The organism is Mesorhizobium sp. M1409, from assembly GCF_040317535.1.
In the GTDB taxonomy this organism is placed as follows: domain Bacteria; phylum Pseudomonadota; class Alphaproteobacteria; order Rhizobiales; family Rhizobiaceae; genus Mesorhizobium.
Window position 1 is genome coordinate 1 of record NZ_JAMYKV010000021.1, and the last position, 54,472, is coordinate 54,472.

The 54,472-nt window shown below is 62.9% G+C and carries 61 protein-coding genes (1 of these 61 cut by a window edge); 29 read left to right on the plus strand and 32 right to left on the minus strand.

Annotation, left to right across the window (positions count from 1 at the left end; all coding sequences use genetic code 11):
- Positions 1-201: 201 nt before the first annotated feature.
- The gene (locus NKG99_RS17560; protein WP_352869877.1) at positions 202-735 is read right to left on the minus strand and encodes a GNAT family N-acetyltransferase; all 534 of its coding nucleotides are present in this window, start codon (positions 733-735) and stop codon (positions 202-204) included.
- A 199-nt stretch (positions 736-934) separates the two neighbouring features.
- Here NKG99_RS17560 and NKG99_RS17565 point away from each other — a divergent pair, with 199 nt between their 5' ends.
- Entirely contained in the window at positions 935-1,390 is a 456-nt protein-coding gene (locus NKG99_RS17565) for a DUF2214 family protein (RefSeq protein WP_352869879.1), read from the plus strand.
- Positions 1,391-1,393: 3 nt separating this feature from the next.
- On the opposite strand, the gene nth is transcribed toward NKG99_RS17565, so the two are convergent.
- A complete protein-coding gene (gene nth / locus NKG99_RS17570; protein ID WP_352869881.1) occupies positions 1,394-2,191 on the minus strand; it encodes an endonuclease III in 798 nt (265 codons plus the stop codon).
- Between the two features lie 22 nt (positions 2,192-2,213).
- Between nth and NKG99_RS17575 the strand changes: the two genes are divergently transcribed.
- Positions 2,214-2,708 (plus strand): DUF2244 domain-containing protein, encoded by a 495-nt coding sequence (locus NKG99_RS17575; protein WP_352869882.1) that lies wholly within the window; start codon positions 2,214-2,216, stop codon positions 2,706-2,708.
- Between the two features lie 63 nt (positions 2,709-2,771).
- On the opposite strand, the gene NKG99_RS17580 is transcribed toward NKG99_RS17575, so the two are convergent.
- On the minus strand, positions 2,772-3,539 hold the full coding sequence (locus tag NKG99_RS17580; protein WP_352869884.1) for a class I SAM-dependent methyltransferase: 768 nt from the start codon (positions 3,537-3,539) through the stop codon (positions 2,772-2,774).
- A 162-nt stretch (positions 3,540-3,701) separates the two neighbouring features.
- Between NKG99_RS17580 and NKG99_RS17585 the strand changes: the two genes are divergently transcribed.
- The 8 genes from NKG99_RS17585 to NKG99_RS17620 all read left to right on the plus strand — a co-directional run bounded on the left by NKG99_RS17585 (position 3,702) and on the right by NKG99_RS17620 (position 9,820).
- Complete coding sequence (locus NKG99_RS17585) at positions 3,702-4,577, plus strand: methylated-DNA--[protein]-cysteine S-methyltransferase (RefSeq protein WP_352869885.1); 876 nt, start codon at positions 3,702-3,704, stop codon at positions 4,575-4,577.
- A 183-nt stretch (positions 4,578-4,760) separates the two neighbouring features.
- Positions 4,761-5,231: a hypothetical protein gene (locus NKG99_RS17590; protein WP_352869887.1), complete on the plus strand. Its 471-nt coding sequence runs from the start codon at positions 4,761-4,763 to the stop codon at positions 5,229-5,231.
- 22 nt (positions 5,232-5,253) lie between these two features.
- Positions 5,254-5,646 (plus strand): hypothetical protein, encoded by a 393-nt coding sequence (locus NKG99_RS17595; protein WP_352869889.1) that lies wholly within the window; start codon positions 5,254-5,256, stop codon positions 5,644-5,646.
- Positions 5,613-6,125 carry a hypothetical protein gene (locus tag NKG99_RS17600; RefSeq protein ID WP_352869891.1) on the plus strand — a complete coding sequence of 171 codons (513 nt, stop codon included), beginning with the start codon at positions 5,613-5,615 and terminating at the stop codon, positions 6,123-6,125. Before NKG99_RS17595 ends, NKG99_RS17600 begins: the two co-directional genes overlap by 34 nt.
- On the plus strand, positions 6,100-6,582 hold the full coding sequence (locus NKG99_RS17605) for a hypothetical protein (protein WP_352869893.1): 483 nt from the start codon (positions 6,100-6,102) through the stop codon (positions 6,580-6,582). Before NKG99_RS17600 ends, NKG99_RS17605 begins: the two co-directional genes overlap by 26 nt.
- Before the next feature lie 154 nt (positions 6,583-6,736).
- Positions 6,737-7,642: a ribokinase gene (locus tag NKG99_RS17610; protein ID WP_352869895.1), complete on the plus strand. Its 906-nt coding sequence runs from the start codon at positions 6,737-6,739 to the stop codon at positions 7,640-7,642.
- A gap of 1 nt (position 7,643) precedes the next feature.
- On the plus strand, positions 7,644-9,092 hold the full coding sequence (locus tag NKG99_RS17615) for an amidase (RefSeq protein WP_352869896.1): 1,449 nt from the start codon (positions 7,644-7,646) through the stop codon (positions 9,090-9,092).
- Positions 9,093-9,205: 113 nt separating this feature from the next.
- Positions 9,206-9,820 carry a LysE family translocator gene (locus NKG99_RS17620; RefSeq protein ID WP_352869897.1) on the plus strand — a complete coding sequence of 205 codons (615 nt, stop codon included), beginning with the start codon at positions 9,206-9,208 and terminating at the stop codon, positions 9,818-9,820.
- A gap of 44 nt (positions 9,821-9,864) precedes the next feature.
- Here NKG99_RS17620 and NKG99_RS17625 read toward each other — a convergent pair whose 3' ends face one another.
- A complete protein-coding gene (locus NKG99_RS17625) occupies positions 9,865-10,806 on the minus strand; it encodes a nucleoside hydrolase (RefSeq protein ID WP_352869898.1) in 942 nt (313 codons plus the stop codon).
- A gap of 315 nt (positions 10,807-11,121) precedes the next feature.
- On the opposite strand from NKG99_RS17625, the gene NKG99_RS17630 reads away from it, so the two are divergent.
- Positions 11,122-11,547: an Hsp20 family protein gene (locus tag NKG99_RS17630; RefSeq protein WP_352869900.1), complete on the plus strand. Its 426-nt coding sequence runs from the start codon at positions 11,122-11,124 to the stop codon at positions 11,545-11,547.
- Between the two features lie 65 nt (positions 11,548-11,612).
- Positions 11,613-11,867, plus strand: coding sequence for a BQ00720 family protein (locus NKG99_RS17635; protein ID WP_352869902.1), 255 nt, complete (start codon positions 11,613-11,615; stop codon positions 11,865-11,867).
- 124 nt (positions 11,868-11,991) lie between these two features.
- Here NKG99_RS17635 and ptsN read toward each other — a convergent pair whose 3' ends face one another.
- The 7 genes from ptsN to NKG99_RS17670 all read right to left on the minus strand — a co-directional run bounded on the left by ptsN (position 11,992) and on the right by NKG99_RS17670 (position 17,752).
- Positions 11,992-12,456: a PTS IIA-like nitrogen regulatory protein PtsN gene (ptsN, locus tag NKG99_RS17640; protein ID WP_013529589.1), complete on the minus strand. Its 465-nt coding sequence runs from the start codon at positions 12,454-12,456 to the stop codon at positions 11,992-11,994.
- A gap of 81 nt (positions 12,457-12,537) precedes the next feature.
- Positions 12,538-13,122 (minus strand): ribosome hibernation-promoting factor, HPF/YfiA family, encoded by a 585-nt coding sequence (hpf, locus tag NKG99_RS17645; protein WP_352869904.1) that lies wholly within the window; start codon positions 13,120-13,122, stop codon positions 12,538-12,540.
- 265 nt (positions 13,123-13,387) lie between these two features.
- On the minus strand, positions 13,388-14,914 hold the full coding sequence (rpoN, locus tag NKG99_RS17650) for an RNA polymerase factor sigma-54 (RefSeq protein ID WP_352869906.1): 1,527 nt from the start codon (positions 14,912-14,914) through the stop codon (positions 13,388-13,390).
- A 200-nt stretch (positions 14,915-15,114) separates the two neighbouring features.
- Entirely contained in the window at positions 15,115-15,933 is an 819-nt protein-coding gene (gene lptB / locus NKG99_RS17655) for an LPS export ABC transporter ATP-binding protein (RefSeq protein ID WP_352869908.1), read from the minus strand.
- Positions 15,933-16,517: an LptA/OstA family protein gene (locus tag NKG99_RS17660; RefSeq protein ID WP_352869910.1), complete on the minus strand. Its 585-nt coding sequence runs from the start codon at positions 16,515-16,517 to the stop codon at positions 15,933-15,935. The genes lptB and NKG99_RS17660 overlap by 1 nt, the downstream gene beginning before the upstream one ends.
- The gene (gene lptC / locus NKG99_RS17665; protein WP_352869912.1) at positions 16,504-17,217 is read right to left on the minus strand and encodes an LPS export ABC transporter periplasmic protein LptC; all 714 of its coding nucleotides are present in this window, start codon (positions 17,215-17,217) and stop codon (positions 16,504-16,506) included. Before lptC ends, NKG99_RS17660 begins: the two co-directional genes overlap by 14 nt.
- Positions 17,218-17,557: 340 nt before the next feature.
- Entirely contained in the window at positions 17,558-17,752 is a 195-nt protein-coding gene (locus NKG99_RS17670; protein WP_352869914.1) for a hypothetical protein, read from the minus strand.
- A gap of 168 nt (positions 17,753-17,920) precedes the next feature.
- Between NKG99_RS17670 and sppA the strand changes: the two genes are divergently transcribed.
- The 4 genes from sppA to lhpI all read left to right on the plus strand — a co-directional run bounded on the left by sppA (position 17,921) and on the right by lhpI (position 20,673).
- Positions 17,921-18,877 carry a signal peptide peptidase SppA gene (sppA, locus tag NKG99_RS17675; RefSeq protein ID WP_352869916.1) on the plus strand — a complete coding sequence of 319 codons (957 nt, stop codon included), beginning with the start codon at positions 17,921-17,923 and terminating at the stop codon, positions 18,875-18,877.
- An 81-nt stretch (positions 18,878-18,958) separates the two neighbouring features.
- A complete protein-coding gene (locus NKG99_RS17680; RefSeq protein WP_006200394.1) occupies positions 18,959-19,243 on the plus strand; it encodes an integration host factor subunit beta in 285 nt (94 codons plus the stop codon).
- A gap of 58 nt (positions 19,244-19,301) precedes the next feature.
- Positions 19,302-19,670 carry a DUF1049 domain-containing protein gene (locus NKG99_RS17685; protein WP_352869918.1) on the plus strand — a complete coding sequence of 123 codons (369 nt, stop codon included), beginning with the start codon at positions 19,302-19,304 and terminating at the stop codon, positions 19,668-19,670.
- A gap of 37 nt (positions 19,671-19,707) precedes the next feature.
- The gene (lhpI, locus tag NKG99_RS17690) at positions 19,708-20,673 is read left to right on the plus strand and encodes a bifunctional Delta(1)-pyrroline-2-carboxylate/Delta(1)-piperideine-2-carboxylate reductase (protein ID WP_352869920.1); all 966 of its coding nucleotides are present in this window, start codon (positions 19,708-19,710) and stop codon (positions 20,671-20,673) included.
- Here the strand turns inward: lhpI and NKG99_RS17695 are convergent.
- The 3 genes from NKG99_RS17695 to NKG99_RS17705 form a co-directional block, all read right to left on the minus strand.
- A complete protein-coding gene (locus tag NKG99_RS17695) occupies positions 20,670-21,107 on the minus strand; it encodes an EVE domain-containing protein (RefSeq protein WP_352869922.1) in 438 nt (145 codons plus the stop codon). The two genes, lhpI and NKG99_RS17695, sit on opposite strands and share 4 nt — an antisense overlap.
- Positions 21,104-21,499, minus strand: coding sequence for a VOC family protein (locus NKG99_RS17700; protein WP_352869924.1), 396 nt, complete (start codon positions 21,497-21,499; stop codon positions 21,104-21,106). The genes NKG99_RS17695 and NKG99_RS17700 overlap by 4 nt, the downstream gene beginning before the upstream one ends.
- A 75-nt stretch (positions 21,500-21,574) precedes the next feature.
- Entirely contained in the window at positions 21,575-22,264 is a 690-nt protein-coding gene (locus NKG99_RS17705) for a helix-turn-helix transcriptional regulator (protein ID WP_352869926.1), read from the minus strand.
- A 136-nt stretch (positions 22,265-22,400) separates the two neighbouring features.
- Between NKG99_RS17705 and NKG99_RS17710 the strand changes: the two genes are divergently transcribed.
- From NKG99_RS17710 to olsB, 6 genes are all read left to right on the plus strand, one after another.
- Positions 22,401-23,492 carry an RsmD family RNA methyltransferase gene (locus tag NKG99_RS17710; protein WP_352869928.1) on the plus strand — a complete coding sequence of 364 codons (1,092 nt, stop codon included), beginning with the start codon at positions 22,401-22,403 and terminating at the stop codon, positions 23,490-23,492.
- Entirely contained in the window at positions 23,493-24,350 is an 858-nt protein-coding gene (locus NKG99_RS17715; RefSeq protein WP_352869930.1) for a TrmH family RNA methyltransferase, read from the plus strand.
- A gap of 13 nt (positions 24,351-24,363) precedes the next feature.
- Positions 24,364-24,861 carry a signal peptidase II gene (gene lspA / locus NKG99_RS17720; protein ID WP_352869932.1) on the plus strand — a complete coding sequence of 166 codons (498 nt, stop codon included), beginning with the start codon at positions 24,364-24,366 and terminating at the stop codon, positions 24,859-24,861.
- A gap of 65 nt (positions 24,862-24,926) precedes the next feature.
- On the plus strand, positions 24,927-25,916 hold the full coding sequence (acuI, locus tag NKG99_RS17725; RefSeq protein WP_352869934.1) for an acrylyl-CoA reductase (NADPH): 990 nt from the start codon (positions 24,927-24,929) through the stop codon (positions 25,914-25,916).
- A 142-nt stretch (positions 25,917-26,058) separates the two neighbouring features.
- Positions 26,059-28,338 carry a response regulator gene (locus NKG99_RS17730; RefSeq protein ID WP_352869936.1) on the plus strand — a complete coding sequence of 760 codons (2,280 nt, stop codon included), beginning with the start codon at positions 26,059-26,061 and terminating at the stop codon, positions 28,336-28,338.
- Between the two features lie 182 nt (positions 28,339-28,520).
- Positions 28,521-29,396 (plus strand): l-ornithine N(alpha)-acyltransferase, encoded by an 876-nt coding sequence (gene olsB / locus NKG99_RS17735; protein ID WP_352870044.1) that lies wholly within the window; start codon positions 28,521-28,523, stop codon positions 29,394-29,396.
- A 92-nt stretch (positions 29,397-29,488) separates the two neighbouring features.
- Here olsB and NKG99_RS17740 read toward each other — a convergent pair whose 3' ends face one another.
- A complete protein-coding gene (locus tag NKG99_RS17740) occupies positions 29,489-30,121 on the minus strand; it encodes a trimeric intracellular cation channel family protein (RefSeq protein WP_352869938.1) in 633 nt (210 codons plus the stop codon).
- Between the two features lie 121 nt (positions 30,122-30,242).
- Positions 30,243-30,878 (minus strand): nucleotide exchange factor GrpE, encoded by a 636-nt coding sequence (grpE, locus tag NKG99_RS17745; protein ID WP_352869940.1) that lies wholly within the window; start codon positions 30,876-30,878, stop codon positions 30,243-30,245.
- 237 nt (positions 30,879-31,115) lie between these two features.
- Between grpE and NKG99_RS17750 the strand changes: the two genes are divergently transcribed.
- Positions 31,116-31,316, plus strand: a complete 201-nt coding sequence (locus NKG99_RS17750) for a hypothetical protein (RefSeq protein WP_352869942.1) — start codon at positions 31,116-31,118, stop codon at positions 31,314-31,316.
- A gap of 185 nt (positions 31,317-31,501) precedes the next feature.
- Positions 31,502-32,524, plus strand: a complete 1,023-nt coding sequence (locus NKG99_RS17755; RefSeq protein WP_352869944.1) for a fatty acid desaturase — start codon at positions 31,502-31,504, stop codon at positions 32,522-32,524.
- A gap of 233 nt (positions 32,525-32,757) precedes the next feature.
- Here the strand turns inward: NKG99_RS17755 and NKG99_RS17760 are convergent, their stop codons facing one another.
- From NKG99_RS17760 to cysG, 6 genes are all read right to left on the minus strand, one after another.
- A complete protein-coding gene (locus NKG99_RS17760; protein ID WP_352869945.1) occupies positions 32,758-33,378 on the minus strand; it encodes a DJ-1/PfpI family protein in 621 nt (206 codons plus the stop codon).
- Positions 33,379-33,639: 261 nt separating this feature from the next.
- Positions 33,640-34,173, minus strand: coding sequence for a DUF934 domain-containing protein (locus tag NKG99_RS17765; protein WP_352869947.1), 534 nt, complete (start codon positions 34,171-34,173; stop codon positions 33,640-33,642).
- Between the two features lie 170 nt (positions 34,174-34,343).
- Complete coding sequence (locus NKG99_RS17770; RefSeq protein WP_352869948.1) at positions 34,344-35,108, minus strand: phosphoadenylyl-sulfate reductase; 765 nt, start codon at positions 35,106-35,108, stop codon at positions 34,344-34,346.
- Positions 35,083-36,753 (minus strand): nitrite/sulfite reductase, encoded by a 1,671-nt coding sequence (locus NKG99_RS17775; protein WP_352869950.1) that lies wholly within the window; start codon positions 36,751-36,753, stop codon positions 35,083-35,085. The genes NKG99_RS17770 and NKG99_RS17775 overlap by 26 nt, the downstream gene beginning before the upstream one ends.
- A 42-nt stretch (positions 36,754-36,795) precedes the next feature.
- Positions 36,796-37,101, minus strand: a complete 306-nt coding sequence (locus tag NKG99_RS17780; protein ID WP_352869952.1) for a DUF2849 domain-containing protein — start codon at positions 37,099-37,101, stop codon at positions 36,796-36,798.
- Complete coding sequence (cysG, locus tag NKG99_RS17785; RefSeq protein WP_352869954.1) at positions 37,098-38,549, minus strand: siroheme synthase CysG; 1,452 nt, start codon at positions 38,547-38,549, stop codon at positions 37,098-37,100. Before cysG ends, NKG99_RS17780 begins: the two co-directional genes overlap by 4 nt.
- Positions 38,550-38,965: 416 nt before the next feature.
- Here cysG and NKG99_RS17790 point away from each other — a divergent pair, with 416 nt between their 5' ends.
- Positions 38,966-39,415, plus strand: a complete 450-nt coding sequence (locus NKG99_RS17790) for a baeRF12 domain-containing protein (RefSeq protein WP_352869956.1) — start codon at positions 38,966-38,968, stop codon at positions 39,413-39,415.
- Between the two features lie 97 nt (positions 39,416-39,512).
- Here the strand turns inward: NKG99_RS17790 and NKG99_RS17795 are convergent, their stop codons facing one another.
- The gene (locus tag NKG99_RS17795; protein WP_352869958.1) at positions 39,513-40,361 is read right to left on the minus strand and encodes an AraC family transcriptional regulator; all 849 of its coding nucleotides are present in this window, start codon (positions 40,359-40,361) and stop codon (positions 39,513-39,515) included.
- Between the two features lie 207 nt (positions 40,362-40,568).
- Here NKG99_RS17795 and NKG99_RS17800 point away from each other — a divergent pair, with 207 nt between their 5' ends.
- The gene (locus NKG99_RS17800) at positions 40,569-41,489 is read left to right on the plus strand and encodes a zinc-binding dehydrogenase (RefSeq protein ID WP_352869960.1); all 921 of its coding nucleotides are present in this window, start codon (positions 40,569-40,571) and stop codon (positions 41,487-41,489) included.
- A 26-nt stretch (positions 41,490-41,515) separates the two neighbouring features.
- Here the strand turns inward: NKG99_RS17800 and NKG99_RS17805 are convergent, their stop codons facing one another.
- The gene (locus NKG99_RS17805) at positions 41,516-42,268 is read right to left on the minus strand and encodes an SDR family NAD(P)-dependent oxidoreductase (RefSeq protein ID WP_352869962.1); all 753 of its coding nucleotides are present in this window, start codon (positions 42,266-42,268) and stop codon (positions 41,516-41,518) included.
- Between the two features lie 164 nt (positions 42,269-42,432).
- On the opposite strand from NKG99_RS17805, the gene NKG99_RS17810 reads away from it, so the two are divergent.
- Positions 42,433-42,798 (plus strand): nuclear transport factor 2 family protein, encoded by a 366-nt coding sequence (locus NKG99_RS17810; RefSeq protein ID WP_352869964.1) that lies wholly within the window; start codon positions 42,433-42,435, stop codon positions 42,796-42,798.
- Positions 42,799-42,807: 9 nt separating this feature from the next.
- Here NKG99_RS17810 and NKG99_RS17815 read toward each other — a convergent pair whose 3' ends face one another.
- The 7 genes from NKG99_RS17815 to NKG99_RS17845 form a co-directional block, all read right to left on the minus strand.
- Positions 42,808-45,075, minus strand: coding sequence for a PBP1A family penicillin-binding protein (locus NKG99_RS17815; RefSeq protein ID WP_352869966.1), 2,268 nt, complete (start codon positions 45,073-45,075; stop codon positions 42,808-42,810).
- 60 nt (positions 45,076-45,135) lie between these two features.
- Complete coding sequence (locus NKG99_RS17820) at positions 45,136-46,068, minus strand: hypothetical protein (protein WP_352869968.1); 933 nt, start codon at positions 46,066-46,068, stop codon at positions 45,136-45,138.
- Positions 46,069-46,179: 111 nt separating this feature from the next.
- On the minus strand, positions 46,180-46,326 hold the full coding sequence (locus NKG99_RS17825) for a hypothetical protein (RefSeq protein ID WP_013529552.1): 147 nt from the start codon (positions 46,324-46,326) through the stop codon (positions 46,180-46,182).
- A gap of 25 nt (positions 46,327-46,351) precedes the next feature.
- Entirely contained in the window at positions 46,352-46,606 is a 255-nt protein-coding gene (locus tag NKG99_RS17830; protein WP_352869970.1) for a GlsB/YeaQ/YmgE family stress response membrane protein, read from the minus strand.
- 233 nt (positions 46,607-46,839) lie between these two features.
- Positions 46,840-47,040 carry a hypothetical protein gene (locus tag NKG99_RS17835; protein ID WP_352869972.1) on the minus strand — a complete coding sequence of 67 codons (201 nt, stop codon included), beginning with the start codon at positions 47,038-47,040 and terminating at the stop codon, positions 46,840-46,842.
- A 98-nt stretch (positions 47,041-47,138) separates the two neighbouring features.
- Positions 47,139-47,759 carry a ribonuclease D gene (locus NKG99_RS17840; protein ID WP_352869974.1) on the minus strand — a complete coding sequence of 207 codons (621 nt, stop codon included), beginning with the start codon at positions 47,757-47,759 and terminating at the stop codon, positions 47,139-47,141.
- A 118-nt stretch (positions 47,760-47,877) separates the two neighbouring features.
- Positions 47,878-49,263 carry a M20/M25/M40 family metallo-hydrolase gene (locus NKG99_RS17845; RefSeq protein ID WP_352869976.1) on the minus strand — a complete coding sequence of 462 codons (1,386 nt, stop codon included), beginning with the start codon at positions 49,261-49,263 and terminating at the stop codon, positions 47,878-47,880.
- A 415-nt stretch (positions 49,264-49,678) separates the two neighbouring features.
- Here NKG99_RS17845 and polA point away from each other — a divergent pair, with 415 nt between their 5' ends.
- A complete protein-coding gene (polA, locus tag NKG99_RS17850; protein ID WP_352870045.1) occupies positions 49,679-52,636 on the plus strand; it encodes a DNA polymerase I in 2,958 nt (985 codons plus the stop codon).
- A gap of 182 nt (positions 52,637-52,818) precedes the next feature.
- Here polA and NKG99_RS17855 read toward each other — a convergent pair whose 3' ends face one another.
- Positions 52,819-53,223 carry a transcriptional repressor gene (locus NKG99_RS17855; protein WP_352869978.1) on the minus strand — a complete coding sequence of 135 codons (405 nt, stop codon included), beginning with the start codon at positions 53,221-53,223 and terminating at the stop codon, positions 52,819-52,821.
- Between the two features lie 251 nt (positions 53,224-53,474).
- Between NKG99_RS17855 and NKG99_RS17860 the strand changes: the two genes are divergently transcribed.
- A protein-coding gene (locus NKG99_RS17860; protein WP_352869980.1) for a caspase family protein crosses the window boundary here: on the plus strand, positions 53,475-54,472 show its beginning. It continues 1,207 nt past the right edge of the window; the window shows 998 of its 2,205 coding nt (coding positions 1-998); it begins with the start codon at positions 53,475-53,477; its stop codon lies off the right edge, out of view.

Genomic DNA, 54,472 nt, shown 5'->3' on the forward strand with positions numbered 1-54,472 from the left:
TCGAAATTGTCACTTCAAACGAATGCCGAAATTACTTCCTCGAGGCCGGCTATGACCGAACCTAAAATCATCCCGCTCTAGAGCATGATGCCGAAAAGTGCGAAGCGGCTTTTCGGACGACATCATGGTCTATCCCTTTGATTTAGAGGCGGATTTAGATCTCAGATCGATTCGACCGGAGATCTGGATCTGGCGCTAGGGTCACCGCGCCAGCAGGATGGTCGGGGTATCATGGTAGGTGATCTGCACCACTTCCCGGTAACCGCACTTCGCCGCGACCCTCAGCGAAGCGGCGTTTTCCGGATCAATGATGCAGACGGTCTTCGCCCGCCCGAACGCCTCGTCGCTCCATGCGAGCACGCGGCCTACCACCTCGGTGGCGAAGCCTGCTCCGTGAACAGTTGGAACCAGCGCCCAGCCGGCCTCGGGAATGCCTTCGATCGACGGCTCCATATCGCGCTTCAGATCGTGAAAGCCGGCTTCGCCGATGAAACGGCCCGTAGCCTTCTCCTCGATCGCCCAGAAACCATAGCCGAGCAGCGACCACAGGCCGGCGTGACGCAGGAAGCGCATCCAGCTCTCTTCGCGCGTGCGCGGCTTGCCGCCGATGAAACGGGTGACGACCGGATCGGTCCACATCGCGGCATAGGTGTCGAAATCGCCCAGCCGGTGTGCCCGCAGGGTGGTTCGCTTCGTCTCGATGACAGGAGCGCCGGTCGTTTGTGGATTGTTCATGAGATCTGCCTCGCACGGATCGTCAGCGCTTAGCAAATCGCCGACGCGGTGCAAGGGCCAGGGCGATAGGGCCTATCATCCAGGCGCCGCTATGGGAATTTTGCGCGACGGTGTTATTTTCACGACAGGCTGATTCAGCACCTGCAACCGCACCCCCTTTTCAGGTGCGGGCCGGACCGTCAAACCCAGGGGAACGAACATGGACACCACCGACCTTGTGCTTGCCATTGTCCATCATGTGCTGGTGTTTTCACTGGCGGGGATCATCGGCGCCGAATTCGTTCTGATCCGCGGCGATCTGGCCGCTGCCACGCTCAAGCGGCTCGCCGGCATCGACCGCCACTATGGCATCATCGCCGCGCTGATCATCATCGTTGGCATCGGCCGCGTCTTCTATGGCCTCAAGGGTTGGGAATTCTACGTCTACAACTGGGTGTTCTGGGCCAAGATGGCGGCGTTTGGCATGGTCGGGCTGCTGTCGATCATCCCGACGGTGCGCTTCATTTCCTGGAAAAGGCAGGCGAGCGCCAATCCCTCGTTCCTGGTGCCGGCGACCGAGCTTGCGTCGGTGAAGACCTACAGCCGCGCCGAGGCCTTCATCTTCCTGATGATCCCAGTCTTCGCGGCGGCGATGGCGCGCGGCTACGGCTACTGATTTTTAGGCGGTGGCCGCTTCAAGCGGTGCGAGCTCGACCAGTGGTGCCGGCACATCGGTCGTCTTCACCTCTGCCTTGCAGATGTCGGCGATGACGCAGGCCGGGCAATCCGGTTTGCGCGCCTTGCAGACATAGCGGCCATGCAGGATCAGCCAGTGATGCGCGTGGCGCATATATTCATCAGGGATGATCTTGAGCAGCCCCTGCTCGACCTGTTCCGGCGTCTTGCCGGGCGCCAGCCCGAGCCGGTTGCCGATGCGCAAAATATGGGTGTCGACCGCCATCGTGTGCTGGCCGAAGGCCATGTTGAGCACGACATTGGCGGTCTTGCGCCCGACGCCCGGCAGCTTGACCAATTCATCGCGGTCGTCGGGCACCTCGCCGTCATGGTCGCGGATCAGCGCTTGCGACAGCGCAATGACATTCTTGGCCTTGTTGCGCCAAAGCCCGATGGTGCGGATGTACTCGCCGACCTTGGCTTCGCCCAGCGCCAGCATCTTGCGCGGCGTATCGGCGGCCTTGAACAGCACCCGTGTCGCTTTGTTGACACCGGCATCGGTTGCTTGCGCCGACAGCACCACCGCGACCAGCAGCGTGAAGGCGTTGACATGTTCGAGTTCACCCTTCGGTTCCGGCCTCTGGACGGAAAACCGCCGGAAGATCTCGTGCACTTCGGCCGGGCTGTAGCGCGAAGTGCGCCGCACCGGCCGCGGGCGCGGCTTGGCGTTCGATCCATCACGCCGGCCGGGCAGCAGCTCTTTTTTGGAGATGGAAGAATCTTTGGACTTGGGGCTCGTCATTTCCCTCCTATAATATCCCGCCATGAGCGACACAAACGCCTCGTTTCAGGCCGACGAACCATTCTTTCGCGCCCTGCTGACCCCGCACCGGTCGCTGGGCCGGACAGGCTTCTTCATCCTGATGAGCGCGCTGCTGTTCGGCTGGCTGGTGACAGGCGCGTTTTTCCTGTCGCGCGGTGCCTGGCCGGTGTTTGGCTTCTTCGGCCTCGACGTGGCCGCCGTCTATATCGCCTTCCGTGTCAACTATCGGGCCGCCCGTGCCCGCGAGGAAGTGTCGGTTTCGCGCACCAGCCTCGACATCCGCAAGACGGCGCCATCCGGTAAATCGGAAGCGCATCGCTTCAATCCGTTCTGGGCGCGGTTTTCGGTCGCCCGTCATGCCGAGATCGGCATCACACGGATGACGGTCGAAGGCCAGGGCCAGAACGTGCCGATCGGATCCTTCCTGGACCCAGACTCCCGAGAAAGCTTTGCCACGGCTTTTTCACGGGCGCTGGCGACCGCCAAGGCGCGCTGAAGCAATTCCAGGAAAAGGGTGAAGCGGTTTTCGCGGGAAAGCGCGCCGAACAGAGAGGACGCTTCAGAACCGATAGCGCAAAAGCCTGCCGACCTTACGCAATGCGGGAATGTATGTCCAAAGGCGAACGAACAGTTTCGCGGACCAGCCCATGCGGGCGGCGTGTTCGGGCTTGTAGGCCGAGATGTCCTCGACGAATCGCAGCTTCGGGACGGCTCGCTCCAGTTCGTGCGGATCGTCGATCGCCCAATGAACCTCGGCGCCTGTCGCCTTGATGGTCGGATTGAGACGAAGCAGCTTCAGGCCGAAATGGCTGTAGGCGTCGAACACCAGTTCGCCGCTGGCAAGATGCGAGACAAGCCGCGCAAACAGGCGTGGCCCTTCATCGGCAGGGAGATATGGCGTCAGCCCTTCCGCCACCACGATGGCCGGGCGATTGCGGGGCACTTCAGTTAGCCAGCCGGGTTCGGTCACCGACGAGGCGACCAGATGGTAATGCTGCCGGGAAGGGTAAAGCTTGCGCCTGAGCTCGATGACTTCGGGGTAGTCGACATCGAACCAGTCCACGCCTGGTGGCGGATCAACACGGAAGATGCGCGTATCGAGCCCGCAACCGAGGTGCAGCACGATGGCATCAGGATTTCTGGCGAGAAAGTCCTCGACGCGGACGTCCAGCGTCTTTGCCCTGATCGCCAGGCCGACACCGAGATTGCCGTCGACCTTGAGCCTGGAGAAATCATAGTCGATCCTGCGCACCGCCCTGTCGGCGAAACGGTCCCCGAGCAGCGAATCCGGCAACCGGCTCTCCGGTGCCTTGCCGTAGAGCGTCATCAGCAAGGTCTCCTTTGCCCCGGTGAGATCTGCTTTTTCGCAGCCATGGGCGACTCCTGGGCTCGAGATCGGAGTCTATCTGGGCATGCGCGGCCAGAAGGCAAGTTTCGGGTGGCGATCGACGCCCCAAGGGGCGATATTCCGGCTCAAGGAGACAGTTCCATGAGCACACACACAGCGATCCTCGAAAAGGACATCACGCCGCAAGGCAGCGACTATGAGATCGTGCGCCGTGCCATCGAGAAGATTAGCCTCGACTATCGCGATCAGCCTTCCCTCGAAGAACTGGCCGAGGAGGTCGGCGAGACGCCGACCGGCCTGCAAAAACTCTTCACCCGCTGGGCCGGCCTGTCGCCCAAAGCCTTCCTGCAGGCGGTAACACTGGATCATGCGCGCAGGCTGCTCGATTCGGGCATGCCGCTGCTTGAAACCTCGTTCGAACTGGGCATGTCCGGCCCCGGCCGGCTGCATGACCTTTTCGTCACCCATGAAGCGATGTCGCCGGGCGACTACAAAACACGCGGCGCCGGGCTCACCATCCGCTACGGCTATCATCCCTCGCCATTCGGCACTGCCCTGATCATGGCCACGGACCGCGGGCTTGCCGGCCTCGCCTTCAGCGACCCCGGCGAGGAACGCGCCGCCTTCGCCGACATGTCCAGCCGCTGGCCGAACGCCATCTATGTCGAGGACATGACTGCTACAGGCCCCTATGCCGCGCGCATCTTCGACCCGACGCTGTGGCGCTCCGATCAGCCACTGCATGTCGTCATGATCGGCACCGACTTCCAGGTTCGGGTCTGGGAGGCGCTGCTCAAGATCCCGATGGGCAAGGCCCGAACCTATTCGTCGATCGCCGCCAGCATCGGCGCGCCGTCCGCCAGCCGCGCGGTCGGTGCCGCCAACGGCGCCAATCCGCTCTCTTTCGTGGTGCCCTGCCACCGCGCCATCGGCAAGTCCGGCGACCTCACCGGCTATCACTGGGGCCTGACCCGCAAGCGCGCCATTCTGGGCTGGGAAGCCGGGCAGGTATCGTGAATATCGATATTATCAAGTATAATTAGGATTTCTTGTCTAATTTTGCTTGCTTGCAACCGAATGCAACCTCCGGTTATCATGTTTATTATTTTCAGTTATTATTTTAGTTAACTCTAAATTAACCACGATAAAGTGATGATGACCCATATTAATTCGGGCGATCCGGCTTGATAGGAGGTCTCGATGACGTTGTGTCGCGCCGCCTTCGGCGCAGTTCTGCTGGTTGCCTGTTTTGACCAGACCGCATTGGCCACGACGCAAAATGTCATTTTCAACGGCACGATCACGCCGACCTGCACGCTTGTCATTGCCACCAATGGCACGATGACGGTCAGCCCCGATCTGCAGTCCCTCAGTTCCCACAACAGCGGCGGTTCTGCCGGAACCGTGACGCTGACGACAACCGGAGGTGTGTCACTCAGCGTCGATCCGGTCACCACGACGACGGTGCCTTCGGCCGACGTAACGTCGACGACCTGGACACCGACCTACTCCGCCGCGGGCACGCATTCTATCGTTGAGACTGGCTCGGCCACCAGCATCGGAACCTCCGGCGCCGACCTCGTCTCGGTCAATCTCGCTGGCACCAAGGGTGGCAGCAACCGCTTCGCCTCCGGCAACTATCAGGCAACGGTAACGCTGCGCTGCGAATGACGCCGTAGCGAAGGAGGGATCCTTGAAACATGCTCGAATCCTGGCGACGGCAGTGGCCGTCGGATTGGCACCCATTGCCGTCAAGGCGCAGTCGATGTCGCCGATGCGTGGCGAGGTCAACAGCTTCACCGACGTCTTCGCTGTCCGCGTTTTCCCCGCCAATCCCTACGACCGGAAGATCCAGGTCGAAATCCACGTCTACGATCAGGATTTTCAGCCAGTAGCCGCCAGAATCTCTCCGAGTGTCTTCCAATTGGCTTCCCAGGCTTCCCGTCCTGTCCTTGTGGTCGTGCCCTTCGACGGCGCCGCCGAGCGTAAGGTGCGTATCTGTACCGAAAGCATCCCCTTTCCCAACCAACAGACGCAGATAAGGGCACAGATATGCGGAAAGTTCTTTGGGCGCCGCAAATCCTGACATTCGCGCTCGCGGCTGCGACGGCTTGTATTTCGCCGGTTCTGGCTGAGGATGTCTATAATCTCAACCAGAACGAGAGCGGCTTCAACCTGCCCGGCGTCACCTTGCCCCAAGGCCAGGACGAGGTCCATGCCGCGGACGGCACCACTTGCCGTTCCGCGGTCTCCGGCACCGGCGCCTATGTCGATCTCGGCGTCATCAGAGGCAACAGCCAGTCGGACAACAGCGTTGCCACCTATGGCCGGGTGGTGATCCCGATCGGGCGTACGCCGAAACGCATCGACTGCAGCCGCCTCTACGAGCTTGAGGTCGACCGCCTGCAGCTGGAACTGAAACTCCTCAAGATGGGCCTCGGCGCCGACGGCCAGACGGCGAGCGTGGCCGCCAGCGCTCCCGCGGCCGCATCACCCGGATGGGCCAACGAAGGCTGGAGCATCAGGACCGGAACCGGCGATGGCAAGAAAAAGAAGAAGAAATAACCGCGCGCTGCTTGCGATGGCAGCACTTGCCGGCTTCTGCTTTCCGCTGCAAGCGGCGATCATTGGCACCTGCACCATCATGGTCGGGACGTCGGGAACAATGACTGCAAATCCCACCATCGGCATACTGGGTTCCAAACAGGCAGGCGGATCGAGCGCGAGCGCCACTGTCGTGGCAAGCTCGCAGCTGTGTTCCTTGTTCAATTTGCTGGATTGCTATTCGGTTTCGGCGCCGGCGCCAGCCGCATTCTCGTCCGCGCCGAGCGGCGGCGACACCAACGTGATCTTCGCCTCGGTCTTCCGCCTCGATGGCTCGGGGGTCGACATCAACGGAAGTGTGCCGCAGCGGGTTGTCAACGGCACCCACACCGTGCAGGTCGACCTCACCGCCACCAAATCGAGCGGTATCTTTCCCGCCGGCACCTATCAGGGCACGGTCACCGTGCGCTGTGAATAAGCCACGATGCCTCAAATCGAGGCAAACCCGTCGCGCGGTCTGGCAAGCTGCCGCCTTACAGGTTAGCTTCCCGCACGACTGTAAACGACCTGCGCCCGCGCGGACCAACGAGGACGCTCCGACACTTTGAATTTGTACTGCCAGGAGGCCTTGCTTGATTATCGTCATCGGCTCGATCAACCTCGACCTTATCGCCAATGTCGACCGCCTGCCGAGCCCCGGCGAGACGGTGGCCGGCTCGGCTTTCACCACCGCGCCCGGCGGCAAGGGCGCCAACCAGGCGCTGGCCGCCGCGCGCGCCGGCGCCTTGGTGCGCATGGTGGGCGCGGTTGGCAAGGACAGCTTCGCCGCCGACGCGCTGGCGCTGCTGCGCGACGGCAAGGTCGACCTGTCCGGCGTCGCCGAGACCCACGCCTCGACTGGCACGGCGCTGATCATGGTCGGCGACGACGGCGAGAACATCATCGCCGTGATACCGGGCGCCAACGCGTCTGTGGTGCCCGGCGATCTCTCCAAGGCCTTTTTCAAACAGGGCGATGTCGTGCTGCTGCAGCATGAGATTCCGCTGGCGACCGTCGAAGCCGCCCTCGACCAGGCAAGATCGGCCGGGGCTATCACCGTGCTCAACACAGCACCCTTCCAGGGCGCAGCAGCCGGCTTTCTCGGCAAAGCGGACTATGCCGTCGCCAATGAGACTGAATTCGATCTCTATGGCGAAGCTCTGTCACTGCAAGGCCGCGATCGGGCGGCGCGCATGCGCGACTTTGCTGGGAAGACCGGCCACACCATCGTCGTCACGCTCGGCGGCGACGGCGTGGTGGCGGCGACGCCCACCGATTTCCACACCGTTCCGGCACGGAAGATCACGCCTGTCGACACGGTCGGCGCCGGCGATACGTTCTGCGGCTATTTCGCCGCCGGTCTGTCGTCCGGCCTTACGCTCGAACAGGCGCTGGCGCGCGCCGGCGCGGCTGGTTCCCTGGCTTGCCTCAAGCCGGGCGCCCAGCCGGCGATACCGCTGGCCCGGGATGTCGACCAGGCGTTGCAGGAAACCCGTTGAGATGCTGTGCCCTCGGACAAAGCATGCCGTGACGCCGGCCGGTGACATCTGCCGCCTGTCCGCCATCGAACTCGCTGACGCGATCCGCCGGAAGACACTTTCGGTACGCGAGGTGGTCACGGCATTCCTCGACCGCATCGAGGCGGTCAACCCGCTGGTCAACGCCATCGTCTCCTTGCGCGACCGCGGCGACATCCTGCGCGAAGCCGACGCGGCCGATGCCAATCCGGTGCGAGCGGAAGCCGGCCCCCTCTTCGGCCTGCCGATCGCCATCAAGGACCTCGCCTCGACCACAGGCATCAGGACCTCCTTCGGCTCGCCGATCTTCGCCGATTTCGTGCCCCCGGAAGACGATTTCTTCGTCGAGCGCATCCGCGACGCCGGCGCCATCATTATCGGCAAGACCAACGTCCCCGAATTCGGGCTTGGCTCCAACACCTACAACACCGTTTTCGGGCCGACGCTCAACGCCTTCGATCCGGCCCTGACAGCCGGCGGCTCGAGCGGCGGCGCGGCGGTGGCGCTGGCGCTCGACATGGTGCCGGTCGCCGATGGCAGCGACTTTGGCGGCTCGCTGCGCAACCCGGCCGCTTGGAACAATGTCTATGGCTTCCGCCCGTCACAGGGGCTTGTTCCCGGCGGACCGGATCTCGAGGTCTTTCATGCGCAGATGGGCGTCGACGGGCCGATGGGTCGCAATGTCGCCGACATGGCACTCCTGCTCGATGTGCAGGCGGGTTATCATCCGTACGCGCCATTGTCCTATGAGAAACCGGGTTCGTTCCTCGAAGGGCTTGCAACAAAAGCGACTGGCGGCCGGATCGCCTGGCTCAGTGACCTCGGCGGCGAGCTGCCGGTTGAGACAGGTATTCTCGGCTTGTGCGAGGCAGCACTTGGCCGGTTCGCGGAGGCATCTTTCTTGACCGAACCCTTGCTGCCGGGTTTCGATTTCGAAGCGCTCTGGCAGGCCTTCGTGACGCTGCGGCAGGCCAGCAGCGGCTGTGCTCTCAAGACCCACTATGACGACCCCGGGAAACGCCGCCTGCTCAAGCCGGAAGCCATCTGGGAAGTGGAGAACGCGATGCGGCTGACGGCGCCGCGGATCCGCGCCGCCTCGGTCATCCGCACGTGCTGGCATCGCACGTTGCTGTCGCTCTTCGACCGCTATGATCTCATCGCGCTGCCGACCGCGCAGGTCTTCCCCTTCGACGTAAGCACGCATTGGCCTCGTGAGATCGCCGGACGCGCGATGGACAGCTACCACCGCTGGATGCAGGTTTCCGCGTTCGCCACGCTGGGCGGCTGCCCGGCGGTCAACGTGCCGGTCGGCTTCGACGACAAGGGGCGGCCGATGGGCATGCAGCTGATTGGCCGGCCGCGCGGCGACCTTGGCGTGCTGAAGGCGGCGGCTGCCTACGAGGCAACGCTGCCCTGGCCGGCGGGCGCCTGAGCCGCATGCACTGGCGTGTCGCGGCACGTCGCGCACCGGCTTGCATCGCTATCGCCGCCATGCATTGATTGTCCTCAGCTGCGCCGCATCGGCGGCATTCCCAGGGAAAAATCATGTCGCTCGAACTCTACGCCACCTATGTCCTTGCTTGCATCGTCATCATCCTGGTGCCCGGACCGACGGTCACGCTGATCATCGCCAACAGCATTCGCCATGGCTCCCGCGCCGGCCTCGCCAATGTCGCCGGCACGCAGGCCGGGCTTGCCGTGATGATCGCCATCGTCGGCATCGGCCTCAACACGCTGATTTCGGGCATGGGCCACTGGTTCGAATGGGTGCGGCTCATCGGTGCCGCCTATCTGATCTGGATGGGCGTCCAGATGTTCCGTTCCAAGGGCACGCTGAACGCCGATGGAACCGCCAGGAAGCCGCGCGGCGGCTTCTTCCTGCAGGGCCTGCTGGTGGCGCTCAGCAACCCCAAGACGCTGATTTTCTTCGGCGCGTTCTTTCCGCAGTTCATTTCGCCACAAGGCAATTACTCGCTGCAAATCGCCGTCATGGGCCTCACCGCCATGATCTTCGCTGCCATGTCGGATTCGACATACGCGCTGGCCGCCGGGCGCGCCGGGCGCCTGCTGTCCGCCAGCCGCATCAAGCTTTTGTCGAGGATCAGCGGCAGCTTCATGGTCGGTGGCGGCCTGTGGCTGGCGTTTTCACGGTCGAAGTAGTTCGCCTTTGCCTTCTCCCCTTGTGGGAGAAGGCAAAGAGGGCCCTAAAGCCGCCCCAACCTCTCCACCAGCAGAGCGAAAAACCCGTCATGGTCGATGTCGCGCATCACCATGGCGTTCTTCGGCCGCTTGGTAACGCCCCACCAGTCGATCACGGTCATGCCCATGGTCAGTTCCGAGGCGGTTTCCACGATGACGTTGCAGTTGCGACCCTTGAAGAGTTCAGGCTTCAGCAGATAAGCGATGACGCAAGGGTCGTGCAGCGGCCCGCCGTCGGTGCCGTATTTCTCCTCGTCGAAACGCTCGAAGAATTCCAGCATCTCCGCGGTTGCGGTGCCGACCTTGGTGCCGAGCGCGCGGAAAGTCTGCGTGCGCTTGGCGGTGGTCAGCGCCTTGTGGGTGACGTCGAGTGGCATCATCACGATCGGAATGCCGGATTTGAGTACGACATCGGCGGCATGCGGATCGACATAGATGTTGAATTCGGCGGTCGGCGTGACGTTGCCGCCTTCGAAGAAGCCGCCCCCCATCAGCACGATTTCCTTGATGCGCGGTGCGATGCGCGGCTCGCGGATCAGCGCCAGCGCAATGTTGGTGAGCGGCCCGAGCGGGCAAAGCGTGATGGTGCCGCTTTCTTCCGTCATCAGCGTCTCGACGATGAAATCGACCGCGTACTGCTCCTGCAGCTTCATCTTTGGTTCGGGCAATTGCGGCCCGTTGAGACCGGTCTTGCCATGCACTTCCTCGGCGGTGACCAGTTCGCGCATCAGGGGCCGGATAGCGCCGGCATAGACCTTGATGTCCGGGCGGCCAGCCAGCTCGCAGATCTTGCGGGCATTCTTTTCGGTAAGCTTCAGCGGCACGTTGCCGGCAACGGCGGTGATGCCGACGATCTCCAACTCGGAGCTGCCGAGCGCCAGCAAAATGGCGACGGCATCATCCTGGCCGGGATCCGTGTCGATGATGATCTTGCGTGTATGGGGCATTTCAATTCCTTGTTTGGCGAGGCCATGGACTTGAACGAATCTGACCGAAACATCCAAATGACGCCGAAGCGGCCGCGAGCTGCCATGTTGAACCGCTCGACCTGGGAAGACGATCCCGGCCTGCGCGCTTCTCGTTGCATCTGTTCGCCGTTTCAAGCGCCATGCCGATCATTCCTGTGAGTCCACGATCTGGTCTTTTTGGGCGGGTCTATTGACGGCTTGAACTTGGTCGCGGGGCGGACCATATCAAGACCATCGGGAAAAATGCCATCTGGGTTTTTCCACTTTATGTCGCTCTTGAGAGGACAGTGTAACATGAGCCGAATGACGCCCTTTTCCAGCCCGCTTCTCCTTGGTTTCGACGCCATGGAAAAGACCCTGGAACGCCTGGCGAAATCCGGTGACAGCTACCCTCCCTACAACATCGAACGCCTCAGCGGCGCCGACGGCAACACCGAAAGGTTGCGCATCACATTGGCGGTCGCCGGTTTCGCCGAAAGCGATCTCGATGTCACCACGGAGGAAAACCAGCTGGTCGTGCGCGGTCGTCAGACCGACGACACCGAGCGCGAATTTCTTCATCGCGGCATCGCCGCGCGCCAGTTCCAGCGCTGTTTCGTGCTGGCCGACGGCATGCGGGTGATCGCGGCGGAACTGAAGAACGGCCTTTTGTCGATCGATCTCGATCGGCCGGAGTCCGAACGGCTGGTACGGAAAATAAACATATCGGTGAAAGACTGATCTTTACCGATGGCTCTCATGCGGGATGGCCTTGAGCGGCGTCCTCGCGCCAAGGAGGCTTTGAAATGACCAGAACTGAAACTATCACCATGACCAATGGCGAATTCGCTCATCTCGGCGAGGGCTCGGTCGCTTACCTCAGAAAGGTCTCGAGCGACGAATTGCTCGGCCGTTTCCCCAACCTCGGCGAAATCGCGCCCGGCATGGAACTGTGGGCGCTGTTTGCCGCCAACGGCCAGCCGATCCTGCTTTCGGACGCGCGTGACCGCGCACTGGCTGGCGCCATGGAAAACGACCTGATCACGGTCGCCATTCACTAAGAGCAATTCCAGGAAAAGTGTGAAACGGTTTTCCGCCCGGAATTGCGTCGCTCTAAGAATAATACCCTTTTGAAACGACCAGGGCCGCCCGTGGCGGCCCTTGCGACGGTCTCGTCCTGAAAATTCAGGCCGCGTGCGAGGCCTGGGTGTCCGACAAAAGCGCGTGAATTGCCGCGGCGTCGCGCGTGCCCCTGATCTTGGCCACCGTGTCGGCATCGCGCAACACGCGCGCGATGCGCGACAGGGCCTTGAGGTGGTCGGCGCCAGCCCCTTCCGGCGCCAGCAGCAGAAACACCAGATCGACCGGCTGATCGTCCAGGGATTCGAAATCGACCGGCGTCTCCAGCCGGGCGAAAACCCCGGCGATGCGCTTCACGCCGGCCAGCTTGCCGTGCGGAATGGCGATGCCGTTGCCGACGCCGGTCGAGCCCAGCCGCTCACGCTGCAGGATGGTGTCGAACACCTCCCGTTCCGGAATGCCGGAAATCGCCGCTGCCCGTTCGGACAGCAGTTGCAGCAGCTGCTTCTTCGAGTTCGCCTTCAACGCCGGCAATATTGCCGGAACGTTGATAAGATCGCTCAGATCCATGCTTGAAATCCCTTGTTCGCCTGCCGTCACCGGTCCCCACCCCTCGTGCGGCCGGTTCTTATCCCAGTGCGACGGTGGTCGTCACGCTTGTGCGACCTTGGTCGTGAACGGGTCGATCCAGCCGATGTTTCCGTCGGGCCGGCGATAGACGATGTTGAGATGGTCGTTTCCGGCATTGCGGAAGACGAAGACCGGGCTGTCCTTGTTGTCGAGCTCGATGACCGCCGACGCCACCGACATGGTCTTCAGCGTCATGGTCGATTCGGCGACGATGGCCGGTGCGAAATTCTCCGGAATATCCTCGTCGTCGTCCGCAAGCGGCGCCATCACGGTGTAGGCAATGTCGGTCAGCTCGCCATTCGCGGCACCCGAACTGTGCGACTTCAGCCGCCGCTTGTAGCGCCTGAGGCGGGTCTCCAGACGATCCGCCGCGGCCTCGAAGGCCAATGTCGGATCCTGGGCATCGCCGGTAGCCTGCAGAGAAGCGCCGGAATCCAGCCGGATCATGCAATCCGCCGAATAGCGCGAGCCCGATTTGATGACCGTGACGTGTCCGGCAAAGCCGCGATCGAAATATTTGCCGATCGCCTCGCCGACACGGTCATTGATGCGTGTGCGAAACGCATCGCCGATATCCATGTGTTTTCCCGATATGCGCAGATTCATCTGAAAACTGACCTTCCTTGCTCAGGCTTCAAACTGGCCCGAGTTTATACTCGTGATCCGTGCGCACAAGCTTTGCGGCGTCACTTGCGCCGATTTTAAATCCGAACTTTCCGGTTGATCACAAGCCGCCTTTTGACCGTCCCGAGGCCAACGTCGTGACGGACCATCCGCATGCAGGCATCTAGCCCGTCTCATGCGGGCGGGCTTCTAGCCACTTCACCGCGGCTTGTCAATGAAGTGCTGGCCTGTGGAAAATCGAACCGCGTCAGCGCCCGGCGCTGGCCATTGCCCGTTTCTCGCGCCGGCGCTGCACCGAGGAGGGAATATTCATGCCTTCCCGGTACTTGGCGACCGTGCGCCTGGCAATGTCGACGCCACTCTCCCGCAACATGTCGACGATCGCATCGTCGGAAAGCACGTCGGCGGGTTTTTCCTCATCGATCAATTGCTTGATGCGATCGCGCACGGCTTCCGAGGAATGCGCATCGCCGCCGCCCGACGCCGCGATCGAGGCGGTGAAGAAGTAACGCAGTTCGAACACGCCGCGCGGCGTCAGCATGTATTTGTTAGCGGTCACCCGGCTGACCGTCGATTCGTGCATGCCGATGGCATCGGCCACCGTGCGCAGGTTGAGCGGCTTCAGCTGGCGCACGCCATGGACGAGGAAAGCATCCTGCTGGCGAACGATTTCCGAGGCGACCTTGAGGATCGTCTTTGCCCGCTGGTCGAGGCTGCGCGTCAACCAGTTGGCGTTTTGCAGGCATTCGGTCAGGAAATCCTTTTCCGCCTGGTTCTTCGTCTGCGGCGAGACCTGGGCGAAATAGATATGGTCGACCAGCACGCGCGGCAGCGTTTCAGCATTGAGTTCGACCGTCCAGCTGCCGTCACTGGCCGCACGCACCTCGACATCGGCAACGATCGCGTCGCTGGCGCCACCCGAAAACGCCATACCAGGCCGGGGATCGAGCGCCCGGATCTCGGCCAGCATGTCGAGCAGATCCTCCTCGTCGACGCCGCAAATCCGCTTCAGCGCGTGGAAATCACGCCGCGCCAGGAGTTCGAGATTGGCGATCAGCGCCTTCATCGCGGGATCGAGCCGGTCCCGCATGGCAAGCTGCAGCGACAGGCACTCGGCAAGGTCACGGGCAAACAAGCCGGCCGGCTCGAAGGCCTGGCACACCGCCAGCACCTTTCGTACCACGGCAATGTCGGTGCCGAGACGGGCGGCGATCTCGGCGATGTCGGCGCGCAAATAGCCGGTCTCGTCGAGGCCGTCGGCAAGGTCGGCGGCGATCAGCCTGGTGGCCGGATCGGCGAAGGCAAGCGCGACCTGTTCGCTGACATGGTCGCGCAGCGTGATCGCCGCGGCCGCCATGTCGCCCGCGTCAAAACCCTCGGATGAGGAACCGGCACCGTTGCCGGAAGCCGATTTCCATTGCGCCGTCAGGTCGGGGCCGAGCCGCTCGCTGGTGCCCGGGTCGTCGGGAAACAGGTTTTCCAGCGATGTGTCGAGCTTGTCCGAGATCGCCTCGGCGCTCCACTGCGTCTCGTTTTCGAACCAGTCGCCTTCAGCGGTGGCTTGCGGCTCCGCCTCGATCTTCTGCGCTTGGTCGCTGACGGCATCGTCCTGCGGCTCGGCGCGCTCCAGCAGCGGGTTGCGCTCGATCTCCTCGTCGATGAAATGCTCGAGCTCGAGATGGGTGAACTGCAGCAGCCGAATCGACTGCATCAGCTGCGGCGTCATCACCAGCGACTGCGATTGTCGTAGCTGTAGTTTGGCCGCCAACGCCATGGTTTGGTTTCAAACGCCTCGTCTACGCATCCGGACTTCCGGAGAACAATTTTTGCAGCCGGTCATAGAAACTGGCCCGGCTTTTGCTTGTCAAGGCAATTGCTAGCAAAACCCACTTACCGGAGCGTTATCGCGGAGCAAAATCGAGGAAAAAGAGCTCCGCGAGCGCAAAAAATCGTGTCAGGAAACAAATTTCACGCTCAGAGCGTAAAACCCTCGCCGAGGTAAAGCCGCCGCACATCGGCGTTTGCCACCACTTCGTCGGCCCGGCCATGGGTCAGCACCTGGCCGGCATGAATGATATAGGCGCGGTCGATCAGGCCAAGCGTTTCACGCACATTGTGATCGGTGATAAGCACGCCGATGCCGCGCGCCGTCAGGTGGCGTACCAATTGCTGGATATCGGCGACGGCGATCGGATCGATGCCGGCAAAAGGCTCGTCGAGCAGCATGTAGGCCGGACGGGTCGCCAGCGCACGCGCGATTTCCAGACGCCGCCGCTCGCCGCCGGAGAGCGACATGGACGGCGACTTGCGCAGATGGCTGATGTGGAATTCCTCGAGCAACTCGTCGAGATTGCGCTCGCGCACTTTGCGGTCTTTTTCGACCACTTCCAGCACGGCGCGGATGTTCTGCTCGACATTGAGGCCGCGGAAGATCGAGGCCTCTTGCGGCAGATAGCCGATGCCGAGGCGCGCACGGCGGTACATCGGCATCGAGGTCACGTCGAAGCCATCGATCTCGATCGTGCCTTCATCCACAGGCACCAGGCCCGTGACCATGTAGAAACAGGTCGTCTTGCCGGCGCCATTGGGGCCAAGCAACCCGACAGCCTCGCCGGCACGCACGCCGATGGTGACGCCGCTGACGACCTTGCGGCCCTTGTAGCTCTTGGTCAGACCCTTGGCGATCAGGGTTCCCTTGAACTTTCCCGCATCGACGGTCACCGTGGCCGGCGCCGAAAGCTTGCCGGCGGCCCGTCCCGGAAGACGCGCCGTCAGCGACGACAGGCTGGCCATCAGGGGTTCGTCGCTCCCGATTTCGGCGGCGGGGTGATCGACATCTGGACGCGTTGCCCAGCGCACGGATCAACCTGGGCCAGCCCACTTTTCATCTGCACGGTCAGCTTGCAGCCAACCAGGACGTTGTCGTTTTGCGACAGAACGACCTTTTTGCCCGAAAGCACCAGAACCTGGCTCTTCATATCGAAGCTGCCTTGATCGCCGGTCGCGATCTGCGCATCCGATTTGATGTAGACCTTGTCGGAAATCTCCAGGTGGTCGATGTTGGCCGAGCCAGTCATCGCCGCCGCGCCAGCCGCTTCCGTGCCCTTGGCGCCGGCGTTGGGATCCTTGACGTAGTAGACCATCATCTTGCCGGCCTTCATCAATGTCGGCCCCTGGACGACGCTGACATTGCCGGTGAAGATGGCGAGGCTGTCGGCCTGACGGACTTCCAGCTTGTCGCTTTCGATCTGGATCGGCTTGTCGCCGGACAATTTGAGGCCTGATTGGCTGGTGGTCTGCGCCAATGACGGCACCAGCCCGAGCAGCAGCAACGCTGAAGTTGCAGCCGCGAGCCGCGTCGAACTACTGAGCCGCATTGGTTTCTCCGCTGTTTCCCTCTGCCGTCTTCAAGGCGGCGGAATCGATGTTGACGCGCACTTTGTTCTCGAAGACCAGAATCCTGCCATTGTCCTGGACCGACATCGTATCCGCTGTGATCCGCGATCCGCCCCGGCTGACATCGACGGGATCTCCCGTCTTCATAGTGCCTTTGCCCATGTCGAGGAAGACCGATTTGAACTTGGCCTGCATGCCGTCGGTTGTGGTGATCGTCACGTCGCTGGTCAGGTTCATCGTATTGCCGTCGCGATCGTAGGTGCCACGCGAGGCCTTGATCGCCGCCACATTGTCGGACGCGACCGGCACCTTGGCGTCGATGCCTTCCAGTTCGATGATGCCTTGCGTGCCGACATCCTGGATGGCGCGCAGGGCCGTCATCGAATAGGGCTGCTTTTGCTTGGTGAACCCGTTGAGCTTGGGATTGGCCATCACCAGCTTGCCGTTGGAAAAGGCCGTGCCTTCCGCCTGGACCGAGACGGAGACGGGCGCGGCGAGATAGGAATAGACCGGGAAAGCGATGGCGATCAGTGCCGCGGCCACAGGCACGGCAAATTTGAGAACGCGCACGCGGCGCGAATGGCGCTGCGCGCGGTCGAAAGCGTCGCCACGCGTCCGGCCATCCGCCGGGGGAACCAACTCCATCTCGGCGTTGGTCGGTTCAGTCGGTCGCGCTAACATTCATTGCTTTCTTCTAAACCCCCTGCCCACCCCGGAGCACCGCCTATAGGTGGGACGCCGGCGCCTTCAAGCAAGCACAAGCCCACGAAAACCGCAAAAATGTGACAGCCGCTCTTGTACAGATGAAAACGAGATCCGCACAACCGCACGTTCTCCATAGCAGAAACAGACACTCGGCGTAAGATTTATCAGTTGTCTGTCTCGCCGCCCGACCTCGCGGTGATTGCGCAAATACGCCAGGGGAGATGTCGGATGCCCCGCCTGGCCGGCCCGGTCGATGGTGTATGCGGCGTTGCCGATCACGTCGGCGAGGCGCTTTTGCCCTTAGATCCGGTCGGCGTCAGGCCACCTTCCGCTGTATGAGACCAACCAGAACGGTGCGCATTCCCGAATATGATTGGCTGCCAATTTTCACTTCCCAATCAGTGTTGCGTTTCCGAGGGTGCTTCGCGTTACGCAACGCTTCGCGGAATGTGTTCGGGTCGACGCCGACAGTTCGAGCCATATCTTCGGCGGTTGTGTGTTTGGCGATCATGACGTCTCCTATGCCTTTTTCCGGTATATAGGGCGTTTGCACAACTCGGCCAAAGGATTAGGCGTTTCCGCAAATTTCAAACTGAGACACTGCCGGGAAAGAGAATTGCTTCCCGATAGGAGGATCATGGTCTAAAAGCGTCTCCTCCCGCCGACTGAAAGGCTGACCATGGCAATGAGAGCCGACGACCTGATCGACCGCCGCCGCTTGCGGCGCAAGCTGACATTCTGGCGCGTTGCCGCGATCGGCATCGTAGCCCTCGGGGTGATTGCGCTTTCAGCCTGGTTCTATCGCGACGATTTCGGCGGCTCGGTGGTCGACCATATCGCCAAGGTCAAGATCGAAGGCACGATCACCGAGGACGAGGAACTGATCAAGCGACTGGAAACCATTCGTCTGTCGTCGAAGGTGAAAGGCGTGATCCTGTCGATCGATTCGCCTGGCGGCACCACGGTCGGCGGTGAATCGATCTATGACGAGGTGCGCAAGCTGGCCGCCGACAAGCCTGTCGTGGCCGAGGTCGGCACGCTCGCCGCATCGGCGGGCTATATGATCGCCAGTGCCGCCGATCATATCGTTGCCCGCAAGACCTCGATCGTCGGCTCGATCGGCGTCCTGATTCAGTATCCCGACGTCAGCGGCCTGATGGACAAGCTCGGCGTCAAACTGGAGGAAGTGAAATCCTCGCCGCTGAAAGCCGCGCCCTCCCCCTTCAAGCCGACCAATGACGACGAGCGCGCCATGGTCCGCAAGCTCATCCTCGACAGCTACGACTGGTTCGTCGGCATCGTTGCCGAGCGCCGCAAGATGACCCGCGAACAAGCGCTGGCGCTTGCCGACGGCTCGATCTTCACCGGTCGCCAGGGTGTCGCCAACGGACTGATCGACGCTGTCGGCGGCGAGACCGAAGCCGTCAACTGGCTGGCGACCAAGGGCGTCGATGCCAAACTCGAGGTCGTCGAATGGAAGGACACTGAACGGCGCGGCGGCTTCCTGTTCTCCAAGGCGATGGCGCAAACGATCGGCAGCGCGCTCGGCCTGCCGGCCTCCAGCGGCGACATAATCCATGATCTCGGCGCCGACCGCTTGTTTCTTGACGGTCTCGTTTCCGTCTGGCACCCTTGAGATGCGTTTGGGGCAAGTGAAAAAAGCAAATAAAATCATCCTCATAATTTTGACCGCACTGCTTTCACGGGGATCCGTCTCATGATCAAGTCCGAACTTGTGCAGATTATTGCGACGCGCAATCCGCATCTTTTCCTGCGCGACGTCGAAAACATCGTCGGCGCGATCTTCGATGAAATCACCGACGCCCTTGCCGAAGGCAACCGGGTCGAACTGCGCGGTTTCGGCGCTTTTTCGGTGAAAAACCGTCCCGCCCGCACCGGCCGCAATCCGCGCACCGGCGAATCCGTCGAGGTCGAGGAGAAATGGGTGCCGTTCTTCAAGACCGGCAAGGAACTGCGTGAAAGGCTGAACGGCGGCAAGTAGGCGCGGGCGTCAGCGCCAGACGGCCTCTCGGAGAGGCCAGCTTCCGACGGAAAACATCATGTTCAATCGCTTCATGCTCATCGTGATCTTCGTGCCCTTGGCGATTATCCTGATCGCACTCGCCGTTGCCAACCGCGAATTGGTCGCCTTCACGCTGGATCCGTTCAACCCCGGCAATCCTAAGCTGACGCTGACTTTGCCGCTGTTCATCTTCCTGTTCCTGGCGCTCGCCATCGGCATGATCGTCGGCAGCCTGGCAACCTGGGTCAAGCAGGGCCGCTACCGCAAGCTGGCGCGCCAGCGCGGCGTCGAGGCCGAGAACCTGCGCCAGGCGGTCAGCCGCGCGCCCCCAGCACCGCAAGGCCCGGTCCAAGGATCGGCCCAAGGGTCTGCCCAGGGGTCTGCATTGCCGAAGCCGACCGCTTGAACCGCCCGTCGGCAGTTTTGTCCCCACGGAGTTTTTCATGCTGACCATTTCGGCCCCAGAGGTCGACCATGCGCTGACCTTTCCCGGACTGGTCGAGACGCTGCGCACGGCGTTTCGCGACGGCGCGGTGCAGCCGGTCAGGCACCATCATACGATCGAGCGGCCCGATGGCGCGGCCTCCACCCTGCTCTTGATGCCGGCCTGGACCGATCTCAACGCGGCAGGCACATCGGCCGGTGGTCACGTCGGCGTCAAGATCGTCACTGTCTCGCCCGACAACAACGCCATCGGCAAGCCCGCGGTGATGGGGCTCTACCTCCTGCTCAATGGCGCCACCGGTGAACCCGAAGCCTTGATCGACGGCCAGCGCCTGACCCAGTGGCGCACCGCCTGCGCTTCGGCGCTGGCAGCTTCCTATCTCGCCCGCGACGATGCCTCGCGGCTGCTGGTGGTCGGCGCCGGCGCGCTGTCGCCGTTCCTCGCCAAGGCGCACTCAGCCGTACGGCCGATCAAGTCCATCCGCATCTGGAACCGCACCCCGGCCAATGCCGAGAAGGTCGCGGCCGATCTGCGTGCCGAAGGCTTCGCGGCCAGCGCCGCGACCGACCTCGATGCCGAGCTTGGGCAGGCCGACATCGTCTCCTCGGCGACGATCACGACGACACCATTGATCAAGGGCGCCTTGTTGCGGCCGGGAACCCATGTCGACCTGGTCGGCGGCTTTACGCCCACGATGCGCGAAAGCGATGACGACGCGATCGCGATCGCCCGCGTCTATGTCGACACCCGCGCCGGCGCCACCAAGGAAGCCGGCGACATCGTCCAGCCGCTGGCCTCCGGCGTCCTGAAGCCGGAAGCCATCGTCGCCGATCTGCACGAATTGGCGCGTGGCCAAAAGAAGGGCCGCGAAAGCGCCGGTGAGATCACGCTGTTCAAGTCGGTCGGCGCCGCGCTCGAGGATCTTGCCGCCGGCATTGCGGTCTATAACGCGCTCAAGACCTAGTTCACCGGTATAGGCATTTTGGCGCCCATTGCCTCGGCGATGACACGAAAATCGTGATCCCCGATTTCGAAGAGGCCAAAGCGAAGCTGATAGCCCCAGTTCGGCTTGCCGGCCGTGAAATCCAGCCTGTCGAGCAACGGCTTGATCGGGATTTCCTCGGCCTTCGCCCATTCGACATCGCGACGGAATGGCGTGAAGCCGCCGCCCATATCACCCTGATAGGGTTCGCCTGCCCGCACCGTGCCGATGGCCGTGAAGGCCTGCAGGCCATCTTTCTCGCCCAAAATGGTGGTCGGCGAATAATAGATGATGCCATCGCCGGGCCTGACGCGGCGCAGCGGTGCTGCCTTGCCGTGGTTGACCTGCATGAAGCCGCTCTGCCGGCCGCGCCGGACATGTTCGGCCGAGGCTACCGCGATCCAGTACGCACTCATTTCTGTTCCCCATTGGCCTGTTCCCCATCGGACAGCCAGTAGACGCGCAGGCGATGATTATCGGGATCGAGCGCGACGAAGGTGCGGCCGAAATCCATGTCGGTCGGCGTCTGCAGGATTGTCATCCCGCGCCCGGACCAGTCGGCATGGGCGGCATCGACCGCATCGGGCGTATCCAGCGCAAAGACGATTTCGGCGCCGCCACCTGCCGCGGCGGCTGCCGGCTCGACCGTGTGGCGCGACCAGAGGCCGAGCTTGAAACCAGCATCCAGAACGAACAGCACGAAGGTCGGTGAGCTTTCGACCGGTTCGCGACCGAACAGCGCACTGTAGAAGGCGCCGCTCCGCCGCGGCTGGTCGACATAGAGGATAACGAAATTCGGGGTGGCCATGTCTTGCTCTCCAAGGTTCAGCGTTTCGACCTGGCGAACATAGGATAGGCTACTGTCAGATTCTGGCAGTAGCCGTCACGAACCGCGCGGCTTGTCGAACGTCGCCCGCCATTCCTTCAGCAGCGCCTGGCGTCGGCGCGGATAGCGCGCATCGGTGGCCTTGAGCTCGGCGATGCGATCGGCGCGAAAATGCCGGAAATCCTGGCGCATCTCGCACCACGCCACCACCACCCGCACCTTGTCGAAGAAGCCGAGCGCGAACGGCCAGACCACGCGCTCGGACGCGGCGCCGCCCGCGTCACGGTAGAGAAAGCCGAGCTTGCGCTCGTTGCGGATGGCCTGCCGCACCAAACCGAGATCGATGCCCTCGATGGCCGCGGCGGGCGGCCCGACCAGCAGCGTGCTCGCGTCGAGATCCTCGCGCAGATCGTCCGGCAGCACGGCGGCGATCTTGGCCAGCGCGTTGGCGGCGGCGGCCGAGAGACGCTGGTCCGGCTGCTTGGCGACCCAGCGCGAGCCAAGCACGATGGCCTCGATCTCCTCGTCGCTGAACATCAGCGGCGGCAGCATGAAGCCGGGCTTGAGCACATAGCCCAACCCCGCCTCACCCTCGATCGGCGCGCCCTGGCCCTGCAGCGTCGCGATGTCGCGGTAGAGCGTGCGGATCGAAATCCCGAGCTCATCGGCCAGAGCCTGCCCGCTCACCGGCCGGCGGTGCCGACGCAGCGTCTGGATCAGGTCGAGCAGGCGTTCGGAGCGGGACATCCAGCAGATTTGCCCGTTTCTTTGACATTGGTCCATCGCCGGCCGACATAAACCGGCAAGGCCGGCGAGTCGGACTTGGTTGCGAAGCCGGTTGCCCTATGTCAAAAGCGGCCACGCCGCTCGGAGTTGCCCCCGCTTGAAGTCTTTTCGCGACAAACGCCGCGACAACCGTCCGCATCCGTCCACGAAGGGTGCGGCGGACGTGTCACGTCCGCGTACCGGCCAGGTTCCTGCCAGACCGGAAGCGCAGCCGCGCGAGCGGCAGGAGGCGAAGCCGGACAGCCGTTCCGAGCCGAAATCCGCGCCACGCGTCCTTGCCCGCCGCGACGGCGACCTGCCCATCGAGCATCTTCCCGTGATCCTCGAAGTGGCGCCGAATGCCGATTATGCGCTGCTCGACAGCGGCGCCGGCCAGAAACTCGAACAATACGGCCCCTACCGGATCGTGCGGCCCGAAGGCCAGGCAATCTGGCAAAAGGCCTTGCCGGCAAAAGACTGGGAGCGCGCCGACGCCGTCTTTACCGGTGACACCGACGAGGAAGGCATCGGCCGCTGGCGTTTCCCTAAGGTGCCGCTCGGCGAGACCTGGCCGATGAAGCATGACGGCATCGACTATCTCGGCCGTTTCACCTCGTTTCGCCATGTCGGCGTCTTTCCCGAGCAGGCCTCCCACTGGGATCACATGGCCGTTCTGATCGCCGCGGCGAAGCGACCGGTCAAGGTGCTGAACCTGTTTGGCTATACCGGCCTCGCCTCGCTGGTCGCGGCCCGCGCCGGCGCCGAGGTCACCCATGTCGATGCCTCGAAGAAGGCGATCGGCTGGGCCCGCGAGAACCAGGAGATGGCCGGCCTTGGCAGCAAGCCGATCCGCTGGATCGTCGACGATGCGGTGAAGTTCGCCGAGCGCGAGGAGCGCCGCGGCAGCCGCTACGACATCATCCTGTTCGACCCGCCGGCCTATGGCCGTGGCCCCAAGGGCGAAGTCTGGCAATTGTTCGAGGACCTGCCTGATCTGACCGACCTTTGCCGCGCCATCCTGACGCCGAAACCGCTCGCCGTGGTGCTGACCGCCTATTCGATCCGCGCCTCCTTCTTCGCCATCCATGCCTTGATGCGCGACACCTTTGCCGGCATGGGCGGCAAGGTCGAATCGGGTGAGCTGATCATCCGCGAAAAGTCCGCCAGCCGGGCGCTTTCGACCTCGCTGTTTTCGCGTTGGGTGGCCTGAATGAACGAGCGGCACGCAGGCGCACCTGGGCAGGTGAAGGAAGTCACCAGCCTCGCCAATCCGCTGGTCAAGGACATCAAGGCGCTCGCCCAGAAGAAATTCCGCGACCAGCAGAACGCCTTCATGGCCGAGGGACTGAAGCTGGTCATCGATGCGCTCGATCTCGGCTGGCAGATCAGGACATTGGTTTTCGCCAAGGCCGGGCGTGGCAACGCGGCGGTGGAGAAGGTCGCCGCACGCACGGTTGCCGCCGGCGGCATGGTGCTCGAAGTGTCGGAAAAGGTGCTCGTCGCCATCACCCGCCGCGACAATCCGCAAATGGTGGTCGGCGTCTTTTCGCAAAAATTCCTGGCCCTGAAGGATGTCCGCGCCGACGATGGCGATGTCTGGGTGGCGCTCGACCGGGTGCGCGATCCCGGCAATCTCGGCACCGTCATCCGTACCGTCGATGCCGTCGGAGCCAAGGGCGTCATCCTGGTCGGCGACACCACAGATCCTTTTTCCGTGGAGACGGTGCGCGCCACCATGGGTTCGATCTTTGCCGTGCCGGTGGCCAAGGCAACCACCGAAGCTTTCCTCGCTTGGCGAGGTGGCTTCTCAGGCCTCGTCGCCGGCACCCACCTGAAAGGCGCCGTCGACTACCGCTCGGTCGATTTTTCCCGCGGGCCCGTGCTGCTGATGATGGGCAACGAGCAGCAGGGGCTGCCCGAAAGCCTGGCCGCGAGTTGCGACAGGCTGCTCAGGATTCCGCAAGCGGGCCGCGCCGATTCGCTCAACCTGGCCGTTGCGACCGGCATCATGCTGTTCGAGATCCGGCGCGGCGTGCTGAAGCTCGAACCAATCGTGGACCAGCAATGAAGGTTGCCCACCCGTGAGATCATGGTCTCCCTACGCGTTGCTCGTCGTCGCGGCCATAGCGCTCGACCAGTGGATAAAACACTTGGTCGAGACCGGTCTCGCCTTTCAGGAGAAGCTTGATCTGGTGCCCTTCCTGGCGCTGTTTCGCACCTACAACACCGGCATCGCCTTCTCGATGTTCTCGTCCTTCGGCGACACCGGGCTGATCGTCATTTCGCTTGCGGTCGTTGCGTTCGTGCTGTTCCTGGCGACGCGGATAGCGCCGTCCCAGATCCTTGCCCGCGCCGGCTTTGCGCTGATCGTCGGCGGCGCGCTCGGCAATCTGATCGACCGCGCCGTCTACGGCCATGTCATCGACTACATCCTCTTCCACACGCCGGTCTGGTCCTTCGCCGTCTTCAATCTTGCCGACGCCTTCATCTCTGTGGGCGCGGCATTGGTCGTCTTGGACGAACTGTTCGGCTGGCGGCGCGAGCCCAGGTCTTCAAACGCCAAGCCTTCCAAAGATTGACCCCGTGCGGCCGGCGCCGCACAGTTCATGTCGCCAAACAGATCGCGGAGAAAGAGGAGAAAGAGATGCCAGAAACCTTCAAAGCCATCCTCGTTTCGCGCGACGCCGAGAAAAAGCAGGCGGTAGCCGTGACCGATCTCACCGAAGCCGACCTGATGGAAGGCGATGTCACCATCGCGGTCGAGGCAACGACGGTGAACTACAAGGATGGCCTGGCGATCACAGGCAAGGCGCCGGTGATCCGCCGCTGGCCGCTGGTGCCGGGCATCGATTTCGCCGGCACCGTCATCTCGTCCTCCCATTCCGACTGGCGCGCCGGAGACAAGGTCATCCTGAACGGCTGGGGCGTCGGCGAAACCCATTTCGGTGCCTATGCCGGCCGCGCCCGTGTCAAGGGCGACTGGCTGGTGCCTCTGCCGCAAGGCATCAGCCCGCATGACGCGATGGCCGTCGGCACCGCCGGCTACACCGCCATGCTCTGCGTCATGGCGCTGGAGCGGCACGGCATCCTGCCCGATCGCGGCCCGGTGGTGGTGACGGGGGCGGCCGGCGGCGTCGGCTCGGTCGCGGTCTCGATCCTGTCCAGCCTCGGCTACCATGTCATTGCTTCCACCGGTCGCAACGCCGAAAGCCCCTATTTGATCAACCTTGGCGCCGCCGAAGTGATATCGCGCGACGAGCTTGCCCAGCCGGCCAAGCCGCTGGCCAAGGAGCGCTGGGCCGGTGGCGTCGACGCCGTCGGCAGCCACACGCTGGCCAATGTGCTGTCGATGACATCCTATGGCGGCGCGGTCGCCGCCTGCGGCCTGGCCGGCGGCATGGACCTGCCGGCCAGCGTCGCTCCCTTCATCCTGCGTGGTGTGTCGCTGCTCGGCATCGATTCGGTGATGGCGCCGAAGGCGGTCCGCCTCGAAGCATGGCGGCGTATCGGCACCGACCTCGATCTGAAGAAGCTCGCCAGCCTGTCCAGGACCATCGGATTCGACGGCATCATCGATGCCGCGCGCGACATCGTCGACGGCAAGATACGCGGCCGCGTCGTCGTGGACATGTGAACCCGCTCGACTGCCGGAGAAGGCGGGCGGAATTGCCGCGCACGATGGCAAATCCGTTGCGGCCACGGCAAAAGCGCCCATCCGCTAAAATTCGAACGATCCGCCGCAATTTTCCATAATCTCTGTCTGGCAAGGATTTCGCATGATCGCGGAATCCGGCAGCCAAAGGGCGGACACTGGCGACGACGTGGACGCAACGTCGTCGCGGCGCTTTGTCGCCGCGCCGCCATTGGTGCCCGAGCCCGAGCCCGCCAGGCGCGAAGGGCTTCCGTTCCTGGCCTTCGTCGCCATCATCGTGCTGGCAGGCCTGGCGCACCTGACCGGGGCACCGGTCTTCATCAGCATCGCATTGCTGGCAACCGGCCTTGCCGGCCTTGCCATGCATCTGCGCGCCATGCGGAGCGAGCACCGCACCGCGGCCCTTCTTGACGAAACCACTGCCCGCAGCCGCGCCGAGATCGAGACGCTAGCCGATCGCATGTGGGAAATGCAGGAGAGCGATGAGCGCTTTCGCGGCCTGATCGATGCGCTCGGCGACCTCGTCATTCACCGCAACCGCGACGGCTACATCGTCTATGCCAACAAGGTTTTCGCCGATCTCGTCGAAACCGATCAGCGCGACCTTGCCGGCAAGACCCTGGCGGAACTTGGCATCGAGGTCGGCATCGTTCCCGATGCCGCCTTTTCCGACCATGAATGCCTGAGTTCCACCGATGTCGCCATCAATACGCCTAGCGGCCCGCGTTGGTTCTCGTGGATCGAACTGTCGGTGCGTGACAAGGACAGCGGCGCCGTTTCGCATCGCGCCATCGCCCGCGACATCACCGCCCGCAAACGCGCCGAATCCTCGCTGATCACCGCACGCGAACGAGCCGAGTACGCCAGCCAGGCCAAATCGCGTTTCCTCGCCACCGTCAGCCATGAAATTCGCACGCCGATGAACGGCATCATGGGCATGGCCAGGCTACTGGCCGACACCAGCCTGTCGCCGGAACAGCAGACCTATGTCGGCGCCGTCTCAACCTCGGCCAGCGCATTGCTTGCCCTGATCGAGGATCTGCTCGACTACTCCAAGATCGAAGCCGGGCGCTTCGACCCGGAGCCGCAGCCGATGTCGGTGCGCGAGATCGCCGACAACATCGTCGAATTGCTGGCCGCGCGCGCCTTCGCCAAGGATATCGGGCTGGGCTGCCATGTCGAACCCGACGTGCCGCAATTGATCACCGCCGATCCGGGCAAGGTCAGGCAGGTGCTGCTCAACCTTATCGGCAACGCCATCAAGTTCACCGACAGCGGCGGCGTGCTGGTGAGCATTGCGCGAGCGCGCACCGAAACCACCGACCGCATATGCTTCACCATCGCCGATACCGGTTCGGGCCTGCATGATGAGGACCTGGACCGTATTTTCGAGGAGTTCGAGCAAGCCGACGGCACGTCGACGCGTACGCATGGCGGGGCCGGCCTCGGCCTTGCCATCTCCAAACGCCTGGTGGCCGCCATGGGCGGCACGATCTCGGTATCCAGCCGGCTCGGCCAGGGATCCGAGTTCGTCTTCGAGATCCCGGCGATAGCGGCCACAGAAGCGCCGCAGGGCCGGCAGAACGCACTCTCTGGCAGACGCGCGGTGATCCTGTCGAAAAACGCCGTCGAGGCCGACGCCATCGCCCGCACCATCCGCGCCAATGGCGGCACGGTCGACATCGCCACCACCGCCGCGCAGGCCGCGCCCTTCGCCGCTGGCTGTGATGCGCTTCTGATCGATGCGGCCATGGAAGAAAGCGACGGCAGGTTGCTCAAGCGCCTGCGCCAGAGCGGTTTTTCCGACTGCGAGGCCATCACGCTGATCGCGCCGACCGATCGCGGCATGCTTGGCGAGTTCCGCGCCGGCGGCTACGCAACCTTCCTGGCCAGGCCGGTACGTGGCGGAACGCTTCTGCGTGTGCTGTTGAGCAGCCATGCTCCCAGCCTCGTCCAGCCGCAGCCGGAAAAGCGTGGCGCGCCGGCGCTTCGCGCCGTCGGCAACCGCCAGCGCGGCCTGTCGGTGCTGATCGCCGAGGACAATGACATCAATGCCATGCTGGCCCGCGCCACGCTGCTGAAGGCCGGGCATCGCGTCAAGGTGGTCGGCAACGGCAAGGCCGCCGTCGAGGCTGTCACCGGCGCCGGGCACAACCACCGCTTCGACGTGATTTTGATGGATTTGCACATGCCGGTCATGGACGGACTGGACGCGATTGCCGCCATCCGCCGCCATGAGGAAGAAACCGCCGTGCCGCCGGTGCCGATCATGGTGCTGTCGGCCGACAGCCAGGAAAAGACCCGCCATGCGGTGTTGGCTCATGGCGCCAGCGGCTTTGTCACCAAGCCGCTCGACCCCGAGGCGCTGGTCAATGCCGTCGAGGGACAGGTCGTCGCGGCCTGAGTTTTCCACCCGCCCATTTCAGGCCGCGCGCTCACGTAAAGGAGCCGGTTGATCCTATTCGCCAGCCGACGAAGTATTGCCCACGACGTCGTATCACGGTACTGTCACAATCCTGTTGCACCTACACCGTATCCCCGTGCCAAGAGGGATGGCTCGAAGGAGAATCACTCGTGCATACAGTTATGCCGGAATGTGACACTCGGCCGAACGCCAGCAGCGCCTTGCTTGCCGGATGTAAAGTCGATTCCGTCATAAAGGGCGCGGCACTGGGCCGTATAGGCAATCTTGAAGTGCGGCTCGCTCGCAACGAGGCCGAGATCGCGGCCGCGCAGGAAGTGCGCTACCGGGTGTTCTACGACGAACTTGGCGCCAGGAAGGATCTGTTCCAGGCCCACGACCGCCGTGATGCCGACCGCTTCGACCCGCTCTGCGACCATCTGCTGGTTTTGGACACGACGCTTTCCGGCCCCGAACATCGCCGCATCGTCGGCACCTATCGGTTGCTGCGGCAAGAAATCGCGGCCACGGCCGGAGGGTTCTATTCCGAAGGTGAATTCGAGCTGACCAAGCTCATCGCCCGTCACCCCGGCCAGCGCTTTCTCGAACTGGGCCGCTCCTGCGTTTTGCCGGAATACCGCTCGAAGCGCACCATCGAGGCGCTGTGGCAAGGCATCTGGGCTTACATCAACCACTACGAAATCGGTGTGATGACCGGTTGCGCTTCCTTCCACGGCACGGTGCCGGCGGCGCATGCCGAGGCACTCACCTACCTCGCCCACCACTGCCGGACGAATTCGGCCTGGGATGTGCGCGCGGTGTCCGGGCGTTACTGCTCGATGGACCTGATGCCGATCGAGGCGGTCAACACCAAGGCGGCGATCGCGGCGATGCCGCCCTTGGTCAAGGGTTATCTGCGCGTTGGCGCGCGCATCGGCGATGGCTGCGTCATCGACCGCGAATTCTCGACGGTCGACGTCTTCGTCGTCATGCCGGTCAAGGAAATCGGCGCCCGCTACGTCAATTATTATGGCGGGGAAGCTCAACGCTTCGCTGCGTAAAGTGGTGAATGGTGAATGGTGAATGGTGAATGGTGGGAGTTACACCCCGTTCTAATTGCCATTCACTATTCACCATTCACCATTCACTTCTCTCACGGAATATCTTCCGGCCGCCGGCCGGGTCGGCTTTTGTAGGACGGAAACGACCAGCCGAATTTGAGTGCGCCGCCACGCACAAGGAACGCCGCCGCAAAACCGGCGAGGTCCGAGGCGAGCGGCGGCAGTCCGGCAAGATCGCCAAGTGTATAGAGGCCGGCACCCGCAAGGGCTGCCGTGACGTAGATTTCGGGCCTGAGCAGAACCGATGGCTCGCCGGCCAGGAGATCGCGCAGAATGCCGCCGAAAGTGGCGGTGAGCACGCCGGTGATGACGGAGACGACAGGCGAACCGGTAATCGCCAGTCCCTTGGCGGCGCCCATCACCGAAAAGGCGGCGAGCCCGATGGCGTCAAGCCAGAGCAGCCATTTCCAGCGCGATTCGACACGATGCGCGCTGAAGAAGACCAGCACCGCAACCACGGCGCAGATCAGCACATAGCTGGAGTTGGCGACCCAGAAAACTGGCAGGTTGAGGATGACGTCGCGAAGCGTGCCGCCGCCTATTCCGGTGACGCTGGCCAGGAACAGGAAACCGATAATGTCGAGTTGCTTGCGCGAAGCCGCAAGCGCCCCGGTCGCGGCGAAGACGGCGACACCGGCATAGTCGAGAAGCGCGATGAGGTTCATGGGCGTGAGGCAGTAGGAATTAGGAATTAGGCAGTATGAATAGCACGAAGCCGCTCGATTGATACGACTGCCCCAGTTTCCCTATTGCCTACTGCCTACTGCCTATTCCCTATTCCCTACCTCACGCATCCTTCTCGGCCTGTTCGTTCACCGGCCCCGGCTCGACCGGCGCTTCAGCGGCGGCTAGCTTCGGGCCGCCCTTGGCGACGCCGACCATGGCCGGTCGCAGCACCCGATCGCCGATCGAATAGCCCGGCTGCACGACCTGGACCACCGTGTTGGCCGGAACATCTGGATTGGGCACTTCGAACATCGCCTGATGGAAATTGGGATCGAACTTCTCGCCTTCAGGCGCGAGCTTCTTGACCCCGTGCCGTTCCAGCGCCGACAGCATGGCGCGCTCGGTCAAGTCGACGCCTTCGATCAACGCCTTGAAGCCGGCGTCACCCGACGCCTTGGCCTCGGCCGGAATCGCATCCAGCGCACGGCGCAGATTGTCCGACACCGACAGCATGTCGCGAGCGAAATTCGCGACCGCGTAGGTACGCGCGTCGTGCATGTCGCGCGCCGTGCGGCGACGCAGGTTCTCCATTTCGGCCGCCACGCGCAGCGCGCGGTCCTTCAATTCTTCATTTTCCTTCAGCAGCCGCACAAGGGCTTCATAGTCGCCGTTGACGCTGCCTTCCGTGCGCTCGGCATTGGCCTCGGTCGCCTCGACTTCATCGGGCGCGCGTTCGTCTTTTGCCTGGTCGCTCATCGCCGTTTCCCGTCAATCTCGAATGATGTGGATTTTGAGCCCGATATCGAGGTTTGGCGGCCAAAAATCAAGGGGTAAGCGATTGTGAAGGCTGTCGACCAACGCCGGACAACGACGGCAGGCATTTCGATTTTAATTCAAATTTTACCCTAACCGGCGGCTTTGCTTGCCACAAAGGCGTGATGCGGGAACCATTCCCTTGCTGGAGAAGTTTCGAAGCCGACACAGGATTTTGAGATGATGACCCGCAAAAGGACCGAAAAGGCAGAACGGCTGGCCACCGAGGTCAGACGCCAGCTCGGCGCGGAGGCGGTCACCCGCTTTATGCGCACCTTACCCGCCTTCCGCACGGAAGCCGACATTCCTGACCGATTCAGAAAACTGCTCGACCGCCTCGACGGAGCGGAGAAGAGTGACGTCGGCTGGCGCCGGCGGTAGAGAACGACCAATCTTGGCGGCAACCCTCGGGTTCCCGAATGATCTTGAAAGCCCGCCGCTCCGGGGGAAAACCATCAAACGGGTGAAGTGCGGTTGGCTCGACCCACAGGCCACGCGACAATTACGCGCAGTAATTTTGCGTGATCTTTGCTTGCGGTGGCGGGACACCCCGCCTATGCTTCGTGATGAACATGATTTCCCCTGAGGCGGTCGCCAACAGCAAGCGCGCCTGGCTGAAAATTCTGGCGCGCTACAAGAAGCCTGACAGGCGGCGCAGCGCCGTCGAACTCGCCATCACACTCATTCCGTTTGCCGTGCTCTGGGGACTGTCCTCGGCGTCCTATGCCTATGGCCATTGGTGGGGACTGATCCTGATCCTTCCCGCGGCCGGGTTTCTGGTGCGCATCTTCATGATCCAGCACGATTGCGGTCACGGCTCCTTCTTTGCCAATCGCTATGCGGACGACTGGATCGGCCGCGGGCTCGGCATCCTGACGCTGACACCCTACGACTGCTGGCGGCGCGCTCACGCGACGCATCATGCCAGCGCCGGCAATCTTGACGAACGCGGCATGGGCGACATCAGGACGCTGACCGTTGCCGAATACCGGCGGATGTCATGGCGAGGCCGCCTTGCCTATCGTCTCTATCGCCACCCGCTGGTGATGTTCGGGCTCGGGCCGATCTGGCTGTTTATCTTCGAGCAAAGGCTGCCCGTCGGCATGATGCGGGGCGGCCTGACGCCCTGGGTGTCGTCGATGACCACCAATCTTGGCATCGCGATTGCGGCAGCCATCCTCATCTGGTTCGTCGGCCCTGGCGCGTTCCTGGTGGTCCATCTGCCGATCGTCATCCTCGCCGGTTCGGCGGGCATCTGGCTGTTCTACGTCCAGCATCAGTTCGAGGAAACGGAATGGGCGAAGGACGCCGACTGGGAATTCCAGCACGCCGCCCTGCATGGCTCCTCCTACTACGACCTGCCGCCGGTACTGAACTGGCTCACCGGCAATATCGGCGTCCATCACGTCCACCACCTCTCGGCCAGGGTTCCGTGCTACCGGCTGCAGGAAGTTCTGCGGGACTATCCGGAACTGCGCACCATCGGTCGCGTCACGCTGCTCGAAAGCCTGCGATGCGTCAAACTGGCGCTGTGGGACGAGAATCGCCGGAAACTGGTGTCTTTCCGCGAGGCGTGGGCGGCCGCCTAAGCAATTCCAGGAAAAGTGTGAAACGGTTTTCCCAGGAAAGCGCGCAGCGCTTTCCCTAATGCATGTCGCCAAAAAGTGACCTCGATTTTGGGAGAACGACATGCATAAAAACAAAGACCTAAAGCGCGTCGCCTGAATCCGTTCAAACGCGACGCGCTTTAGAGAATTGCGTCAAAACAGGAAAATAGAAAGGCCGTCGCGCTACAGGCTCGGCGGCCTTAAAAAATCCCGGATCAGGCCGCCTGGCGCTCGTCGCGCATCAGGATCTCGCCATGGCGGATCTCCGTGCCCAGCACCTTCAAGCATTCGCGGATGAAATTGGACAGGCCCGGCCAGCCCTTGGCCGAAACGAGATTGCCGTCGACATGGGCGCCGGTCGGCGCGACATCGATATAGATACCGCCAGCGAGCGTCACCTCAGGCTCGCAATAATGCAGCGCGGCGACTTCCCGGCCCCGCACCACCCCGTCGACAGCGATCAGGATCTGCACGCCATGGCAGATGGTGAAGATCGGCTTCCCGGCCTCGTGGAAATGCCGCACCAGGGCCTGCACGCGCTTGTCGATGCGGATGTATTCCGGGCCACGCCCGCCCGCCGCATAGACGGCATCGTATCCGGCTGGGTCCACCTCGGAGAACGTCTTGTTGAGGATATAATCGTGGCCGGGCTTCTCGGTATAGGTCTGGTGACCTTCGAAGTCGTGTAGCGATGTTTTCAATATATCGCCCGCCTTCTTGTCTGGACAGACGACATGGACCGTGTGTCCAACCGCATGCATGGCCTGCTCAAAGACGAAAATCTCATATTCCTCGCTGAACTCGCCAACGAGCATCAGTATCTTCTTGCCAGCCATTCCCGGTTCCTCCCTTGTGGCTATATTTATTTCGGGTCACGAAATAATGGACCTATCCTAAGAGCAGGATGGCAAAAGGGAAAGCGTAAATCGCACAATTGGTAAGACCAGTCGATGTGGATCGTGATCAGCATCGCCGCAGTACCGTTCGCAGGAAGCGAAAACGGCACTATTGGTTCGACCAGAATTTCTATCCGTACGGATAGTCCCGGAGAAGGCCCGATCAGAGCCGATGTAAAGATGTCGGAAATTACCGCCGCGTCAGCTGTCGCGAACGCGCCGCCAGGAATATTTCGGCCCCTTGGGCTCCGATACGGCGGCCGGCTGGGAATAGAGCCCCAACCCGCCGGTACGTCCCTCCTCCAGCCGCTTCAACAGCACGGGGTTAGAAATCTCGAACTCGTCGAAGCCAAGCCGCAGCATATGCGGCAACTGGTCGACCAGAACCTGCCCGGTGGCGCGCACCGTACCTTCGAAATCGTAGCGGCTGCGCAGCAACTCACCCTTGGAGAAGGAGCGGCCATCGCTGAAGGCCGGGAAGGCCAGCGCCACCAGCGAGAGCTGGTCGAGCAGGTCGGCGATCTTCTCGAGTTGATCGCCCGGCTGCAGCACGACGCCGAGGCGTTCCTTCGCCGAGCGGCGCACCTCCGGATCGAGATCGAGGAACGCCTGCAACGGCAGGATGAAGCGGCCGTTTCCGGAAAGCGCCTCGGCGCTTTCGGCATGGGCCCACTCATCCTCGCGAAAACCCTCAGGGGTCCAGAGCCGGATCTCCGGTGTCGTCGGTTCGGTCATTAAAAATTCCTAAAAACTCAAAGAAGCCGAGGGTGCGTTGAGATTCAATCAGGCCGCGCCGAAAATGGTGGCTTCCGAGAACCGGATCGGAGCGTCCTTGAAATACGTGACCACCGAAAGCGCAGGAAACCGCCGTTTGCAGGCCGGCCTTACCTGAATATCAACATACCCTAAAGTGATGCGTCGGTCAGCGACTTCTCCAGTCCCGACAGGTGAATGCCGCACTCGGTCTTGGCGTGGCCGGCCCAGCGGCCGCTGCGCGCGTCCTCGCCCGGCTGCACCGGCTGCGTGCACGGGAAGCAGCCGATCGACAGATAGCCATAGGCGACCAGCGGATTTTCGCGCAGCGCATGCGCGCGCATATAGTCCGCCTGATCCGATGTCGTCCAGTGCGCCAGCGGGTTGATACGGATGCGCGGGCCCACCGCTTCGAACACTGGAAGTGCTGCCCGTGTCGAGGCCTGGAAGCGCTTGCGGCCGGTGAACCAGGCGCGGAAAGGTGCAACGCCACGCGCCAGCGGCTCGACCTTGCGCACGTCGCAGCAGGCGTCGGTATTGCTCTGATGCAGATTGCCCGTCGGATCGATCCGTTCGAGCGCCGCCTCCTCGGGCTTGATCACCCTTATATTGGTCAGCCCGAAATCGGCGGCAAGCGCGTCGCGATAGCCGAGCGTCTCCTCGAAATGCTTGCCGGTGTCGAGGAAGATGACCGGCAGCGTTCGGTCGATCTTGGAGATCATATGCAGCAGCACGGCCGAATCCGCGCCGAACGACGACACTGCGGATATCTCGTCGAGGAACAGTTCGCGGGCCGAGCGTTCGATGATCTCGAGCGGGTTCAGATGACCGTAAAGCGCATCGAGCCCCGCCGCCTTGGCGGCGATGCCGTCATCGACGTCGGCAATACGATCAAGCGGCCTTGGCTTCGCCAGCATAGAGCGCCTCCTTGAACGGCGCGGGACCGACTCGGCGGTAGGCGTCGATGAATTTCTCTTGTGGGTCGAGCCGAAGGCCGAGATAGGTCTCGACGATCTGCTCTATGGCATCGGTGATCTCTTCCGACGAGAAGCCGCGGCCGATGATCTCGCCGACAGAAGTGTTCTCGTCGGCCGAGCCGCCCAGCGTCACCTGATAGAGTTCGGAGCCCTTCTTCTCGACGCCGAGGATGCCGATGTGGCCGACATGGTGATGGCCGCAGGCATTGATGCAGCCGGAGATCTTCAGCTTCAGTTCGCCGATCTCGCGCTGACGCTCCAGCGAGGCGAAGCGGCGCGAGATTTCCTGCGCGATCGGGATCGAGCGCGCCGTGGCCAGCGCGCAATAGTCGAGGCCAGGGCAAGCGATGATGTCCGATATCAGGTTGGAATTGGCCGTCGCCAGGCCGATGCCGACCAGCGCGTCATAGACCGCCTTGAGATCGGCGCGCGCCACATGCGGCAGGATCAGGTTCTGCTCATGGCTGACACGAAGCTCGTCGAAAGCATATGTCTCGGCGATGTCGGCGACCGCTTCCATCTGGCTGTCCGAAGCGTCGCCGGGCACCTCGCCAATGCCCTTGAGCGAGATCGTCACCGCCGCGTAGTCCGGGTGGCGATGCGTCACGACATTCTGGTCGAGCCACTCCGAGAACCCCTTGGAATCCAGGCGCGCCAGCTTGACCGCCTGGTCGCCTTCTGGCCGCTCGGCAAGCTCCGGCGGTGCGAAATAGGCCTCGATGGCGCGGATATCGGCTTCCGGCAGCTTCAGCTCGGCATCCTTCAACTCCTGCCATTCGGCCTCGACCTGGCGGGTGATTTCCTCGACGCCGGTCTCGTGGACGAGGATCTTGATGCGGGCCTTGTACTTGTTGTCGCGGCGGCCATAGAGGTTGTAAACGCGCAGGATCGCCGTGCAGTAGGACAGAAGGTCGGCTTCCGGCAGGAAGTCGCGGATCTTGCGGGCCACCATCGGCGTGCGGCCCTGACCGCCGCCGATATAGACGGCAAAGCCGAGTTCGCCGGCGGCGTTCTTCTTCAGGTGCAGGCCGATATCGTGGGTCTGGATAGCAGCGCGGTCGCGCTCGGCACCCGTCACCGCGATCTTGAATTTGCGCGGCAGGAAGGAGAATTCCGGATGCACCGACGACCACTGGCGCAGGATTTCTGCATAGGGTCGCGGATCGGCGACCTCATCGGCGGCGGCACCGGCGAAATGATCGGCGGTGACGTTGCGGATGCAATTGCCGCTGGTCTGGATCGCATGCATCTCTACGCTTGCCAGATCGGCCAGGATCGCCGGAATATCCGACAGCGCCGGCCAGTTGAACTGAATGTTCTGGCGCGTGGTGAAATGGCCGTAGCCCTTGTCGTATTTGCGGGCGATGTGACCCAGCATGCGCAACTGCTTGCCGTTCAGCGTGCCATAGGGCACTGCGATGCGCAGCATGTAGGCGTGCAGCTGAAGATAGACGCCGTTCATCAGCCTGAGCGGCCGGAACTGGTCCTCGGTGATCTCGCCGGCAAGGCGACGCTGGACCTGGTCGCTGAACTCGGCGACACGGGCCTGGACAAAATCGTGGTCGAACTCATCGTAACGGTACATGCTTCGTCTTTCAGGGCGCGTCCGCCCATGCCTGGTGTCTTGTTAAGCTGCCCAAATCGCCTGCTTGGCAGCCTGCTTGCCGAGATCGTTGCGGATGGTCGGGCCGGCAGCGCGGATCTTCTCGCGCAACCGCACCGGCTCAACGACGCCGTTGACGACATCGGCATCGATCAAATTGACGTCGACCACTTCGTTGACGGCATAGGCCTTGGCACCGATCGCCTCGAGGCGATCCTCGGCCGCCTTGTCATGTGCGAGATCGGCATGGTCCACCGTCTCGGCCCAGCCGCCATCGGCGTACCAGACGGCAATGCCGTCGGTCAGGCGGTTGGCGGTCAGAATCTTCATGACTGAACTCCTTCGGCGACCGAACTGGACGCACCTTCATGCCTGAGTGCCGCGAGCGGCTCGGACCGTTCAAAGTTGGCGCCGGCAACCGCATCGCCGATGATGGTCATGACCGGACCGGAAAGATCGGCGCGCTCTTCCAGCGACGGCAGGTCGGCAAGCGTGCCGTGGAAGCGGCGGCGGTTGGCAAGGCTGGCATTCTCGACGACGGCCACCGCCGTATCCGGCGATAGCCCGGCCTCGATCAGCCGGCCGGCAATCTCGGCCGCCACCGAGCGGCCCATATAGACGGCGACGGTGGCGCCCGAAATAGCGAGCTTGGCCCAGTCGGGCAGCGAATTGCCCTTGAGGTCGTGGCCGGTGGTGAACACCATCGACGAAGAAACCCCGCGCAACGTCAGCGGCAGTTCGAAATCGGCAGCAGCGGCGAAGGCCGCAGTGACGCCCGGAACCACCTCGTAGGCGATGCCGGCATCACGCAGCGCCGCCATCTCTTCGCCAGCCCGGCCGAACACCAGCGGATCGCCCGACTTCAGCCGCACGACACGCTTGCCTTCACGGCCAAGTTCGACCAGCAGCGCATTGATCTGCGCCTGGCTCTTGGTGTGGCAGCCCTTGCGTTTTCCGACCGGCAGGCGTTCGGCATCGCGGCGACCCATGGCAACGACCGCCTCCGGCACCAGCGCGTCATGGACGATGACATCGGCCTCCATCAGCAGACGATGGGCGCGGAGGGTCAGAAGATCCTCGGCGCCCGGACCGGCGCCGACCAGCGCGATGTGGCCGCGAGCCGGCGTGTTCGAACGCAGAAGATCGACGGTGGCGTCATGCGCCTGCGAAAGCTGGCCGGCTTCAGCCGCGCGGGCAGGAGCACCCGTGAAGAAATCATTCCAGAAGCGGCGCCGGGCATTGCCTCTCGGCAGCAGCTTCTCGGCAGTCCCGCGAAACGAAGCGGCAAGCGTTGCCAGCGGCCCGAGCGACGGCGACAGCATGCGGTCGATGCGGCCGCGCAGCATCTGGGCAAGCACCGGCCCGGCGCCCTCGGTACCGATGGCGATGGCGACCGGCGCGCGGTTGACCAGCGCCGGGGTGAAGAAATCGCAGAGCTCAGGCCGATCGACGGCATTGACCGGAATGCCCAGCCGGCGCGCGTCCGCGGCCACGCGCCGATCGAGTGCCTCGTCGCCGCTGGCGGCAAACACCATGACCGCGCCGTCGAGCTGCGACGCGTCGTAAGCGGCGGCAAAATGGTTGGTGCCGGTCTGAGCGATGAAGGCCAAGAGGTCGGGCTCGGCATGTTCGGCGATGATGCGCAAGACCGCGCTCGACTGTCCGATCAGCCGCGCCTTGGCCAGCGCCTCTTCGCCGCCGCCGACGATGGCCACGGCTTGCCCCTCCACTCGCATGAAGACGGGGAAGGCGTTGAGTTTGGGAGCATTGTTCGACATGGGCGCGAGCAGAATCCTGAACAGGCTTGCAGTTCTACGCGCGAGCGCGAGAGATCAGAAGGAACGCACTCGCGCATCCCCTGTCGGGATGCAATCGCTTTTCTGAAAGCATTCCAGCCAAGAGAAAAATATTCCTCATCGGCGGGTGAGGCGGATTCAAGCTCCTGTCGCAGGCCTTGATTTACAGCTCTTTTAGCGCGCGGCGGGAAATGTCGCAAAACAGTTTTTTCTAAATTCTACCAATTTAGTAGATTAAAGCGCCCAGCCCGGATGCCCGAATGTCCAAGCTTATGGGATGCTGGCGGGAACATTACCGGTTCGAGACGCGTTCCCTAAAAAGTCCGTCGCGTCAGACCGAAACCCGGCCGCGGCATGTCACAAGACGCCGGAGCGGCCCAAAAAGGAGCCTTGTCATCATGAGCACAATCAACCTGAAGCATGGCATCTGGGTTTTAGTGGCCGACGGCGAGAAAGCGCTTTTCCTGAGGAATGCCGGCGACAACAAATATCCGAATCTCGAGGTCGTGCAGGAAATCGAACAGGACAACCCGCCCACCCGCGAGCAAGGCAGCGACAGCCCGGGCCGATACAATGATGGTCCCTCGGTGCACCGCAGCGCGGTCGAGGATACGGACTGGCACCGCATCGGCAAGGAGCGTTTCGCCGATGAGATTGCTGACCGGCTCTACAAGCTCGCGCATAGCGGCGAGTTCAAAGAGATCGTGCTTATCGCCCCACCGATGGTGCTTGGGACAATGCGCAAGAAGCTTCACAAGGAAGTCGAGGAGAAAGTGACCGCCGAAATTCCCAAGACACTGACCAACCACGCCCTATTCGAGATCGAGGCCCTGCTGCGGGCAGCCTGATCGTTGTGAGCAAATCGCGACGGACCGAGGCGGAATACCATCGAGAAATTCAAATCGGGGCCGGCGGCCGTCATTGGCAAGTCGTTGGCGGCATTCGTCATCGTCGTTGCCTTCGGCTATCCCCTGGCCACCGCGCTGATGATCTCGGCAAGCCTTGCCCAGATCGGTGAACACTGCTGAGGTATTTTGCCGGGGGCTTCCCGAGTGCCTTCTTGAACATGGTGATGAAGGCCGTGACGGATTCATAACCAAGATCGCCCGAGACTTGCTGCACGCTGGCGCCGGAGGCCAGCTCTCGTATTGCTACGATCAAGTGCAATTGCTGGCGCCAGCGCCCGAAGCTCAGCCCCGTCTCCTTGACCACGAGACGCGCGAGACTGCTCTCGCTCAGCGCAACGCGGTTGGCCCATTCTGACAAGGTGCTGCGGTCGGCAGGATCTTGCGCCAACGCTTCGGCGATCCGCCTCAAGCGCGGCTCGGATGAGATCGGCAGATGCAACTGCTGTACAGGCATGCGCGGCAGCTCGGTAAGCAGGGTCCTGGTCAAAAGCTCATCCCGCGCCTGATCGTCCTGCGCACCATCGGACAGCTCGATGATCAGTTCGCGCAGCAGCGGCGAGATCGAAAGCGTGCAGCACTGGTCCGGCAGATCGGCGGCTCCAGGCTCGATGTACACGAAGAAAATTCGAGCGTTGGCCGTCGCCATATTGCTGTGTTCCATGTTGCCGGGAATCCACACCCCGCAATGAGGCGGCACCATCCATAAGCCGCTGGGGACGTGGCATGTGACACCGCCTCCGAGCGCGAAGACGAGTTGGCCCTTGCGGTGCCGATGGGCGGGTACCTCCGCTCTGGTCTCGGTGACGTCAACGCGCACGGCAATGGCCGGCGCGGAAACCTCATCCACATCGAAATTGAGCCAGGGATAGCGAAGGGGCTGTCTCATGATTGACTGCTTTTAGCGATCAACTGCCTGGATATCTAAATTATTCAAAGAGGAAAATCGATAGGTCCCGCTTGTGAGTGAGCACGTCTGGAGTGCGGGGAGCTTGGTGAAAGGTTCTTCGATCAGCGGCGCCTGCGAACCAGAAGATCGAGGCGTAGCAGCCGCCTGAAGGCTATGCGCCCACCACGCGGCAGGAAGGTATGGCCCATGCTCGCCTTAGTCATCTCTCCCGAAAGTGCCACCAGACTGAGGCTCGTGGAGGTTGCCGAGCCTCAAGCTACCTCGAACGAAGCGCTCGTCTCGGTCCGCGCAACGTCGTTGAACCGCGGCGAATTGCGCCTGCTCGCCATCCGTCCGAACGGCTGGATACCGGGCCAGGACATCGTTGGGGTAGTCGAACGGGCGGCAGCCGATGGCTCCGGGCCAGCCGTGGGCGCCCGGGTTGCGGCTCTGGTCGACCAGGCCGGCTGGGCCGAACGGGTCGCCGTTCCAACCGACCGCCTCGCGATGCTGCCGGATGACGTCAGCTTCGTCTCCGCAGCCACGCTTCCGGTCGCGGGCACGACGGCGCTGCGGACATTGCGCCATGGCGGCGACCTGGCAGGGCAGCAGGTCCTGGTCACCGGCGCAAGCGGTGCGGTCGGTCGTTTCCAGATCCAGATCGCCCGCGCGCAGGGCGCCTCGGTGACCGCGATCGCCGCCGCCCGGCATGCCGAGGATCTCCGAGGTCTTGGAGCCGAGCAGGTTGTCGAGTCGATCGAGTTGGCCAGGGGGCCGTTTTCGCTGATCACCGAATCGGTCGGTGGCCAAAGCCTCGCCCATGCCATCGAACGCGTCGCGCCTGGCGGGACCATCGTCATGTTCGGTTCAAGCAGCGGCGAACTGACGCCCATTGGATTCCGCCAGTTCGTTCCTGATCATGAAGGGGCGAGGCTTCAGACTTTTGCGTACTACACGTCGGGTCCAGGCATTGGCGAGGACATCGCCTCGCTGCTCACGCTGGTCGCGGCTGGCCGGCTCGAAACGCGCGTGGCCTTGACCGTGCCGTGGACAGACATCGCGCAAGCGCTGGACGCACTGCGACAGCGCAGCTTCAGCGGCAAGGCTGTTCTCACCATAGCCGAATGAGCAGTCCACGGCCTGAAGCCGGCCGCTCACACGTGCTGGCCGCCATTGATGTGGATTTCCGAGCCCGTCACATAGGATGCCTGCTGCGAGCACAGGAAGAAGATGATGTCGGCGACTTCCGCCGTGGTGCCAAGGCGTCGCAGCGGGATCGTCTCGACGATCTTGTCCGTGCCCGGCGACAGGATCGCGGTGTCGATCTCGCCTGGCGCGATGGCGTTGACGCGGATGCCGTGCGGGCCGAAATCATGCGCCATCTCGCGCGTCAGCGAGCCAAGTGCGGCCTTCGATGTCGCATAGGCGGTTCCGGCAAAGGGATGCACGCGGGTGCCGGCGATCGAGGTGACGTTGACGATCGAGCCCTTGGCCGCCGCCAATTCCTTGAATAGCCCGCGCGCCAGCATGATCGGCGCGAAGAAATTGACCTGGAACACGTCGCGCCAGACATGCATCGGCGTGTCGATCGAGTCCATGCGGCTGTTGCCGTTCTTGAGCTTGGGCGAAATGCCGGCATTGTTGACCAGCGCATGCAGCTGGCCGCCATGTGCCTCGAGCCGGTGGCGGATTTCCGAAACGGCAATACCGACATCCTCCTGATCGGCAAGGTCGACCTTGATGTGGTCCTCAGGCCCAGCCGGCCACGGGCAATCCTCGGCAAAGGCCTGGCGCGAGCAGGTGATGACGCGCCAGCCCTCGCGCGAAAAACGCTTGACCGTGGCGTGGCCGATTCCGCGGCTGGCGCCGGTCAGCACGATGGTCTTTCTGGTGTCGAGTTCGGTCATTTCAGGGTCTCCGGCCGGCAGATGTAGCCGAACGCCGCCGAGGTGGCGAGAGCCGAAATGTCACCATTCGCCTCATCGCCGGAACCGGGAAGCCAACTCGCCGTTGGTTCGAGAGTTGCGGGTAAGGGGCGTGGGGTTTCAGATCGATCAATCGGGATAGAGCCATGACACAGACAGCACCCCTCGACATCGCCACCGCCTTTACCAAGGCGTGGACAAGCCACGACCTTGAAAAGGCAGCATCCTTTGTCGCCGACGACGTCGTCTTTGATGGGCCGATGCAGCAATCGACCGGTAAGAAATCCTATCTCGAGGGCCTGACCAAACTTTCGCACGACGTTACCGGAGTGCGCATTATCGCCGCCTTTGGTGATGATCGCCAGGCGCTGCTCATGTATGACTTGATGACAAGGTCGTCCGGCGCGCTGTCCTGTGCCAAGCATCTCACCGTCAGAGGCGGCAAGATTCACAGCGACAAACTGACCTTTGACAGCAAGAAGCTGGGTAGCGCCAAGCCACGGGCGAATTAGCCGGCTGGTTCAGCCGCCAAGGAGATCGAGAATCGAGGTCTGCCGCTTCTTGCGCGGACCGCCGACGTCGCCTGGCGGCACCGGGTGCTTGATCGACGCGGTGGCGCCGTCGTCCTCCGGCATGGAAGGGCCATCGGCATCGACGGTCTGGGCGGGACGCACCGCGCGGACCGGTGCCGGCGTCTGGGTGACCGGCGCGGTTGGCCGCGCCTGCTGACCGACGGACGCGGACGGAACCGGCGCCGGCGGCGTGTTGCTTGCCGACGGTATCTCATCGGGCACGACGGTGTCGGCCGGCGTCGATTTCCAGGTGCCGGGCAGCGGCCGCACCGGCACGCCCTCGTGGGCTGCGACCATGAATTCGTGCCAGGCCTGCGCCGGCAGTGCGCCGCCGGTGACCTTCTTCATCGGGCTGCCGTCATCGTTGCCGAACCACACACCGGTGGTGAGGTTGGCGGTGTAGCCGACGAACCAGGCGTCGCGCGAATTCTGGCTGGTGCCGGTCTTGCCGGCGGACGGCCAGGCGAAAGCCGCTTTCCGGGCGGTGCCGATCTCGACCGTGCCGGTCATCATCGAGTTCATCATGCCGACGATCTCGGGCTTGACGACACGCGGCGCGCTGACGCCACCGCTGTCGTAGAGCACCTTGCCCTCGGCGGTCGTCACGCGGCGGATGAAATGGATGTCCGGCTTGTAGCCGCCATTGGCGAAGGGCACATAGGCCGATGTCAGTTCCAGCGGCGTCACTTCCGAAGTGCCGAGCGCGATCGAGGTGTTGGACTGCAGGTCGGACTGGATGCCCATGCGGTGCGCCGCCTCGACAACCGCGTTCGGCCCGACCTCCATGGTCAATTGGGCGGCGACCGAATTCAGCGATTTGGCCAATGCGGTGGCCAGCGTCACCTTGCCAAAATACTTGCCGTGGTAATTGTCGGGCGTCCAGTTGCCGATCTTGATCGGCGCGTCGTTGCGCACGCTGTCGGGTGTGCGGCCGGCTTCAAGGGCTGCCATATAGACGAACGGCTTGAATGCCGAGCCCGGCTGGCGGCGTGCTTCGGATGCGCGATCGAACTGGCTGGTCGAATAGTCGTAGCCGCCGACCATGGCGCGCACCGCGCCGGAATCGTCGATGGACACCAGGACGCCCTGGCTGACGTTGAGCTTCTTGCCGCTTTCGTCGATCAGCCTGCGTATAGACTGTTCGGCGAGCTTCTGCAGGTTCAGGTCGACGGTGCTGTCGACGACGATGTCGCCGCGCACGTCACCGATCAGGTCGGGCAGTTCCTCCATGATGGTGTCGGCGACGTAGTTCTCGGAGCCGGTCCAGTAGGATGGCGCGCGCGTTGCCGGCGCGCTCATCGCCGAGGTCAGTTCCTTGGCGCTGATCTTGCCCTCGTCGCGCATGGCGGCAAGCACCAGTTGCGAGCGTTCCTCGGCGGCCCTGGGGTCACGTGCCGGCGACAACCGCGATGGCGCCTTCAACAGGCCGGCCAGCAATGCGGCCTCCGACAGGGTGACCTCGCGTGCGCTCTTGCCGAAATAGCGGCGCGAGGCCGCTTCGACGCCATAGGCGCCGGAACCGAAATAGACCCGGTTGAGGTACATTTCGAGGATCTGGTCCTTGGTGTGCTTGTGCTCCAGCCACAGCGCCAGCAGCACCTCCTGCACCTTGCGCTCCAGCGTGCGGTCGGGCGTCAGGAACAGGTTCTTGGCCAATTGCTGGGTCAGCGTCGAGCCGCCCTGCGAGAAATGCCCGCCAAGCACGTTGGTCACCATGGCGCGCGACAGACCGATCGGGTCGATGCCGAAATGCGAGTAGAAGCGGCGGTCCTCTATGGCGATGACCGCCTCTGGGATATAGGGCGACATTTCATGCAAGCCGACCGCCTCGCCGCCGCTCATGCCGCGATTGGCGAGCAATTGGCTATCGGCCGAGACGATCTTGATGTTGGGCGCGCGGTCGGGGATCGACCAGGTCGTCGCCGCCGGCATCTTGGCGCCGTAATAGACGACGATGCCGGCCACCGCGATGCCGCCCCAGATGGCGAACACGAAGCACCAGTAGAACAGCCGGCCGAGCGCGCCGAACAGGCCGCGCCGGCTTCCGCCGCGCTTGGCCCGCGATGATTTTCCTTTGGTCGGCTTGCGTTTGGCGGAGGCTTTGCGGTTGCTCGGCACGACGCGATCCTCCTCATTCACCGAAAGGCCCGCCGAGGATCGCGCCTGCGGCGGTCCGTCGAAACTGGGTTCGATGCGGTTGTCTCTGCGGTACGCCATGCGCTGTGCTTGATATCCCCGATGCCTATGGCGCTCCGGTTGAAGAGTAGATGCGGCGATTTAAGGGCGGGTTAAGTCGTGTCCGAATGCCGGCACCTGGGGATTGATCAGCGACGCCAGTGCGAAAAAGGCCAGCGTCTGCTCTTCACAGGTCACAGCCACGACGTTGTTGGACCGATCGATATCGAGACCTTTCGGCCCGCCCTCCTCCGGGCTGGCTCTGCCACGTAGAAAGGTTTCCTCGTCGAGGACGGCAATCGAGCGCGTTGGCGCCCGATTCCCGGTCCAGTCACCGCTGCCGGCATAGACATGTACCATCCGGCTGCCCGCGTCGGCGACGAGGATGTGCCGATCGTCAGCGGTAAAGCGCACGCCGTGCGGATAGCCGGCGTTCCGCAGGACGCCGGCCGGCTCACTGTCCGGTCCAAGCGACGCGGACATCCTGTAGATCTTCACATCCTTGGTGCCGTGGCTGCTGACGGCGATCCACTGGCCATCATGGCTGAGCGCAATGCCGTCCGGTATATCAAGACCGCGCTTCAGAAGCGGCTGATTGCTTGTGGCGCGATAGCCAAGCCAGCGGTTGACCACGTGCCGGGTGACCAGATGCGTGTAGTTGTTGCAGACCAGCAAGGTGACCCGGCCGTGCGACTCGAGCCTGACCGCAATCGAGCCCGGCGAATTCAGTTTGGAAGACCGCCGGCCCTTGACCCGGCGAATGGCCGCAATCTCACGACTTTGGCCAGCCGGTTCTTCACGTGGCAGAGCAAACAGCGCAACCAGCCCATCGCGATTGGCGATCGCCAGGGTGCGGTCATCGACGAAATCGAGGCCATGGATTTCGCCCATGCTGTCGGACGTCAACTCCATGAAATCGTGAAGTGTAACTGCTGGCCCATCAACTCCCGTCTCGACGTCGATGCGCAGGATCAGGCAGCGTCTGCGCGCATATCCCGCGATTGCCAGAAGCCGGTTGTCCGGCGAAAAGCGCAAGTCCTCGGTGCGCCCAATCGCCGAAAGGGCCGGCCGTACCGCTCCGCTGGCTTTGTAAGCGATCCTGGATATCATCGGAAATGCCTGAATCGCGGACCGAAATCCACGTTTTCAATTCTGTTGGATCGAAATACCCTTGTCGTCGATCTTGAGCTCGACGCCCTTCGGCTTGGTCTGCTCGCGGTAGACATAAATGCCGAGCGCGATAACCACGACGACGAGCGCGCCAATGACGAGATAGAGCGTATTCTGTTTCATGGCGCGCTCTTTGCGTTGTCGAGCCTCAGGCTCGTTTCAGGACCTTGACCAGCACCAGCAGGATGATGGCGCCGATGGTGGCGTGGATGATGGAAGCGAGAATGCCGCCGCCGATGGAGAAGCCGAGCCGCGGGAACAGCCAACCGGCGATAAACGCGCCGACGATGCCGACAATGATGTTGCCGATCAGGCCGAAGCCGAAGCCGGAAACGATGAGACCGGCAAGCCAGCCGGCGATGGCACCGATGATGATGAAGACGAGCAGGCTTTCGACACCCATAGAGATTTCCTCCGAGCAAGAGGACGACGGCGGAACGGAAGGCTCCGAATCGCCTCGATTAACGGCTTCAGGCTATTCGAAAGCAGCCGGCCTCGCCAGCGGCCGCTCACCAGAGCAATTCTAGGAAAAGTGTGAAGCGGTTTCCCGGGAAAGGCGCGTAGCGCTTTCCCTGGAGGATTGCGTCAAACAAGGAGTTAGAGCAGCACGCCGTTTCCGTGAAACGGTGAACTGCTCTAATCGTCGTCGTCGCTGGCAGTGGGTCGCCAGCTGGTCGGTTCGACCTTCTTTTGTGTGTCACTGTCTGTGTAGACCCACCAGCCACCGTCGCGATATTGCGCGATGGATTCATTGATGACGCCGTCGCTGTCTTTCCAGGTGACGGAGACCTTGGAGCCGTCGGTCGGCGCGGTCGCTATCGGCTTTCTGTCCGTCATGTCATCCCCTTTGAACCGACGAAGCTGAGCCGACAGAACGCGGCTGCCCGCATCCGGTTCCAAACCCGGCCATTGGAAGGAAACCGCCGCGACGACGGTCAGCTATGGGCGAAGATATCCTCTTCGTCCCAGCCCATCAGATCGAGTTTGGCACGCGTCGGCAGGAAGCGAAAGCAGGCATCGGCCTCCTTTGTCCGCCCATCTCGTGCCAGCCGCCCGGCCAACACATCGCGCAAGCGGTGCAGATAGAGCACGTCGGAAGCCGCATATTCGAGCTGTTCGGGCGACAGGGTTTCGACCGCCCAGTCCGACGATTGCTGCGCCTTGGACAGGCCGACACCGAGAAGCTCGAAGCATATGTCCTTCAGCCCGTGCCGGTCGGTGTAGGTGCGGGTCAGCCGCGAGGCGATCTTGGTGCAAAACACCGGCTCCGGCATCACGCCGAACGCATTGTAGAGCACCGCAAGGTCGAAGCGTCCGTAATGGAACAGCTTGGTCACGCCGCGGTTTCTCAACAGGCTGACGAGGTTCGGCGCTTTTTTTTGCCCCGGCGCGATCTGGATGACATCGGCCGTACCGTCGCCAGGCGAGATCTGCACCACGCACAGCCGGTCACGATGCGGGTTCAGCCCCAGCGTCTCGGTGTCGATGGCCACTGCCCCGACATTGTAATGCGAAAGATCGGGCAGATCATGCTTGTGGAAACGGATGTCGGCCATTGTCTTCTCCGGTCGCGCGTCCCTTGACCCGCAAGGGACGCTGTAGAGCTTTTTGTCTTGTGACCCGTCCTCGCCGCGATCCGCTGAAAAATCAACAGGAAAACTAGAGTCCCGCCGCTCAGCGCGTCAGCGCATCGAGAATCCGCGCCCACGAGCGCTGGCCCTTGTGGAAGGAGCTGAGCTCGTATTTCTCGTTGGGCGAGTGGATGCGGTCGTCGTCGAGGCCGAACCCGACCAACAGCGATTCCATGCCGAGATAGGTCTGGAAATCGCCGACCACAGGGATCGACCCGCCGCTGCCCGTCGTCACCGCCGGCTTCGGCCATTCGTCGGACAGCGCATTCTTGGCCTTGGCCAGGAATGGCGAATCATAGGAAAGCTGGATTGCCGGCGAGCCGCCATGCGGGTGGAATTCGACCGAACAGTCGGCCGGGATGCGCTCCTTGACGAATTTCTGGAACGCGTCGCGGATTTTCTTCGGGTCCTGTTTATGGACGAGGCGAAACGACACCTTCGCCGAGGCTTCCGCCGCGATCACCGTCTTGAAGCCCTTGCCGGTGTAGCCGCCGATAATGCCGTTGAACTCGGCCGTCGGCCGCGCCCAGGTCAATTCCAGCACCGAGCGGCCCTTTTCCCCCGACGGGATCGACAGGCCGACAGGACCGAGGAAAGTCTCGGCCGTCTCGCCAAGCGTTTCCCATGATTTCAGGATTTGCGACGGCGTTTCCTCGACGCCGTCATAGAAGCCGGGAATGGCAATATGGCCATCCTTGTCATGGATATCGGCCAGCACCTTGGCCAATATGCGGATCGGATTGGCGGCAGCGCCGCCATAGAGGCCGGAATGCAGGTCGCGATCGGCGGCCTTTACCGTGATCTCCTCACCGACCAGGCCGCGCAACCCGACGCAGATCGACGGTGTGTCGCGGTCCCACATGCCGGTATCGCAGACCAGCGCGAAATCGGCCTTGAGCTCGTCGGCATTGGCCTCGAGGAACGGCTTCAGCGACGGCGAGCCGGATTCCTCCTCGCCTTCGAACAGGATGGTGATGCGGCAGGGCAAATTGCCGTGCACCTGCTTCCAGGCGCGGCAAGCCTCGACAAAGGTCATCAGCTGGCCCTTGTCGTCGGCCGAGCCGCGTCCGGTGATCACCTTGTGATCCGGGCCGACCTCCTTGACCGCGGGGGCGAACGGGTCGCTTTCCCACAATTCGATCGGGTCTACCGGCTGCACGTCGTAGTGGCCGTAAAACAGCACATGCGGCGAACCGGCCGGACCGTCGTGATGCGCAACCACCATCGGGTGTCCGCGCGTGTCGCGAACGCTGGCATCGAAGCCGATCAGCTTGAGCTCCGCCACCAGCCATTCCGCCGCCTCGCGGCAGTCGGCGGCATAGGCCGGATCGGTGGAGATCGACCTGATCCTGAGCAGGCCGAACAGGCGTTCGAGGCTCTGGTCGAGATTCTTGTCGAGACGGTCGAGAACGGGTGAAACTGCGGACATGTGTGAAGCCTTTCGATTCAGAACCGGAACCGTAAAGGCAGGACAGGAAAACGAAAAGCCCGCGATCATTGGACCACGGGCTGCAGACGTCCGTCCGAGATAAAAAAGACCGCCGTGGTGGAGGGGGAACCGCGGCGGCCTTCTACTCGAAACGATGCGGCAGCCCGGAGAGGGGGGATAGGCTGCCGCAGGTGTCCGGGATAGGCGGGGGACGGGCCTTGCTCCGGACTCGGCGAAAATTGCCGATGCCATGTATTTGTGTCTTTGAACGTGGCGATTCAAGGGCACGAAGATTACACTTTTGTAACATGACCGTGAGCGGGTCGGTGCCGGTCTGTCAGGGTGTCGCCGGAACCGATATTTGAGGCCGCCTTTGGCATGGACCAAGCCGCCGCGCCGCGCTATCCCTGCCGACATGAAAAAAGGCGATCATCTCTTCCTTGTCGACGGCTCCGGCTATATCTTTCGTGCCTATCACGCGCTGCCGCCGCTGACCCGCAAATCCGATGGCCTGCCGGTCGGCGCCGTTTCCGGTTTCTGCAACATGCTGTGGAAGCTGGTGCTCGACGCCCGCAACACCGATGTAGGCATTGTGCCGACGCATTTCGCCGTCATTTTCGACTATTCGTCGAAAACCTTTCGCAACGACCTCTACCCGGAATACAAGGCCAACCGCTCGGCGCCTCCAGAAGACCTGATCCCACAATTCGGCTTGATCCGCCAGGCAACCAGGGCGTTCAACCTGCCTTGCATAGAAGTCGAAGGCTATGAGGCCGACGATCTGATCGCCACCTATGCCAGGCTCGCCTGCGAGGCCGGCGGCGACACCACCATCATCTCCTCCGACAAGGACCTGATGCAGCTGGTCGGCGACACGGTCGGCATGTACGACCCGATGAAGGACCGCCAGATCGGCATTCCCGAGGTCATCGAGAAATGGGGCGTGCCGCCAGAGAAAATGGTCGACTTGCAGGCGCTGACGGGTGACTCGGTCGACAATGTGCCTGGGGTGCCCGGCATCGGGCCGAAGACGGCGGCACAACTGCTCGAGCAGTTCGGCGACCTCGACACGCTGCTGGCCCGCGCCGGCGAGATCAGGCAGGACAAGAGGCGCGAATCGATCATCGCCAACGCCGACAAGGCGCGCGTTTCGCGTCAGTTGGTGACGCTGATGAACGACGTGCCGGTGGCCGAGGGGCTGGATGACTTCGTGCTGCACCCGCCGGACGGCCCAAAACTGATCGGCTTCCTCAAGACCATGGAATTCACCTCGCTCACCCGCCGCGTGGCGGAAGCGACCGGCACCGAGGCAGGTGATGTCCAGGCCGTCGCGGTGACGGTCGAACGCGCCGATCATGCCCATGGCCCGGATGTCGGGGCCGGAGTGCCAGCTGTTGCCCGAGCCGAGTCCGGCGCCGAGCCTGGCCAGGCCAGCGGAGCGGCAACGACGGAAACGTCAAAACAAGGCGACACCCCTTCCCTGCTCGCCGCGCTGAGGCTGGAGAGTGCGGCCACCCGCAAGATCGATACATCTGCCTATCACTGCGTCCGCGATATCGCGACCTTGAAAGCCTGGGTCGCCGAGGCAACCGGGACCGGCCTTGCCGCTTTCGACGTCAGGGCGACGTCGGCCGATCCGATGCAAGCCGAGTTGATCGGCATATCCATCGCCACGGCGCCCGGCCGCGCCGCCTACATTCCTTTTACCCACAAAAGCGGCAACGGTGACCTGCTCGGCGGCGGCGTGGTTGAAAACCAGATTCCTCTGCGCGAGGCGCTGGCCTTGCTGAAACCGCTGCTGGAAGACAAGTCGGTTCTCAAGATCGCGCAGAACCTGAAATACGATCTCGTCGTCATGAGCCGTTACGGCATCGATGTCGCGCCCTTTGACGACACCATGCTGATCTCCTATGTGCTCGACGCCGGTACCCCCCATGGTCACGGCCTAGACTCGCTTGCCGAGAAATGGCTGGGTCATACCCCTCTCTCGCTCAAGGACGTGACCGGCTCCGGCAAAAGCTCCGTCGGTTTCGATCAGGTCGGCATCGACAAGGCGACCGCTCATGCCGCCGAAGACGCCGATATGACGCTGCGGCTCTGGTTGGTGCTGAAACCGCGCCTTGCCGCCAAGGGTCTGGTGTCGGTCTATGAGCGGCTGGAACGGCCGCTGGTGCCGGTGCTGGCGCGCATGGAACAGCGCGGCATCTCTGTCGATCGGCAGATCCTGTCGCGGCTGTCGGGCGAACTGGCGCAGGGCGCCGCCCGGCTGGAAGAAGAAATCTATCAGCTCATCGGCGAACGCATCAACATCGGCTCGCCAAAACAGCTCGGCGACATCCTGTTCGGGCGCATGGGTCTGCCCGGCGGGTCCAAGACCAAGACCGGCCAGTGGTCGACCTCGGCGCAGCTTCTCGAAGACCTTGCCGCCGAGGGACATGAACTGCCGCGCAAGATCGTCGACTGGCGACAGCTGACCAAGCTGAAATCGACCTATACCGATGCGCTGCCCGGCTTCATCCACCCCGAAACCAAGCGCGTCCACACCTCCTACGCGCTGGCCGCGACAACGACGGGGCGCCTGTCATCATCCGACCCGAACCTGCAGAACATCCCGGTGCGCACCGCCGAAGGCCGCAAGATCAGGACCGCCTTCATCACCGACAAGAGCCATCGGCTGGTCTCGGCCGACTACAGCCAGATCGAGCTGCGGGTGCTCGCCCATGTCGCTGAGATCCCACAGCTCAAGCAGGCCTTCGCTGATGGCGCCGATATCCACGCCATCACGGCGTCGGAAATGTTCAACGTGCCTGTCGAGGGCATGCCTTCGGAAGTCCGCCGCCGCGCCAAGGCGATCAATTTCGGCATCATCTACGGCATTTCGGCCTTCGGCCTCGCCAACCAGCTGTCGATCCCGCGCGAGGAGGCAAGCAACTACATCAAGAAATATTTCGAGCGCTTCCCCGGCATTCGCGACTACATCGAAGAGACCAAGGCCTATGCCCGCGAGCACGGCTTTGTCGAAACGATCTTCGGCCGCCGCATCCACTATCCGGACATCCGATCCTCGAACCCGTCGCTGCGCGCCTTCAACGAGCGCGCCTCGATCAACGCCCGCCTGCAAGGCACCGCAGCCGACATCATCCGCCGTGCCATGATCCGCATGGAGGAGGCGCTGGAAAAAGCTGGTCTTTCAGCACGCATGCTGCTGCAGGTGCATGACGAATTGATCTTCGAGACCGTCGAGGCCGAAGTCGAGGCGACGATCCCGGTCGTGCGTCACGTCATGGAGAACGCGGCGATGCCGGCGGTATCGATGTCGGTGCCGCTGCATGTCGACGCCCGCGCCGCCAACAACTGGGACGAGGCGCATTGACGCTCCGCCACTTCGTCATCCTAGGGCGAAGCAAGGAGCGAAGCGACGCGGCGCAGACCCGAGGATCCTGCCGTGACGCCAGAGCGCTGCGGCTGTGGAGATTTGATTTATTCTGCACCGCTGCAATCGTCGGAAATGTAACGGAATGGATCACTCCGCCCTAGGATGACGAAGATAAGGTCTTAGGCCGCTTCCGCCAGGCACTTGGCACACGTCCCGCGAAATTCGATCACCGCCTTCTTGGCGGCGAAGCCTGTCGAGCGCACCCATTCGTCCAGCCGGTGGTCGACATCGTGGTCGGACATCTCGGTCACTTGCCCGCAAGTGTCGCAGATCGCGAAGGCGGTCATCGAGTGACTGTGATCGTGTGGCTCGACGCAAGCGACGAAGGAGTTGATGCTTTCGAGCCGATGCACGAAACCGGACTTCACCAGCGTGTCGAGCGCCCGATAGACCTGCAGTGGCGCGCGGAAACCACGCTCGCGCAGCTGGTCAAGCAAGGTGTAGGCGCTGAGCGGGCCGCTGGCGGCCTCAAGCTTCTCAAGCACGCACAGCTGGTTCTTCGTCAGCACATCCCTTGCCGCCATGGTCCTTGATCCAACTCGCCTTGTGTCGCTCGCGCATCATTGCCGCGCACAAACGATCCCTGTCACTCCAGATAGCGACGAACCGGCATTTTTGCTACTGTTTCCACCATCTCTGCCGGGAAGGCTATCGAGAACGTCGGCCGGAGCGGGTAACAGGCAGATTGCTCTCCGGTGCAACATTCAAAATACTGACAAAATCTTCGGCAAGAGTTGCCGCGCTTGGAAATTCGATCGGGCTTGGGGAAGCAATCATGATCAAATTGACGCGGCGGACGCTGCTGGTCGGCACGTCCGCGCTGACGATGGCCGGCATGGTGCCGATCCGGACCATGGCCGCGTCGCGCACCTACCATGCGCTGCTGGTCGCCTGCACCGAATATCCTGCTCTGCCGCAGAGGAACTGGCTGATCGGTCCGAAGAACGACGCCGGCCTCGTCCACGAATATCTCCTGAAGAACGTGCCCGACCCGGTGCGGTTCGCGCCGGAGAACGTCACGCTGCTCGCCAAGGATGTCCCCGGCGCCAGTGGCCTGCCGACCCATGCGGCGATCAAGGCCGCACTGGCCAACCTCGCCGCCAAGGTTCAGCGCGACGATTTCGTCTATCTGCACCTGTCCGGGCATGGCGCCCAGCAGCCGCAGATGGTCAAGGGCGACGAGACCGACGGGGTCGACGAGATCTTCCTGCCCGTCGACATCGACAAATGGATCAACCGCGATGCCGGCGTGCCGAACGCGCTGATCGACAACGAGATCGGCGCGGCGCTCGACGCTATCCGCGACAAGGGCGCCTTCGTCTGGGTGGTGTTCGACTGCTGCCATTCCGGCACGGCGACACGTGCCGTCGAGGTCGACGACGAGCTGGAGCGCAAGGTCGAGTTCGCCGACCTGGTCGGCGGCAGCGAGGCCGAGCGGGCCGCTGCCATCAAGGCCTATGATAAGGTGACATCGGCCGCCGGCTCGCGCGGCATCGACAACAACGGCGCGCGCAAGCCCGCCTTCAGCCTGACCCCGGCCGGCGGCGAACCGATCGCCAAGGGCAAGCTGGTCGCGTTCTATGCCGCACAGACGGTGGAGACGACGCCGGAAATGCCGCTGCCGAAGGGCACGACGGACGCCCCGCGCTTCGGCCTGTTCACCTTCACCATCCTGTCGAAGCTGGCCGAGAATCCCAACGTCACCTACCGCCAGCTTGGTCAGGCCGTGCTGCAGCAATATTCGGCCGACAGCCGCACCCGGCCGACGCCGCT

Excerpts from the sequence above, each read along its gene's own strand:
- ptsN (WP_013529589.1), bottom strand. The coding sequence starts at position 12,456 with ATGGATCTGAGCGATCTTATCAACGTTCCGGCAATATTGCCGGCGTTG.
- NKG99_RS17575 (WP_352869882.1), top strand. The coding sequence starts at position 2,214 with ATGAGCGACACAAACGCCTCGTTTCAGGCCGACGAACCATTCTTTCGC.
- NKG99_RS17800 (WP_352869960.1), top strand. The coding sequence starts at position 40,569 with ATGCTCGCCTTAGTCATCTCTCCCGAAAGTGCCACCAGACTGAGGCTC.
- grpE (WP_352869940.1), bottom strand. The coding sequence starts at position 30,878 with ATGAGCGACCAGGCAAAAGACGAACGCGCGCCCGATGAAGTCGAGGCG.
- NKG99_RS17685 (WP_352869918.1), top strand. The coding sequence starts at position 19,302 with ATGTTCAATCGCTTCATGCTCATCGTGATCTTCGTGCCCTTGGCGATT.
- lhpI (WP_352869920.1), top strand. The coding sequence starts at position 19,708 with ATGCTGACCATTTCGGCCCCAGAGGTCGACCATGCGCTGACCTTTCCC.
- NKG99_RS17770 (WP_352869948.1), bottom strand. The coding sequence starts at position 35,108 with ATGCTGGCGAAGCCAAGGCCGCTTGATCGTATTGCCGACGTCGATGAC.
- nth (WP_352869881.1), bottom strand. The coding sequence starts at position 2,191 with ATGACGAGCCCCAAGTCCAAAGATTCTTCCATCTCCAAAAAAGAGCTG.
- NKG99_RS17700 (WP_352869924.1), bottom strand. The coding sequence starts at position 21,499 with ATGGCCACCCCGAATTTCGTTATCCTCTATGTCGACCAGCCGCGGCGG.
- NKG99_RS17825 (WP_013529552.1), bottom strand. The coding sequence starts at position 46,326 with ATGAAACAGAATACGCTCTATCTCGTCATTGGCGCGCTCGTCGTCGTG.
- lptB (WP_352869908.1), bottom strand. The coding sequence starts at position 15,933 with ATGGCCAGCCTGTCGTCGCTGACGGCGCGTCTTCCGGGACGGGCCGCC.
- NKG99_RS17670 (WP_352869914.1), bottom strand. The coding sequence starts at position 17,752 with ATGATCGCCAAACACACAACCGCCGAAGATATGGCTCGAACTGTCGGC.
- NKG99_RS17780 (WP_352869952.1), bottom strand. The coding sequence starts at position 37,101 with ATGAAGATTCTGACCGCCAACCGCCTGACCGACGGCATTGCCGTCTGG.
- lptC (WP_352869912.1), bottom strand. The coding sequence starts at position 17,217 with ATGTTAGCGCGACCGACTGAACCGACCAACGCCGAGATGGAGTTGGTT.
- NKG99_RS17615 (WP_352869896.1), top strand. The coding sequence starts at position 7,644 with ATGCTGTGCCCTCGGACAAAGCATGCCGTGACGCCGGCCGGTGACATC.
- NKG99_RS17765 (WP_352869947.1), bottom strand. The coding sequence starts at position 34,173 with ATGACCGAACCGACGACACCGGAGATCCGGCTCTGGACCCCTGAGGGT.
- NKG99_RS17795 (WP_352869958.1), bottom strand. The coding sequence starts at position 40,361 with ATGAGACAGCCCCTTCGCTATCCCTGGCTCAATTTCGATGTGGATGAG.
- NKG99_RS17730 (WP_352869936.1), top strand. The coding sequence starts at position 26,059 with ATGATCGCGGAATCCGGCAGCCAAAGGGCGGACACTGGCGACGACGTG.
- NKG99_RS17620 (WP_352869897.1), top strand. The coding sequence starts at position 9,206 with ATGTCGCTCGAACTCTACGCCACCTATGTCCTTGCTTGCATCGTCATC.
- NKG99_RS17830 (WP_352869970.1), bottom strand. The coding sequence starts at position 46,606 with ATGGGTGTCGAAAGCCTGCTCGTCTTCATCATCATCGGTGCCATCGCC.
- NKG99_RS17810 (WP_352869964.1), top strand. The coding sequence starts at position 42,433 with ATGACACAGACAGCACCCCTCGACATCGCCACCGCCTTTACCAAGGCG.
- olsB (WP_352870044.1), top strand. The coding sequence starts at position 28,521 with ATGCCGGAATGTGACACTCGGCCGAACGCCAGCAGCGCCTTGCTTGCC.
- acuI (WP_352869934.1), top strand. The coding sequence starts at position 24,927 with ATGCCAGAAACCTTCAAAGCCATCCTCGTTTCGCGCGACGCCGAGAAA.
- NKG99_RS17600 (WP_352869891.1), top strand. The coding sequence starts at position 5,613 with ATGCGGAAAGTTCTTTGGGCGCCGCAAATCCTGACATTCGCGCTCGCG.
- NKG99_RS17840 (WP_352869974.1), bottom strand. The coding sequence starts at position 47,759 with ATGGCCGACATCCGTTTCCACAAGCATGATCTGCCCGATCTTTCGCAT.
- NKG99_RS17635 (WP_352869902.1), top strand. The coding sequence starts at position 11,613 with ATGACCAGAACTGAAACTATCACCATGACCAATGGCGAATTCGCTCAT.
- NKG99_RS17790 (WP_352869956.1), top strand. The coding sequence starts at position 38,966 with ATGAGCACAATCAACCTGAAGCATGGCATCTGGGTTTTAGTGGCCGAC.
- cysG (WP_352869954.1), bottom strand. The coding sequence starts at position 38,549 with ATGTCGAACAATGCTCCCAAACTCAACGCCTTCCCCGTCTTCATGCGA.
- polA (WP_352870045.1), top strand. The coding sequence starts at position 49,679 with ATGAAAAAAGGCGATCATCTCTTCCTTGTCGACGGCTCCGGCTATATC.
- hpf (WP_352869904.1), bottom strand. The coding sequence starts at position 13,122 with ATGAATCTGCGCATATCGGGAAAACACATGGATATCGGCGATGCGTTT.
- NKG99_RS17625 (WP_352869898.1), bottom strand. The coding sequence starts at position 10,806 with ATGCCCCATACACGCAAGATCATCATCGACACGGATCCCGGCCAGGAT.
- sppA (WP_352869916.1), top strand. The coding sequence starts at position 17,921 with ATGGCAATGAGAGCCGACGACCTGATCGACCGCCGCCGCTTGCGGCGC.
- NKG99_RS17680 (WP_006200394.1), top strand. The coding sequence starts at position 18,959 with ATGATCAAGTCCGAACTTGTGCAGATTATTGCGACGCGCAATCCGCAT.
- NKG99_RS17815 (WP_352869966.1), bottom strand. The coding sequence starts at position 45,075 with ATGGCGTACCGCAGAGACAACCGCATCGAACCCAGTTTCGACGGACCG.
- NKG99_RS17760 (WP_352869945.1), bottom strand. The coding sequence starts at position 33,378 with ATGGCTGGCAAGAAGATACTGATGCTCGTTGGCGAGTTCAGCGAGGAA.
- NKG99_RS17715 (WP_352869930.1), top strand. The coding sequence starts at position 23,493 with ATGAACGAGCGGCACGCAGGCGCACCTGGGCAGGTGAAGGAAGTCACC.
- NKG99_RS17845 (WP_352869976.1), bottom strand. The coding sequence starts at position 49,263 with ATGTCCGCAGTTTCACCCGTTCTCGACCGTCTCGACAAGAATCTCGAC.
- NKG99_RS17855 (WP_352869978.1), bottom strand. The coding sequence starts at position 53,223 with ATGGCGGCAAGGGATGTGCTGACGAAGAACCAGCTGTGCGTGCTTGAG.
- NKG99_RS17695 (WP_352869922.1), bottom strand. The coding sequence starts at position 21,107 with ATGAGTGCGTACTGGATCGCGGTAGCCTCGGCCGAACATGTCCGGCGC.
- NKG99_RS17755 (WP_352869944.1), top strand. The coding sequence starts at position 31,502 with ATGAACATGATTTCCCCTGAGGCGGTCGCCAACAGCAAGCGCGCCTGG.
- NKG99_RS17835 (WP_352869972.1), bottom strand. The coding sequence starts at position 47,040 with ATGACGGACAGAAAGCCGATAGCGACCGCGCCGACCGACGGCTCCAAG.
- NKG99_RS17705 (WP_352869926.1), bottom strand. The coding sequence starts at position 22,264 with ATGTCCCGCTCCGAACGCCTGCTCGACCTGATCCAGACGCTGCGTCGG.
- NKG99_RS17740 (WP_352869938.1), bottom strand. The coding sequence starts at position 30,121 with ATGAACCTCATCGCGCTTCTCGACTATGCCGGTGTCGCCGTCTTCGCC.
- NKG99_RS17560 (WP_352869877.1), bottom strand. The coding sequence starts at position 735 with ATGAACAATCCACAAACGACCGGCGCTCCTGTCATCGAGACGAAGCGA.
- NKG99_RS17580 (WP_352869884.1), bottom strand. The coding sequence starts at position 3,539 with ATGACGCTCTACGGCAAGGCACCGGAGAGCCGGTTGCCGGATTCGCTG.
- NKG99_RS17630 (WP_352869900.1), top strand. The coding sequence starts at position 11,122 with ATGAGCCGAATGACGCCCTTTTCCAGCCCGCTTCTCCTTGGTTTCGAC.
- rpoN (WP_352869906.1), bottom strand. The coding sequence starts at position 14,914 with ATGGCGTTGGCGGCCAAACTACAGCTACGACAATCGCAGTCGCTGGTG.
- NKG99_RS17805 (WP_352869962.1), bottom strand. The coding sequence starts at position 42,268 with ATGACCGAACTCGACACCAGAAAGACCATCGTGCTGACCGGCGCCAGC.
- NKG99_RS17605 (WP_352869893.1), top strand. The coding sequence starts at position 6,100 with ATGGCAAGAAAAAGAAGAAGAAATAACCGCGCGCTGCTTGCGATGGCA.
- NKG99_RS17590 (WP_352869887.1), top strand. The coding sequence starts at position 4,761 with ATGACGTTGTGTCGCGCCGCCTTCGGCGCAGTTCTGCTGGTTGCCTGT.
- NKG99_RS17660 (WP_352869910.1), bottom strand. The coding sequence starts at position 16,517 with ATGCGGCTCAGTAGTTCGACGCGGCTCGCGGCTGCAACTTCAGCGTTG.
- NKG99_RS17775 (WP_352869950.1), bottom strand. The coding sequence starts at position 36,753 with ATGTACCGTTACGATGAGTTCGACCACGATTTTGTCCAGGCCCGTGTC.
- NKG99_RS17585 (WP_352869885.1), top strand. The coding sequence starts at position 3,702 with ATGAGCACACACACAGCGATCCTCGAAAAGGACATCACGCCGCAAGGC.
- NKG99_RS17565 (WP_352869879.1), top strand. The coding sequence starts at position 935 with ATGGACACCACCGACCTTGTGCTTGCCATTGTCCATCATGTGCTGGTG.
- NKG99_RS17750 (WP_352869942.1), top strand. The coding sequence starts at position 31,116 with ATGATGACCCGCAAAAGGACCGAAAAGGCAGAACGGCTGGCCACCGAG.